38 protein-coding genes and 1 pseudogene (1 of these 39 running past the window's edge) are annotated in these 57,671 nt (G+C 56.1%); 14 read left to right on the forward strand and 25 right to left on the reverse strand.

All coding sequences use genetic code 11. The features are described from left to right. Positions 1-1,449 precede the first annotated feature (1,449 nt). The 3 genes from tssF to M0D65_RS24065 form a co-directional block, all read right to left on the reverse strand. On the reverse strand, positions 1,450-3,279 hold the full coding sequence (gene tssF / locus M0D65_RS24055) for a type VI secretion system baseplate subunit TssF (RefSeq protein WP_266254877.1): 1,830 nt from the start codon (positions 3,277-3,279) through the stop codon (positions 1,450-1,452). A 12-nt stretch (positions 3,280-3,291) separates the two neighbouring features. Further along, positions 3,292-3,783, reverse strand: coding sequence for a hypothetical protein (locus tag M0D65_RS24060; RefSeq protein WP_266254878.1), 492 nt, complete (start codon positions 3,781-3,783; stop codon positions 3,292-3,294). Between the two features lie 107 nt (positions 3,784-3,890). After that, on the reverse strand, positions 3,891-5,030 hold the full coding sequence (locus M0D65_RS24065) for a hypothetical protein (protein ID WP_266254879.1): 1,140 nt from the start codon (positions 5,028-5,030) through the stop codon (positions 3,891-3,893). Positions 5,031-5,379: 349 nt separating this feature from the next. On the opposite strand from M0D65_RS24065, the gene tssI reads away from it, so the two are divergent. From tssI to M0D65_RS24085, 4 genes are all read left to right on the forward strand, one after another. Beyond that, complete coding sequence (tssI, locus tag M0D65_RS24070; RefSeq protein ID WP_266254880.1) at positions 5,380-7,284, forward strand: type VI secretion system tip protein TssI/VgrG; 1,905 nt, start codon at positions 5,380-5,382, stop codon at positions 7,282-7,284. A 95-nt stretch (positions 7,285-7,379) separates the two neighbouring features. Further along, complete coding sequence (locus M0D65_RS24075; RefSeq protein ID WP_266254881.1) at positions 7,380-7,820, forward strand: DUF1795 domain-containing protein; 441 nt, start codon at positions 7,380-7,382, stop codon at positions 7,818-7,820. Positions 7,821-7,871: 51 nt separating this feature from the next. Then, entirely contained in the window at positions 7,872-12,545 is a 4,674-nt protein-coding gene (locus tag M0D65_RS24080; RefSeq protein WP_266254882.1) for an RHS repeat-associated core domain-containing protein, read from the forward strand. 3 nt (positions 12,546-12,548) lie between these two features. Further along, positions 12,549-12,782, forward strand: coding sequence for a hypothetical protein (locus M0D65_RS24085; RefSeq protein WP_266254883.1), 234 nt, complete (start codon positions 12,549-12,551; stop codon positions 12,780-12,782). Positions 12,783-13,162: 380 nt separating this feature from the next. On the opposite strand, the gene M0D65_RS24090 is transcribed toward M0D65_RS24085, so the two are convergent. Next, positions 13,163-14,350, reverse strand: a complete 1,188-nt coding sequence (locus M0D65_RS24090) for a hypothetical protein (RefSeq protein WP_266254884.1) — start codon at positions 14,348-14,350, stop codon at positions 13,163-13,165. 605 nt (positions 14,351-14,955) lie between these two features. Beyond that, positions 14,956-15,705: an NUDIX domain-containing protein gene (locus M0D65_RS24095; RefSeq protein WP_266255065.1), complete on the reverse strand. Its 750-nt coding sequence runs from the start codon at positions 15,703-15,705 to the stop codon at positions 14,956-14,958. 89 nt (positions 15,706-15,794) lie between these two features. Between M0D65_RS24095 and M0D65_RS24100 the strand changes: the two genes are divergently transcribed. After that, the gene (locus M0D65_RS24100) at positions 15,795-16,823 is read left to right on the forward strand and encodes an SPFH domain-containing protein (RefSeq protein ID WP_266254885.1); all 1,029 of its coding nucleotides are present in this window, start codon (positions 15,795-15,797) and stop codon (positions 16,821-16,823) included. Continuing rightward, the gene (locus tag M0D65_RS24105; protein ID WP_266254886.1) at positions 16,820-17,752 is read left to right on the forward strand and encodes a sugar kinase; all 933 of its coding nucleotides are present in this window, start codon (positions 16,820-16,822) and stop codon (positions 17,750-17,752) included. Before M0D65_RS24100 ends, M0D65_RS24105 begins: the two co-directional genes overlap by 4 nt. 196 nt (positions 17,753-17,948) lie before the next feature. Here M0D65_RS24105 and M0D65_RS24110 read toward each other — a convergent pair whose 3' ends face one another. From M0D65_RS24110 to M0D65_RS24150, 10 genes are all read right to left on the reverse strand, one after another. Then, positions 17,949-18,197, reverse strand: coding sequence for a hypothetical protein (locus M0D65_RS24110; protein ID WP_266254887.1), 249 nt, complete (start codon positions 18,195-18,197; stop codon positions 17,949-17,951). Between the two features lie 60 nt (positions 18,198-18,257). Continuing rightward, complete coding sequence (locus tag M0D65_RS24115) at positions 18,258-18,731, reverse strand: 3'-5' exoribonuclease (protein ID WP_266254888.1); 474 nt, start codon at positions 18,729-18,731, stop codon at positions 18,258-18,260. A gap of 35 nt (positions 18,732-18,766) precedes the next feature. Next, positions 18,767-19,561, reverse strand: a complete 795-nt coding sequence (locus tag M0D65_RS24120; RefSeq protein ID WP_266254889.1) for a metallophosphoesterase — start codon at positions 19,559-19,561, stop codon at positions 18,767-18,769. An 89-nt stretch (positions 19,562-19,650) separates the two neighbouring features. Further along, entirely contained in the window at positions 19,651-20,262 is a 612-nt protein-coding gene (locus M0D65_RS24125) for a hypothetical protein (protein WP_266254890.1), read from the reverse strand. Positions 20,263-20,307: 45 nt separating this feature from the next. Continuing rightward, the gene (locus M0D65_RS24130; protein ID WP_266254891.1) at positions 20,308-22,020 is read right to left on the reverse strand and encodes a hypothetical protein; all 1,713 of its coding nucleotides are present in this window, start codon (positions 22,018-22,020) and stop codon (positions 20,308-20,310) included. Beyond that, positions 22,017-23,555, reverse strand: coding sequence for a TniQ family protein (locus tag M0D65_RS33170; RefSeq protein ID WP_367619338.1), 1,539 nt, complete (start codon positions 23,553-23,555; stop codon positions 22,017-22,019). The genes M0D65_RS24130 and M0D65_RS33170 overlap by 4 nt, the downstream gene beginning before the upstream one ends. After that, positions 23,527-24,465, reverse strand: a complete 939-nt coding sequence (locus tag M0D65_RS24135) for a TniB family NTP-binding protein (protein WP_266254892.1) — start codon at positions 24,463-24,465, stop codon at positions 23,527-23,529. The genes M0D65_RS33170 and M0D65_RS24135 overlap by 29 nt, the downstream gene beginning before the upstream one ends. Next, the gene (locus M0D65_RS24140) at positions 24,455-26,416 is read right to left on the reverse strand and encodes a DDE-type integrase/transposase/recombinase (protein WP_266254893.1); all 1,962 of its coding nucleotides are present in this window, start codon (positions 26,414-26,416) and stop codon (positions 24,455-24,457) included. The genes M0D65_RS24135 and M0D65_RS24140 overlap by 11 nt, the downstream gene beginning before the upstream one ends. Positions 26,417-26,430: 14 nt before the next feature. After that, positions 26,431-27,075 (reverse strand): TnsA endonuclease N-terminal domain-containing protein, encoded by a 645-nt coding sequence (locus tag M0D65_RS24145; protein ID WP_266254894.1) that lies wholly within the window; start codon positions 27,073-27,075, stop codon positions 26,431-26,433. A 283-nt stretch (positions 27,076-27,358) separates the two neighbouring features. After that, positions 27,359-27,763 (reverse strand): helix-turn-helix domain-containing protein, encoded by a 405-nt coding sequence (locus tag M0D65_RS24150; RefSeq protein ID WP_266254895.1) that lies wholly within the window; start codon positions 27,761-27,763, stop codon positions 27,359-27,361. A 1,479-nt stretch (positions 27,764-29,242) separates the two neighbouring features. Here M0D65_RS24150 and M0D65_RS24155 point away from each other — a divergent pair. The 5 genes from M0D65_RS24155 to M0D65_RS24170 all read left to right on the forward strand — a co-directional run bounded on the left by M0D65_RS24155 (position 29,243) and on the right by M0D65_RS24170 (position 39,512). Continuing rightward, positions 29,243-29,815, forward strand: a complete 573-nt coding sequence (locus M0D65_RS24155; protein ID WP_266254896.1) for a hypothetical protein — start codon at positions 29,243-29,245, stop codon at positions 29,813-29,815. 68 nt (positions 29,816-29,883) lie between these two features. Then, positions 29,884-30,405, forward strand: a complete 522-nt coding sequence (locus M0D65_RS33175) for a class I SAM-dependent methyltransferase (RefSeq protein WP_367619339.1) — start codon at positions 29,884-29,886, stop codon at positions 30,403-30,405. 366 nt (positions 30,406-30,771) lie between these two features. Then, positions 30,772-32,622, forward strand: coding sequence for a hypothetical protein (locus tag M0D65_RS24160; RefSeq protein WP_266254897.1), 1,851 nt, complete (start codon positions 30,772-30,774; stop codon positions 32,620-32,622). Beyond that, positions 32,619-34,166, forward strand: coding sequence for a hypothetical protein (locus M0D65_RS24165; RefSeq protein WP_266254898.1), 1,548 nt, complete (start codon positions 32,619-32,621; stop codon positions 34,164-34,166). Before M0D65_RS24160 ends, M0D65_RS24165 begins: the two co-directional genes overlap by 4 nt. A gap of 3 nt (positions 34,167-34,169) precedes the next feature. Then, positions 34,170-39,512, forward strand: a complete 5,343-nt coding sequence (locus M0D65_RS24170) for an FtsK/SpoIIIE domain-containing protein (protein WP_266254899.1) — start codon at positions 34,170-34,172, stop codon at positions 39,510-39,512. Between the two features lie 406 nt (positions 39,513-39,918). Here M0D65_RS24170 and M0D65_RS24175 read toward each other — a convergent pair whose 3' ends face one another. The 10 genes and pseudogenes from M0D65_RS24175 to dnaA form a co-directional block, all read right to left on the reverse strand. Next, positions 39,919-41,832, reverse strand: coding sequence for a hypothetical protein (locus M0D65_RS24175; protein ID WP_266254900.1), 1,914 nt, complete (start codon positions 41,830-41,832; stop codon positions 39,919-39,921). A 3-nt stretch (positions 41,833-41,835) separates the two neighbouring features. Continuing rightward, positions 41,836-44,235: a sensor histidine kinase gene (locus M0D65_RS24180; RefSeq protein ID WP_266254901.1), complete on the reverse strand. Its 2,400-nt coding sequence runs from the start codon at positions 44,233-44,235 to the stop codon at positions 41,836-41,838. A gap of 42 nt (positions 44,236-44,277) precedes the next feature. After that, positions 44,278-45,105, reverse strand: a complete 828-nt coding sequence (locus tag M0D65_RS24185; RefSeq protein ID WP_266254902.1) for a phosphoadenosine phosphosulfate reductase family protein — start codon at positions 45,103-45,105, stop codon at positions 44,278-44,280. Continuing rightward, positions 45,083-48,541: a hypothetical protein gene (locus M0D65_RS24190; protein WP_266254903.1), complete on the reverse strand. Its 3,459-nt coding sequence runs from the start codon at positions 48,539-48,541 to the stop codon at positions 45,083-45,085. The genes M0D65_RS24185 and M0D65_RS24190 overlap by 23 nt, the downstream gene beginning before the upstream one ends. Further along, entirely contained in the window at positions 48,534-49,445 is a 912-nt protein-coding gene (locus M0D65_RS24195) for a DUF4007 family protein (RefSeq protein ID WP_266254904.1), read from the reverse strand. Before M0D65_RS24195 ends, M0D65_RS24190 begins: the two co-directional genes overlap by 8 nt. Then, positions 49,442-49,660, reverse strand: coding sequence for a hypothetical protein (locus tag M0D65_RS24200; protein WP_266254905.1), 219 nt, complete (start codon positions 49,658-49,660; stop codon positions 49,442-49,444). The genes M0D65_RS24195 and M0D65_RS24200 overlap by 4 nt, the downstream gene beginning before the upstream one ends. A 451-nt stretch (positions 49,661-50,111) precedes the next feature. Beyond that, positions 50,112-50,315, reverse strand: a pseudogene (locus M0D65_RS24205) (IS3 family transposase); the annotation flags it as partial. 582 nt (positions 50,316-50,897) lie between these two features. Beyond that, complete coding sequence (gyrB, locus tag M0D65_RS24210) at positions 50,898-53,369, reverse strand: DNA topoisomerase (ATP-hydrolyzing) subunit B (protein WP_266254906.1); 2,472 nt, start codon at positions 53,367-53,369, stop codon at positions 50,898-50,900. A gap of 113 nt (positions 53,370-53,482) precedes the next feature. Continuing rightward, positions 53,483-54,586, reverse strand: a complete 1,104-nt coding sequence (gene dnaN, locus M0D65_RS24215) for a DNA polymerase III subunit beta (RefSeq protein ID WP_266254907.1) — start codon at positions 54,584-54,586, stop codon at positions 53,483-53,485. A gap of 304 nt (positions 54,587-54,890) precedes the next feature. After that, the gene (gene dnaA, locus M0D65_RS24220; RefSeq protein ID WP_266254908.1) at positions 54,891-56,486 is read right to left on the reverse strand and encodes a chromosomal replication initiator protein DnaA; all 1,596 of its coding nucleotides are present in this window, start codon (positions 56,484-56,486) and stop codon (positions 54,891-54,893) included. Positions 56,487-56,872: 386 nt separating this feature from the next. Between dnaA and rpmH the strand changes: the two genes are divergently transcribed. From rpmH to yidD, 3 genes are all read left to right on the forward strand, one after another. Beyond that, entirely contained in the window at positions 56,873-57,007 is a 135-nt protein-coding gene (rpmH, locus tag M0D65_RS24225; RefSeq protein ID WP_004198824.1) for a 50S ribosomal protein L34, read from the forward strand. A gap of 26 nt (positions 57,008-57,033) precedes the next feature. Further along, positions 57,034-57,531 carry a ribonuclease P protein component gene (gene rnpA / locus M0D65_RS24230; RefSeq protein ID WP_091017555.1) on the forward strand — a complete coding sequence of 166 codons (498 nt, stop codon included), beginning with the start codon at positions 57,034-57,036 and terminating at the stop codon, positions 57,529-57,531. An 80-nt stretch (positions 57,532-57,611) separates the two neighbouring features. Continuing rightward, a protein-coding gene (yidD, locus tag M0D65_RS24235) for a membrane protein insertion efficiency factor YidD (protein WP_091017557.1) crosses the window boundary here: on the forward strand, positions 57,612-57,671 show its 5' portion. The gene runs 171 nt beyond the window's last position; 60 of the gene's 231 nt are visible here — the first part of the coding sequence; the start codon lies at positions 57,612-57,614; its stop codon lies beyond the right edge, outside the window.

Raw genomic sequence — 57,671 nt, forward strand, 5'->3', positions numbered from 1 at the left:
GGGTGGGTCAGATTTAGATGAAATCGGTGGGTTAAGACTCGGTGGAAATCAACAGTCCAAGGACTCTTCCACTATCTCCTTCAGCGCACGGATCTCTTGCCAATGCTCCCTTAAATCCTGCACATTCCGCTGCCGGAGAAATTCATAAAAGACGACTGGCCTGATAACCAGATCGACATGAAATGGAAGGCGCTTTACGAACAAGAATGCCAGCAGTGTGGCTAGAACACCTTCCGTGATTTTGCCCTGCCGTAGCGACTCGAGTCGCATAACGATATTTGAATCCAGCACGAGCCGGTAGGGCCCGCGCAACATCATTGCTGACTCTATCTGATGCGTTAGATCCACTAGCTTCGACACGAACGTCTTATATGGTTTCGACTTCAGCGACTTAACGTGATCAACGATATATTCAAGAGAAATTTTCATTATTTCAGAGCATCTATCTTCATCCAATAATGCAGCGCCTTCAATTCCACTTCGTCTTTTCCGACCCAGATCTGATGGAGATCCCCGTGTAGCTTCGCAAGGAGCGTTACCTGTACGCGAGAGCAGCACCAATGCCTGCAAGAACCACTTCCCAGTCTTGGCGGGAGTCACACTCCATGAATGACAGACAGCGTCTTTCCACGCGAACCTCGCCATGACCAGCCTACCGCAAGACACACCCACGATAGCTTATCGTCATACAGAATGAGAACTTTACCTTTGGTTATAAAAATCCTTCGGCGCCCCCACCGGAAGGGGACGTCTGTTCCAACAATGACGAATCAAGGGGCATTGCCGGAGCAAACAGAAGTCTATGAACACACGGTCGGCTACAGCTTGATAGAAGTCTTCAATGCTCCGGCCGCGTGCAATCAGGCAGCAGATCAAGCTGCCAGTAAAAGACCGGATATCCTTGAAACGCCTAAGGTAGTCGCCGCACCAGTTCTTCGAAGATGTTCCGCATGCATGACACGCACTCGGTGGAGTCTAAGGAATACGCATACGTAATGTTGTACCAGAGTTGTACCAGACGCCGGCAAATACGGCCTGCTCACGAATCAGCGGATACTGTGCTAGTTTGGGGTCGTGTTTTATTGCTCGCGATTTTGTGCAGATTTTTTGGCACGCATTTTCCTGTCCGCATTTTGCAGCGGCCTTCTTGTTGACCGGGGAACTTTGGCAACATATAGTACCTGCGTACTTCCGCAAGCCCGTCACGTTTTTTGACGGCACGGTTATTAAGGGGTCAGGGGTGTGGGTCTGGGCGGTGTCCCGCTACATTTTCTGTTCCCCAACTCATCTAGGGGTCCGCCACATGGTGGGCCCCTTGCGTTTCTGGCCTCCGTCGCGTCTCCGTCGTAATCGGTCGCTGCCGCCTGCGTTTCTCACCTGCCAACAGCCGCACGTTGTCCCCTGTTTAAAAATCGCCACACCTGATCACCTAGTGATCGCAAGTATCTTTCAGACAACCTGTGTCGTACCGAGACGGGCCGGACAGCGCCACAATTCCTTGCCTGAGTCTCTCCCGTGAATAACCAGCTGAATGTATCCACTCGCCGGAGCATAGGGAGCATAGAAACGATCGATGACACTAGCAAACGTGTGCAGGCTGCAAACGTTAAAAGCCGATTCATCGATCGTCAGCGCGATCTCGATGCCGCGTACAAACGATGGCATCGGAGGAATGGACATCCATTGCATCACGCGCTTGTGGTCAAGGTTGGTGATGGCCTCAATCTGAAGCGTTGCTCGCGATGCTTCCGGGACATGTTGACGTAGTAGTTTTTTTAGTGCGGGAAGACCGGCCGGCTGCAGCAGGATCGCATGGGGACTCAACGCTGAAATCAGATTCCAGAGATCGCCATGGTCGCGTATCCGTTGACGGCTGGGCGACGGGCTCCGCAGCATCGAAATGCGCCCGGCAAGATTTTCGTTCTCGTTCAGCAAGTCACCATCGGCACTTCCAGCGGGAAGGGTTTGCGGATAATTACCATTGGTACAAGTTACTTCGACCACGAGCTGATTGGTATCTGGTCGAATCGTGTTTCCGATCAGGTCGACCAGGGTAAGGCTCGTCTTCTGGCCCGGCGTGGAGTCGAATAGCTGTTCGCGGCGTGCAATCCAATAGAAACCAGGCTCGTCTGGCGAATGCCCATGCTTCAGCCCATGATAGGGAGGGACCGGAATCCTGCCTTCCCTGTTCGGCGTCGTTTCTCGGGTCATCTTCACCGAGTCCACTGAATGGACTTCGATGCCTGGCATCTTCAGCGCCTGAGGTGTCACTGGATAGGCACCGGGACCATCCTTGATGGTGATTGGCGTCGCGTCCAGGCCGAAAAGGTTAATCACCGGCGAACAGAAGAGCCGTAAATTACCCGTCACCAGTTCCTCGAGTGCGCGGTATGCTGGATTTTCCATCGGCAGATCGACCACGGGAAGATGAAGTGTGACCTGCCGACACGGGCCGGCTGCGCGAGCCACGCGCCCGAAGTCGATATCGAGAAAATCAAACTTGGCCGGGAAAGCGAAGTACTCCGCCATGAACCGAAAGGCAGGGGGGGCGCCCATGAGCTTGTCAAGAAGCACGTCCCGCTCATCGAATCCGACCGCTCTGATGGGAACACGCGAAAGTGCTTTCCATCGGCCGCTGCGTTCAACCTCGACAAAGGCCACGGGCGTGCGCATCAGTAGCGCATCGATGAGTGCGCCCGTCGATGAAGGGTTGCTGTCGACGTGAACACGTAGCGTCGACGGCACCAGCGACCTGAACGCGTCGCCGTCCGTGAGCGACGTAAACGTGATCGACACGATGCCCGTGACGTTCGCGGGCAGCGGGGCTATGGATGGTGCCGTTGTGGCCGGAGCAAATCGCATATCGGCGATGGAAATCGGCGCGAGAACAACGTCGTAGGCGGTGCGGAACCGGCAGGCGTCGATACGACTCTCCAGTTCCGTGCCACGCGCGATCTCGACCGCTTGGGTCAGCTGGCTGAACGCATTGCCGATGTCGAACTCTGCCACCGCACATGACGGGAAAGTGCGCAGATATTCCGGGTAGATGGTTTCGAGAAGTGCTTCGGCGAACTCAGGGTAGTCGTCGTCAAGCTTTTCGCTGATACGCGCTCCCAGGAGCGCAGATGACTGCAGCAGCCGCTCGACATTCGGATCATTCGTCTGGCCGCCTGACATTGAGAGGCGAGCAGCAATCTTCGGATGACGGGGCGCAAACCGGCCCAATGATTCACGAAGAAACGCCAGCTCGCGCTCGTAATAGGGAAGAAGATTGTCCATCTACGCCTGCGATCAGCCTGGTGTTCGCTTGATCCACGGCGGTTCCCATTCGTGCGGTAACGAAGTTGGATCGAGCCAGCGAAGCTGTTTGAGCGCGCGGTAGATGATGATGAAGGAGGGAAGCTTGACGATCGCGAAGACAAACATCATAAAGGCTTGCCCGTCGTCGATCGGCGTAGGTCCCGCATCCAGGTAAAAGGCAAGCGCGAGTAAGGGCAGATAGCACGCCATCGCCCCGTAGCACAGCCAGCGAAACCACCGGACGGCCCAGAGTTTGCCCTTACCGAGACCGATCGAAACAGTCAGAACGATGACCGACAGTGCGATCCAACCCGGCAAAATCAACGCAGGTTGACTCGTTCCCGTTAGCGAGGCCGTGGCGAAAAGGAGTTCGACGAAGGTGAAGCCCACCCCCAGAAAGAACGCCCCTCCAGCTATCGCCGCCTGCTTTGGCGCGCCTGGCGGGCGATTGCCTGGTCGTTCTGTGGTTGCTAGCTCTGCCATGGATTCAACTCTCACGTGTCGCTCAAAGCGACGCTTTTCGTTCGTACCCGGTATTGTCACGCCCGGTTCCTACCGGTTCGCGCAGATGATCGTATGTTCGAAGTCCGTCAATGCGCGGCTCTGGGATTATGGCTGACACCAACGTGAAGCTGCACGATCGGCGTCGGCGCGCCCGGAAGCGGAGTCATTGGCCGGTTCGGCGTGAGAAGGTGGGCGGGATGCTCGGGATCCTGCCGCGAGTTGCTCCCGAGGTGCTGCTGCATCCAGTCTATGCCGTGCGTAATTGCTTCTGGCGGATCGATACCATACACGCCAGTGCCGTATATCGTTGCGACGTAGCCGGGCGCTTCGATTGTTCGCAACATCAGCAGTTCGCGGCGGGCAGCCATCAGTTTCTCTTGTGCTTCGCGGACGTTCTTCGCAAATCCGCTTGCCTGTTCCTGCATCTGCTGGACTTGCCCCAGAACCTGCACCCGGTTGGGGTTGTCCTGCGACGCTTTGGCGAGTGCCTCCATGGCGGTCCGCTGTGCGCTCAATCGGTTAGCTGCCTGTGCTGCCTCTTGCGAAAGATCGCCTACTTCACGCGCGGCTTTGGGCAGCGAGGCAAACGTCCTAGGACCGCTGGCGACCAGGTCCGGCAGTACAAGAATCGGGCCGACAGTTTCGGCGAGCTTGTAGTGCCACGAACTCTCGAGTTGCTTCTTGCGGACTTCATCTCCCTTGAGCTCGTAATGAAGCATGCTGCCGTCTTCCGCAAGTAACACGAGCGACGCAGCACCGGCTATAGCCCCTAACACAGGGAGGACTGCGATGCCGCCCGCAATCAAGGCCACAACGCAAATGGCGCCTGTCACTACGCCGATCGTATCGCCAGCGACAGCCGCGGTATCAAATCCTGTTTTGTGTTTTTCAACAAAATCACGCGCTTTCGAGAGAGTTTGACGCAACCCGGAACCGCCCGGTAGCGCTCCACCTGCCCGGCTCCTCGCCAGTTGGTCAATGCTTTGTGCGTCAGTCGAACTGGGTCGATCGGCGGGCATGAAGGGGGGCCGAGATACGGTAACCACCAGGTCAACTGCCCGGCCCTTCGCATCAGGCGTTGCCGTTTTCAACCGGGAGGCGCCGATGCCGTCAAAAAATATCACTCCCGCCTGCGGGCCGAGCACCCTACCTGCGAAATTGGACAGGTGAGACTCCGCTTCTGACTGGTGGCAGTAAGGCTCCCACGATGCGGCTGACGTTGGCATGGTGTTGACGTGTACGAAAGATGAGAGAAGCGACGATTGAATCAGCGGCTACGCGATTGGTAGTTATGCAGCAACCGCCAATATAATCTGCCGCCCCGGGTAAAGCGAGTTTCACGCGTTATCTGGGTGAGACGAACATCTTTTCCGCATTAATGAGACAGGCGACGATGAGAAATAGTTACCTTTCTTTCATGACGAAAGAAATTGCGGGCAATTATTACCTTCACGGTATTGAAACACGCTCTCACGGATCGTCAAATTTCGCGAAAACTGGGCTCCGCATTCTGATAATGAGTTATATTTTCGACCTGCTATTTCCGTTAATAGCGGAGAGTATCCGGGGGCCACAATGCAATTATCCGATATTGCGGGTTTCATGAACCTGCAAAACAGCCGTCTACTAAGCGTCAAGACACCCCTGTCGGGGCAATCCGAACTAGTTCTCACGGACTTCCAGTGCAGCGAAGGGCTATGCTCCCTTTTCGATATCCGGCTGGGGCTGGCTTCGCGCGACGCGACGATTGAGCTGAAGCAGTTGATTGGACAGCCAGTGACGATTTCGTTGCAGTTGACAGCGGCGCTGGGCAGCGATTCCGCGCGTTACTTCAATGGCTATGTAACCCAGTTCGGCCATTCCGGCACGGACGGCGGTCTTGCGACGTACACCGCGACGGTCCAACCGTGGCTCTGGATGCTCTCGCGTCGTTTCGACTCCCGTATTTTTCAGGACAAGAGCGCGCAGGATATTCTCAGCGAGGTTTTCTCGCAGTACTCAAAACTGGCGTCTTTCGAGTTTCGCGTATCGCGCGCCCTGAAGCCATACAGCTACTGCACACAGTATCGCGAGACCGATCTGAATTTCGTGTCCCGCCTGATGGAACAGGAAGGCCTGATTTTCTATTTTGAGCATACGAAGGACACTCACAAGCTGATTGTCACGGATGATTCGACCCACGCGAAGCCAATCGACGGGCAGGCGTCGTTACGTTACTCGGCCAACGGTGAAAACCTGGATGACGACGGCGTCGTCTCGCAGTTCGCTTCTTATCGGGTGCTCACTTCCAGCACTGTGAGCATGAAGACCTTCGATTACAAGGTGCCTGGGGCGCGGCGCTACGTAACGGGTGACACCAAGACGAACCAGGGCGATGTTGCGCCCTATGAGGTCTACGACTACCTCGGGCTTCATGGCTTCGATTCGACCGACCGCGGTGAGGAACTGGCACGCTTCAGGCTCGAAGCGCTGGCCGCGGGTAGCAAGGCGTTTTCGGGATCGTCTAACAGTCGCGAACTGGCTCCCGGGCGCTACTTCGAACTGACTGATCATTACGATCCCGGTAGCGGTAGCCAGGAAGACAATCAGTATCTACTGACTGCGGTACGCCACCACGGCATGAACAACTACCAGTCGACCAAAGGCTCGGCGTCCTATTCGGCGAGCTTCCAGTGTATTCGCAAGAAAATCCCGTTTCGCCCGCCGCTCACCTGTCCGCGTCCTGTCATTCCGGGCACGCAAACGGCCATCGTGGTCGGCCCGAAGGGCGAGGAGATCTACACTGACTCACTCGGGCGGGTGAAGGTGCAGTTTCACTGGGACAGGCTCGGTCAACGCAATCAGACCAGTTCGTGCTGGGTGCGTGTGGGGCAGGCATGGGCGGGTGGTGGATTCGGCGGGGTCCAGATTCCAAGGATCGGGGATGAGGTGGTCATATCGTTTCTTGATGGCGACCCTGATCGCCCCTTGATTATTGGTCGAGTCTACAACGCCCAGAATATGCCTCCGTGGAAGCTGCCGGATAACGCGACGCAAAGCGGAATCCTTTCACGCTCGACCAAGGGGAGCGCCGGCAATGCGAATGCCATCCGGTTCGAAGACAAGCAGGGGCAAGAAGAGTTGTGGTTGCAGGCCGAACGGGATATGCGCACGGAAGTCGAGCACGACGAGTTCCACACGGTATTGAACGATCGAACCAAGACTATCAAGCAAAACGAAACGGTCACGATCGGTGGTGCGCAAACCCAGACGATCAAGGGTGCACAAACGCAGACTATCGGCGGCAACACCACCCTGACGACGACTGGATTGGGCGGTACCCCCGGCGATATCCAGATCGAATCCAGCAAGGGAAAGATACACATCAAGGCGCTGACGGAAATCATCATTGAGGTCGGGTCGAGCGTGATTCACCTGAAGGCGGACGGCACGATCAAGGTCACTGGGCCAACCCATATCAACCTCAATCCAGATAGTTAACCGTCGCCTGACTGACATTCGCTGCGATGAAGGCAAGCCGCCTTTTCGTCGCTCATTTTCACTGCGACGCACAAGACACCAAAGCAGGATAAAACATGCGTTACTCGTTGAATGAAGGGTACCTGGAGTTGCCGGGGCAATGGCTGGATCGGAGCGTCAACGCGTTGCTTCCCGCGCTGGCTGAAGTGACTGGCAGCAACCTCGTGTTGACGAGGGATGAGCTGCCCTACGGGACGGAATTTTCTGATTACCTCAAGGTGCAGCGGGCGAAGTACAAGAGGGAATTGAGCGATCTGCAGATGCAGCGGGAAGAGATGGGTACGCTTGATGGAAGAGCGTGTCTGTTTCTCGAGTTCACCTGGAACAATGATGGGCTGACGATTCATCAACTCGCGGCGATTGTTCTGGAATCGCCACTGGTTCTCACGTTCACCTTTACCAGTCCAGGGCAACTTCCCTCGCAGGTCCGTCAGGACGTAGGCGCTGCACTCGCTGGATTCAGGTTCCATCCGAAAGTGCCGGACCCGGCGCAATAACATCGCGTATCAAGGGTTTCTTTTCAGATTTCTGGTAACGGATCCAACTCCATGGGCGATGTGCAAGACAGTCCAACGTTAACTAGCCAGCAGAAGCTCGCTGCATTGGACCAGCGCGACAGCAACGCTGGTGCCGTCCACGCCGTAGCCAACACTGGCCTCGCCATCAATGCGGCCCAGGTCGCTGTTGCAGGACGAGCGGCATGGATGGCGGGTGGCGATGCGTTCTCCTGTTTTGCTGGACGCGTGATTGCGCCGCTTGGCGGTGCGATGCTGGGTGGGATGCTGGCCAACGTTGTTGGAGCCGATCGCCCGGTGACCTGGTTGCTCGGGAAGGCGGGTCTCCCGGCTGTGGCGAAACCGGGAAAGGCGCCGGCCCATGTCGAGCATAAGATCGTTCACGAGAATGCATTTGCGGGTGCTCTCGCGGGCCTTGTCGCCGGCATTGCAGTCGGGGTTGCGATCGCCGTTGCCGCCGCAGCAATCGTGGCAACTGGCGGAGCGGCAGCAGTGGCAATTGCAGCTGCAGGGCCATTTGTGGTCGGGTTTGTAGCCGGCGCGGTGGGTGGCTTTGTCGGCGCTGCGGTCGCAAACGGAGTCAGCAAAACCGGCTCGGTAACCGGTGCAATCGCGAAGGGTTCTCCGAATGTGTTTTTCGAGGGTAAGGCGGTAGCCCGGGTTACCGATCCCGTGACATGCAGCAAGGACCCGGGAACACCGCCGCCGCAGATCGTGCAGGGCAGCCAGACGATCTCGGTGAACGGTTTGCCGCTGGCCCGCATCGGCCACAAGATAACCTGCTCGGCCACGATCCAGGAAGGATGTCACTCGATCAGCGCCGATCAGACTACCGGGACCTATGGCAAGATCAACGCCAATCTGACACTGCTTCAGCAACTGATTCTGACGGCGGCGGACGTAATCCTGATGCGTTCGGCCACGAAGCAAGGTGGCCTGCTCGATAGTATGTTGCGCACGTTGCTGGGTGAGCCGGTCGACATGGCAACCGGCGACTACGCGGACTACCGTACGGACTTCACGTGGCCACACGTGTTACCACTGACGTTAAGCCGTGTCTATGCGGGGCGCGAACCGGTTTCCGGCATGCTCGGCGACCGATGGATCTGCAACTGGTCGCAGCGCTTGCAGTACAACGCAGCGCCTGCCGACGGTCCCGCAACCGTCACGTTTTTTGATGCTAGCGGACAGCGGCTTGTTTATCCCATTCCGCAGGAACCGTTCAACGCGGTCAATGTGTGGGCGCCGTACTACGCGCTGCATGGAACGCGGGAGCGGGCAGTTATTTTCGACGAGCGGACACAGCAGTCGCTCGTTTTTCAACGTACCGATCCTCAGGCTGATGTCGCTCGTCTGGCCCGCATAGAAGACCGCAACGGCAACGCGATCGATTTCGAGTACAACACGCTGGGACGCCTTTGTCGGGTGTTGCATAGCGCAGGGTTGACGCTCTGGGTTAACTGTAATGCTCAGGGTCTGTTGCAAAGCATATCGGAGCAGCCTGGCGGTAAAGATGAGATGGTGGCTTACCGTTTCAATGGCGAGCGGTTGAGTGACGCGCATAGTCGCTTCCATGGGGAATTCCATTTTGGCTATACCAGTGAAGGCTGGTTGAATCACTGGCGCGACAGCGGTGCGACCCAGGTGTCGCTGGAATACGACGCCCGTGGCCGGGTCATTGCCACGCGCACCAATACCGCGCTGTACGACGACCGTTTCGAGTACGACGATGGCGAACGGCGAACGACCTATATCGATGCGTTGGGACAGCGGCATCTGCGCTGGTTCGATGCCGAGAACCGGCTCATCCGCTCGCAGGACCCATTAGGGCGGGTCACGGAGTCGACTTACGACGAGTATGGCTGGATACAGACGCGCACAGATCCATTGGGTCGTGTTGGCAGCTTCAGGCACGACGCACGCGGCCGGTTACTGCAACTGACGGACGTCTACGGCCGGGTAACGCGTTACCAGTGGGATGCGTCGGGTCAACTGATCGAACGACAGGACGAACGTGTCGCGACGCAGTGGCATTACAACGCGGAAGGCAACCTTGTAGCGTTCCGCTCCCCTGTTGGAGAAACGCGGTTTCGCTACGATCCGCGCGGATTGCTCGTCAGCCGAACCGATCCCGATGGGGCAACGAATGAATGGGAATACGACGAAACAGGCCGGCCGCATAGCTGGGCAGACGCCCTCGGACGGCAAACGCATTTCAGCCATGACCGTTATGGGCGACTAACCGGCCGCACCGACGCGGCCGGCCACAGTACGTCTTATAGCTATGAACCCGGGCCGGGCAATCCTCGTGAGGCACTCAGCCGCGTCACCTATCCGGACCAGGCCATCGCGCAGTTTCGCTACGACCGAGAGGGATTGCTGGAAGAGACCGTCAATCCGTTGGGTCATCGTACCCACTATACGTGGGGCGCATTCGACCTTCTCGCCAGCGTGACGGATCCCGCTCAGGCCGTGACGCAATACCACCGTGACGGTGCTGCGCGCCTGATCGGCGTAACGAACGCGGCAGGCCAACGCTGGACGCTGGAGCGCGATATCGCCGGTCGGGTGGTGGCGGAAATCGACTGGAGCGGCCGGCGCACCCGGTATGAACGCGACTTGCTCGGGCAGGTGACAGAGAAACACCTGCCCGACGGAGTTGTCCTGCGCTTTGAGCGCGACGAGTTCGATCGGATCGTCGCAGCGACTGGTCCCCAGCAACGCCACACATTTGTATGGGGCGACCAAGGGCAGTTGCTTCAGGCACGTGTCTGGGAGCTTGACGGGTCCGGTGAATGGCAAGCCGATAACGAGGTGCGTCTCGTGTACGACGAGATGTTCCGGCTGATCGGTGAAACCCAGCACGGCCAGTCCCTGCGTTACGAATATGATGTGATGGGACGCCCGTTGTCCCTGAGCACACCCAGTGGTCGAACGCTCTGGCAATACGACGTCGCCGGGCAGCTCGAAGCGGCAGACAGCAACGGCCATCAATTCGGCTTCGACTACGACCCGCTCGGGCAGGAGACGTTCCGCCGCTACCACCCATCCGCGCAACGACAGACATGGCAACCGGAATGGGCCGCGACGTATCCGCATGGCTACGCCCAGCGGCAGGACTACGATCCGCGGCGCTATCCTGTTACGCAGGCCGTTGGGACACAGGCATGGCAGGCGGACGCCTCACCTGCGCCTTTCGATGTGCAACGTACGCGTCACTATGAGTGGGATACAGCAGGCCGTTGCGTTGGAATGCAGGAGGGGCGCCGTGGACTGCCGCAAGCGGCCGATCGCTGGCGCTACGATGCGCGCGACCAGATTCTTGAGGTCCGTCACGAGCGCACCGAAAGCCGGAGCGGTTACGAGCGCTACGCTTACGACGCACTGGGTCATATCACGGAGCAACAGCTCGACGGCGAAGCACCACAGGTCCACGCGTACCAGGGCGACCAGCTGATCAGCGCGGGACCGAACCACTATCAATACGATGCACGCGGCCGACTGATTGCTCGTACCGAGCAGCTCGATGGTTTTCGGCCTCGGGCATGGCGGTATAGCTGGGATGACTTTGATCGATTGCGCGAGGTGTTGACACCCGAGGGTAGTCGCTGGACGTACCGATACGATGCGTTCGGACGGCGCATTAGCAAGGAATGTGCGCGAGTTTCGGACACGCATCGTCCGCACCGTTTTGATTACCTGTGGTGCGGCAGCCGGATGATCGAGGCATGGCGAACCTATGGCCAGAGGGATGGCACGCGCCACGACATTCAGCGTTGGCATTATCGCCCGGGTAGTCACACGGTGCTGGCGCAGGAGCGGCTGCGCTACGACGACAAGCCCGATCTGCACACCAGCGAATTTTTCCCGCTGGCGTGCGATCCCAACGGGGCACCACACACTTTGTACAGCAGCGACGGGCGGGTGCTATGGAGCGCACAGCGAACGCTGTGGGGAAACACAGCCCAAGATGGTGCCCGGGACTCTATTCGGCGCGCGGTGCGAGACCAGTTGCGGACGAGCAAACTGGACAGCGAAGATTACGATCCGCCTGACTGCGAGTTGCGGTTTCCGGGACAGTGGGCCGATGAGGAGAGTGGGCTTCATTACAACTTCCGACGGTACTACGATCCGCAGACAGGGCAGTACTTGAGTGTTGACCCGATCGGACTCGACGGCGGACTGAGGACGCATGCGTATGTACACGAACCGATGCAATGGTGCGATCCGCTGGGATTGGCAGGGTGTGGGCTCACGCCGGAAGAGATGGCACGCGTCACGGACATTCCGAAGCCTGGAAGACCCGATCCAAGTACCTATCTATCGAAGGATTTCATTGATTCGCATCTGGCACGATTCCAGAATGGCGCCGCACGCATTCAACCCTCCGCCCCAACCGGTACGATCGGTCGGACAGAAACGTGGGTTATGCCCAAAGACTATGTGATGGACGTGATAGCAAAAGCAAATGGTGATCCAGCCGCACTCGAGAAATCGCTCAGTCTGGACCCCGGATATCTTGGAAAGGATCCTGTCCTGGTGGATATACCGTCGCCAAGCAATCTTCGCATGCCAACGGGTAATGAGTTTGGTGCAAACACTCAATGGATCCCCGGCGGATCTACAGCCGGAGGAGTACCAGAGGCGATCGCAGATCCAGTACCGGTTGGTAGCTTCACCAGCTCTCCAGTTTTTAACGGGAAGTAGGCTATGGACACGAAAATTTATGAACTTGCTGACATGGAAATCTGGAAGCGGGGTGACAGGTATTACGTTCGATACGATGCGGGTGCGCATCAAATTGTAATGAGAGAAGACGAGATCAGTGAGGAGGAGGCATTAAATGCTGCTAAAGGGAAGGATGAAGCAGTGGCAATGCTTTTTGCTCTTCAAAAAAGATTGATTGCTTCGGGTATCGACCCATACGTCTCAAACGTGAAATAGGATTGCACACAATGTGTCATGTGATACCTCAGCTTCATCGAATATCTGAGTCTTTTTTCCCGCTCGCTCCAGATGATTGCCGAAGAGTTTAACGAGCCTTGGTTCTATAGAGTATTTTTTCGGGAAGACCTGCCTGTTATGGCCGTGCTGATGGGAGGGGTAGCTCAGTACGAAAAGGAAATAGTTCTGACTGAGGCTCAGTACGAGACGTTCCGCAAGGACCGTGACGCCGCGCGGATCTATGCTAAGTCCATAGTGAAAGAGGCGACGACGAATCGGGGCTGAACCTCGCCCCTGATCCGATCGGGCTGGACGGAGGAATCCGGCACATGTGTATGTGCACGGACCGATGTACGCATAAACGGGCGGCATGGTTTTGGTCATGCCACGACCGGTTCGTGTCGCCGCTTGCGTTGTGTCTCTGGGCGGGTCGTGATGCGGATGAAATAACATCGCGCGCACCAGTGGCCGTTACGGATTGTGTTCGGCGTCGCCAACCAACGGTGACCGCGAGCGCACTCCCATTCGAGGCGGGTCGAGCTGTTTATGTAAGTCTCGGACACACACTTTCCGCCGTGCTCCACGGCGATCTCGCGCATCAGATCGATGCCAAGCGTGAGCGACTCACGATGACATGCGGCGCACCAGTGTCCCGCAACAATACTGGCAGCGGTGGCCTGCCAGTGATGTCCGAGTCCACACTCCCACTCAAGCCTCGTCGCCGCGTTTCGGTACTCCTGAGACAAACAAACGCCACCTTTCTCAGCCGCGAGCTTGCGCATGGCATCGATCCCGAACCTGAGCGCGGCGTGCTGACATTGCGGACACCATGTGCCGCGGAAAATCCGCGCACCCAGTGTTTCCCATTCATGTCCTTCCCGACAACGAAACGCGTAATACGCTTTGCTACCCTCGTACTGTGACGCGAGACAGGTGCCACCGTGGCTACGCGCACATTCGCGCAACCGCTCAAGGCCGTCTTTGCTTCGATAGGCGAGCACTTTTTTTTGATCGGCGCATATGCGGCACCACGCACCACGCTTCACCTCGTGGCCGGACGTGGTCCATTCGTGCCCCTGTGCGCATTGGAAACGGTAGCGGTCAACCAGTCTCGTGAACTGAGTCGACAGGCATCGGCCGCCACGTTCCTTTGCAATGGTACGCAACCCCTTCAGGCCTGCCGGGTCGGTCATCCGTTTTGAGTGCTGGGCGCGCGCGCATGTCACACACCACGTTCCTTTCTGCAGGTTGATCGGCGTCTTTTCGAAGACGTGACCCTCGCGGCACTCGAATTGATGGCGGATGGTTCGCCCCAGGTACGTTTCATTTAAGCAGCGCCCACCCGCCTGCAGGGCTCGAGTCTGCAGCCGTCCGAGCGACTCAGCATCGCGGCAGGCCGGACATGCAACCAGGTAGTACAGAAGGTGCGAACCAGAACGGCTCGACTCGTGTCCTCTTCTGCAACGAAATCGATACTGGGCGTTCCACCCGAGCCACTGCGGTTCGAGCAGCTTCAGTCCATAAGGAACGAGCGCCTGACGTAGATATTTGAGCTTGTCGACTGACAACTTTCACTGCTCCGTTTCCTGGCCACTGGTCCGCTGTGCTCACGCGGGCCGCATATATCAGTCCCAACATATACGTTGCGATTGTTCCTACTACGATATCTCAACCGTCGTGAGGACGAAATGTCGGGACTTGGGGTGGGCCTGGAAATTGCGCCGAAATCGCCGCCGCTCATTCATAAGGTAGCTCGGCCGGCGCCCTCATCAGCGTCATCGCGGATAAAACACTCAGCGCCAGCATCTCATAACTCGATGTCCTCACCGCGGGCGTGGTATCCCCGCAATTGACAGATAGCGGTGAGATTCACATCGTTAGTCACATCAAAAATACAGTAGCCGGAAAAGCAGTCGGGTGTGTGCTGATGCAAATACGGGAACACCGGATAACACCCTGCAAGCCGCACGAGGACTGATTTGCTTGCGCTGGGTGCGTCAATTGACCCGTGTGTTGTTCGGGACGACAGCCTTACGAACGTGAACGGCCTGGTCTTCATCCGGTGCCGCTCGACGCCTGATGTCACGCGGATTTCTCAACGACAGCTGCGCTCGAAGTGTGTACTGGCGTTGAGCATTGGACATCCTTTACGGCTCGCGTCCTGCTTTGTAACTCAGTCAGCGCCGCGCGGACTGAAGGTCCGCGGAAACACCACCGGCGAAAGCCGGTCAATCAATCGATACCCTTTCGCGGGACGATTGGATTCCCCGCCGGCATAGCCCACTTCCTCGAGAAAACGAGCTGCCAGCATTCGCGTACGAAAACCGCTTTTGTCCACCGGGCGCCCCAACACCACCTCGTACATCCGCTGCAACTGTGGCAGCGTAAACGGCTCCGGCAATAGAAACGCGGGTAATGACGTGTACTCGACCTTGCCTCTCAACCGTTCAACCGCGGATTGCAGAATGTCGTCATGGTCGAACGCGAGGCCTCGTGCGTGCAGCACTTCGCCAACCTTGAACCAGGCCACATCCGCAGCGTTGGCACCCTTGACGAGCGATACATCCTGTCCGGGTATCAATGTGAAGTAGACATGAGTGGTCGACCATCCGCGCGGGTCACGCGTGGCACTTCCCCAACTACCCAGTTGCTCGAGGTACGGGCTGGCAACGCCGGTCTTGTCTTCGAGCTTTCGCCGCGCGCAATCCTCGAGACTTGAGTCAACCTCGACATCGACAAAACCACCGGGTAGAGCCCAACGGCCAGGAAAGGGCTCATCGCCGTCGCCTGGTCGTTGCACGAGCAACACCTGCAATGCGTCCTCGAGCACCGTGAAAATCACCACATCGACCGTCGTGTAGGGCAACGCCGGTTTCCGGCGGGTGCCTGCACTGCGTTTGGGAGAAGCTAGGCGGGTTGTCATGGAGGACCAATAAATCTTGACGTTCCCCATTGTAAGTTGTATTGTGCAACTCATACAAGTTGTACTGTACAACCGAAAAGGAGATCACCATGCTCGGTATGCGTTTCATCAAGTCCCAGCCCACGGTCCACCTGATGCAGTTCCGCGCCGGCAAGGTCATGCGCGAAGGTTCGGGACTCTCCTTCTTCTACTACGCTCCCACCACAACGCTGGTGGCAGTACCGGTTGCCAGCCAGGATCGTCCTTTCATCCTCGAGCTTGTTACAGCCGATTTTCAGAGCGTGACCGTGCAGGGGCAGGTGACCTACCGCATCAGCGACCCGCGCCGTACGGCCGCGATGATGGATTTCTCGCTGGCAAAGGACGGGCACTCCTACATCTCGGAGGACCCGAAGCGCCTGGGCGACCGCGTCGCGATGCAGGTCGAGGTGATCGTGCAGCAGGCGGTGCAGGCGCTTGAGCTGAAGCAGGCGTTGCGCTCGTCAGCGATGATTGCCCGCACCGTGCAGTCGGATCTGTCTGCCCAACCCGAAATCGAGGCACTTGGGCTGGAAGTTCTGGGCGTGTCGGTCATGGCAGTCAAGCCCACACCCGACATTGCCCGCGCGCTGGAAGCCGAAGCCCGCGAGTCCAACCTCAAGGCAGCCGACGACGCGGTGTATCTGCGGCGTATGTCAGCCGTCGAGAACGAGCGCGCCATCCGCCAGAACGAACTGGACACCGATATCGCCGTCGAGCAGAAGAAGCGGCAGATCCGTGAAACGCAGATGGAAGCCAAGGCGACGCTGATGCGCAAGGAAAACGAACTGCGCAACGAGCAGATGGCCTCCGATATCGCGCTCGAGGAGAAGCGCAAGGCGTTCGTCGCCGGACAGGCTCACAACAGCGGTACGCTGGCCGATGCTGAGGCACACAGGGTAGCGGTGTTGATGCAGGCGCTCGAGAAGGCCGATCCGCGCATCGTCAACGCGCTGGCTGCGGCCGGCATGCAACCGGGACAGCTGATTGCGCAGGCGTTCGGTGGGATCGCAGAGCGGGCCGAGCGCATTGGTCAACTGAACGTATCGCCGGAGTTGCTGCAAGGGCTCATGAGCGCCGGCGTCGGGGCAGCATCATGAATGCCGGTGACCGGAAGGTTGTGCTGGTCATACGCCGCACGCGTCTTGAGGAGCTGATCGCGCGGCACCATACGCTGGCGCAGGCAAAGTTCTACATCGAGCACCTCGGGGCGGATTTCTCGGACTACCTCGCCGAGAATGCCGCATACGCGCAGAGTCTTGAGATTACCGTGCGCGCACTGGAGGCGTGGGGGCGCTATCAGGTGGTTGATCGTGCGTATCTGCCGAACTTCATATTCGCGGCTGACGATATCGTCGTCGCGCTTGGACAGGACGGGCTGGTCGCGAACTCGATGAAATACCTCAATGGCCAGCCGCTGATCGGTCTCAACCCGGAGCCCCGTCGTTGGGACGGTGTCCTGCTACCCTTTGAGCCGAAAGATCTGGGCGCTGTGCTGGCAGATGTCGTGGCCAATCGTCGGACGACCAGATCGGTGACGATGGCGGAGGCCCGTCTGTCAGATGGACAGGTACTGCGTGCCGTGAATGATCTGTTCATCGGACCGCGCACCCATTCCTCTGCGCTGTATGAGATCGAACTGGGCGAGCGGCGTGAATCGCAGTCGTCGTCTGGCATCATTGTCTCTACCGGACTCGGATCGACGGCGTGGCTGAAGAGCATCGTCACAGGTTCACTGGGTGTCGCCGAGGCGCTGCACATGCCAGGCGAGCGGGTGAAGTACCAGCCACAACCGTGGGACAGTCCGGAACTGACGTTCGCAGTGCGCGAACCCTTCCCAAGCCGGGCCTCGAAGACGGAACTGGTGTTTGGCACCGTGAGCGCCGGGCAGCCGCTGCGGCTACGCTCGCGGATGCCCGAGAACGGTGTGATCTTCTCCGATGGAATGGAGGCCGACTATCTGCGGTTCACGGCGGGGATGGAAGCAACGATCACCATTGCCGAAGTTCGCGGGTGCCTCGCCGTGTAGCCGGCCCGGTCGGCACCTCGCGGTCCGGATCGATGTCCGACGAAGACCTCGACGGATCCACGTGACCGCCAGGGCAAACACCGGATTCTAGAAGCAGCAAGCTTCTGTGTACGGCTGATCCAGATAGCAGGGTGATTGCTACGCGCGAATACGAAGCCGACCGAAGACCCATCTCCGGATCGTAGCCATAACGCTTTCAGCTTCTCTCGCCGGGATAGGTGTCAGGTACCCCTGCTCTGGCTCGCAGCATACGAAGTTCCTGCTCGGCCGCCCTCTGGATCTCGTCGCGATTGAAATTCTTGAGATCTGGATCGGCACTGAACAGGAACTCGTGCCACACGCTTCGCGTATCCATATTGAAGACGGCGTAATCCAGCCATGTGCTGAATCCCTCAGGCGGCGGTGACAAGCCGTCATCATCACTATCATTTTCTTCGCGACTCATTTGCATCTCCTGACACTTCGATATCCTTACCCGTAAAAACCTGGGACGCCCCGGCGCCAGTCAAGGGACGACGCTTCCGGCCGTGGGTGGTGGAACATTACCGTGTACTGCGTAGCGCAGGGCACGAGCGTCATGCAGGGAGTGGTGTCGCCCTCCGAATTTCCGGAAATAAGACTCCAGCCGGATCTTGTCTGCCTGATCCCAGACAACCTGCGCTTCCCAGCCGTCCGGCACGCCGTCGAGAGCGTCAACGAGCAGATCCCAGTCTCCGTTGTAATCCATGCAGAATGTCCCGCCACCGAATTGCCGGAGCCAGTCGTGAAGCGCCGCATTGAGGTCAGAGCGCGAAAACAGTCGCTCCGGATACTGACCAAGCTGTGGGAGTACCGCCTCCCGGACAAATGCACTGCATGCGCTCTGATCGAAATCGGTCCGCTCCGCATAGAACTCGCGACCATCGTCGGCCACCAGCGCGATGCTGATCAGGTCGCAGTCTATGAAGTCCGTAAATTCGGTATCGACAAAAATTCGCATCGCCGTGACGTTCCTGTCAAATGGTGAACCTCAATTCATACCTCGATCAGCAGGCCGGGATTGAAGTCCGGGTTCAGGTGCCGGGGCGAATATCCTCGTGGATTGCAGAGCACACGTGTGCCTTGCCCACCGGAAGGGTCACCGACCGGAACGATGTAGTCAAAACTGGTGTGCATATGGCCGTGAATCCATAACGGAACGGCAGGTCCCATGAGACGTTCAAGATCCGACGCGTATGCCGGCGTCAACGAATCGCCCTCGTACTGTGCTTCAACAGAACCTGGAGACGGAGCGTGATGCGTGACGACCACGGTCTTACCATCGAATGGCTCACTCAACGCGTTGGCAAGCCACGCGCGCGAGCTCTCGTGTCGCCGGACAGTATCTGCCGGATACAGTTTTCTATACGTCGGCGTCGCTCGAATCAGGCGGAAATCGCTCATCGCGCTCTGTGCATCTCGCATGCAAACCACGGGCGAGACGTCGTCGCCGTAGAGCCTGAAATCCGTCCAGAGCGTACAGCCCAGAAAACGGACATCACCCAGCACCAGAGCGTCGTCCTCCAGAACGTGGATGTTGGTGCCGCGTGCGGACTCGCGAAGCTTGTCCAGCGTGAAATCGAAGTGCCCCCCGTAGAACTCGTGATTTCCGGCCACCAGGATGACAGGCTTTGCCGGATCGGCAACGAACGCCCGAGCCCACTCAACGCTTCGATTCTTTGTGTGGATATCACCCGCCAGTACGACGACATCGGCACGGGTGACGGCCTCCGCGTCAGCTACGGTCGGTTCAAATTCATTGTGCAGATCGGACAGTACGAGCAGTTTCATGATTTCACGCTAAAGGTGTTGATTGCTAACCGCGGTGGCCGACGCCAGATCACAGTGTTTTATAGCGGCAGATAACCCGTGCATCACGTTCACTCTTTGCCTTCCGGTCCATCGGGATCTCGCGGCAAACCTCGTTCCAGTTGATTCAGCCGACGCTCCACTGCCCGTGCAAGGTCAACGAACCAGGGTTGACTCCAGATTTCGTCGAGCTCCGGAAAACGCAGGTAACTGTGTCTCACGCCTTTGGCAAACAGCAGCTCCGCCAAATCCTCCGGATACTGTGCATCGAAGGATTGACCGGTCACCTGCACCTTACCGATCAGGCGTCGGGGATTGCCGTCATAGAGCAGATCGGCAATGAGGGGAGCCGCAGGTCGTTGCAGATCGATTATCGGTTGAGCATACTCAGACGAGACGTCCGTGGAACTCATATCAGATTCAATACATCTGATGATCCATGCAGTGCTGGCGTTAAAATCGACACCGCTCTCCGCTACGAGCTCGTAGATTCTCCCGGATTGCGTTACGCCGCGGCGCGTCTCCCGATCAAATTTCACGATACAGGTGCTTACTCGCCCGCACCCGGTTTTCAGGTTGTGCCCAATGAAATGGCGAAAGCCCGTCTCTGTCTCCATCACTTGCCAGCGAGCCAGGAAAGCAACGGGTTCCGACTCAACCGGAGCAGCATGCCAGATTCCCATACGAACTCCTGATAGCAGGAACGGGTTAAGCCGCCCCCTCAAAAATTAATCTTTCACACGTGCAGGTATTACTCCGCGAGAGATGTCTACACCGGCTGGCCTGCGGATCCAGTACTGCCTTCCACCATCGACTGACGGCCCGGTTATGAGCTCGACACCGTTCTGTCTCGCCCACTCGGGGGCCTGGCGAGGAGAAACTCCCACTGCTTTTGCCATCGTGAGCAGTGGCGCAAATTGCTCGGTGAACTTCAGCAGGTCATCAGCTTCGATGACCCGCGCTGCCCGGCGGCGCAGTTTGCCTGTTCGGGTCCTGACCAGACCTATGTTGACGAGGTGGTACATCATTTCCTGCTTGACGCTGAGCCGACGCGCTGCCTCAACGATAGATAGCGCTGAGCCCGATTCGACGGCAACCCGTATGGAAGCAGCCACATCGCACCGGTCAACGAAGATCTGCCGGAGCATCGGCATCTTGATCCGGGTCGGAACAAGGCGTACGTTGCCGCTAACGAGCCGGTCGAAGAACACCGCGGAAGCTTCAACGGGAACGTACAGACGCAGGGCATCGGCCACGCTAACGGGATCGTCGAGCGCTGGAGCATCCCGGGCACAGGCACCAACGATGCTGTCGAGCAGATGATCAATAGACCTCTTGTCGATCCGCGTCGCGGTTGAAGTAATCAGACCCGCCTTCGCCAGTGCCTCAATACGTCTGCTGGACATCCCGGCGTATCGCGCTGCGGTTTTCAGCGTGACAAGCGAACGCTGGGTTTTCTGAAGACCTTGTAGATCCGTGCGGCTGATGACGAACTTCTGCCGTCCTGCCCGGGTTCGTCTGACCGGTACGATGACGCCCGTCTGCGCGAGCACGGTGGCAATGGCAGGGTTTCGTGTCTTCTGCCGGCCACCTGGCTCCCAGCCTGCCCGCCCGGCAACACCTTTGCGCTCCCAAAGCACCGGCGACACGTTGCGCGATGAATCCGTGACGTATGCATCCAGCAGGTTCAGCATCCAGCAACGCTCGGCCTCATTTAGCCGTTTCCTCAGCATGGTGAGCAAATGCGGGAAAACTTCCGACAGTAGTGGGACGTTGCTCACACCAACCGGAGGAGCACGAAGGCGGTCAAGCAAATCGAAACATGCCGCCTGATCAACGATCAGTGACGCGCCGGCAGTCACCATCAGTTGCTCGATGTTTTCTGCCTGACGTGAGGCCTTCTTCAATGGTTTTCCACAAAGCCCAAACTGGGACAGGGCGCCCAGGAATCGGGCCAGACGCCAACACTCTCCAACGGATAACCCTCCAGTATCTGAATCCTGTCTGTCGCCAACCAGTTGCTGGAGCTCGGCGGAAAACGGGCATGCATCGACATCTTGCAGCCGCGCGCCACACACGCAGTTTGCAAAGCGCACGTGCTTCCAGCGGAGCATACGTTGACAGTCACCGCATGCCGCGGTAAGCCAGCAGCAGTGTTTTAGACACGCAGCAGGTCCGGCATACCAGCTTTCACGCCAGTAGCAATCGGATTCGGCCAGACAGTGGGGACACCAGCGGGCAATACCATGCGTTTTCGGCAGACTGCTCTCAACACAGCCGAGCCAGTTGGGATTTGCCAGTCCATTCGCAGCAGCAACCCGCAGGCGATAGCCAGGAAAACTTTCGTCCCGGATTGCTGAGGGGCGCATCAGGAACCGCCCGCTGAACAACGCGATTCCTTTAATGCGCCAGTCTGAACAGGAGATCTGTTCGGCATTCATGGCGTTAGCAATGAAAGCTGGCCAGACGGGCACTGCTGATGCCTATGTCTTATCGCTTCTCCCATCCTGAGTCGGCGCACACGTTCGAGCGCAGTATGATCAATGAAATAGGCCGACAACCCTGGGCTTCCGGTCCGCCGGAAGATGGGGATTTTTCCGCTAAAGACTTCGTTCATCACGTCCGTCGATACCTGTCTGTAGCACCCACTGAGAGAAATCCATTCCCCCAGCAGTGGATGCAGGTGAGCGGTATTTGACGGAAACGGATGGGACACGCGCTCAAGTCGTCGACATAGATCAGCCAGATCAGATCGGCGAAAGAACTTGAACGAATCAACCGAAACTGGACGAAGCAGTCCTGTTCTCGATAGAACAAGAAATCCTCTTCCATCGATGTGCAGTTCATTCATCACCTGCTTCCGCGTCGCGACCGAAGCCCGCCATCTGTCGCATGCGTCGACCGCTTGAGACGGTAGAAAGGTATGTTGTCTCTGGCTAACTCGCACAACACGAACGCCCTGGCAGATCCCTTTATCGATGAGCCACTTCACGAGCCGTGACGGACCACCGATGAGGGACGCGGCTTTTCCTAGACTTACATATCCAGTGGACTGGTCATGGTCAGGATGGGGAATTTCATGAGCCGCAGAGGTGCCTTTGCGGGACCCCATCAGAAGTCGCTGCCGTAAATCTACGATCGGCAGTGTTGAGAAGCACGTGGGTCTGTGTGCTTCGTCAATCAACATCCGGCGCAATCGCAGGAGCACCACACTCCGATGCGAGACCACAGTAATATGATCAAGGAAGGCGCGAATTCCATCGAGACTTGCCGTCAAGGGAAACTGATATCTCTCGACGAGTGCGGCGAGTTCGGTCGACCGTGTAGTACATAGCCGTCGGGTTTCCGGATCACGTACCGTAGTCAGCACAGCGTCAAGCAACGCCTCCAGGGCCAGGATACATGTTAGTTGTTCAAAGGCGCCCGGAAAGTTATTGTCAACAATGGACCGCTCGAACCCCGACCACATTTGCTCAACGTATCGCCGCTCGCCGGGCATTGGGCACACCGCGCCAGCCCAGAGCTGTTCATCCGTAACGTCCGAAACGAAGTATCTGCCCTCCCGCCCGTAGCCTCTTGTCATCACAGGTTCTGCCAGATCGTCCTTTAGACGGATGTAATGGACAGTGCAAACGTCAAGTACGGTAAGGCGCCAGCGCGAACGAATATGTCTCGACTGCATCATGCACTCAGGGCAATACCGGATTTTGTTGACGCGGGTGACTACACTCCATCTAGGCAACGTGGTGTCACCCCAGATTGGGTAGCCGTCGGGTTTGCTCAACGCAGTCGCTGATAATGTCGGCCGAAAATGATCGATGTCGCTTAGCCGGGGACGGCGAATGCCATTTTCCCGTGCGACACGGAACAGATAGGTTTCAACCCACTCGTCCGGGAGCATCCTCGGGCGACAGGGTGGTAATCCAGAAACGTGACGAGTATCCATATCAGCGCCGCACAGGTTCAAATGGCTCATGAGCTTTCACCAGAGGTGTTTCGTTGAATGCGTTGTGAAAAGGATTCCGCTTGTCTGGGGATCCCGGGTAGATAACTCTCCGGAAGGACTCAGCCAGAATTGCGTCAGTCAATCCGGGACTGGGCCGTTCGTACGCGAGTTCGACAGCACGTACCAGAAGCCTCTGGATGTCACGCAAACGCCCATCCGTCGCGAAGGCGAACAGTCGGGCAATAGCCGCTCCCGAGATATCTATGGTTGGAAGATCGCGGAGGTATCCTTTAAAAACCTTGAGTACGCTGCGGAACTCGTGTTCGGTCGACCTGTTTGCAACCGAAAACCGGTCTATTTCGATGACCTCACGGAATCGGTCACGCAACTGATCATTTGTCTCCAGTAAGCGTCTGGTTCGAGGTATACCGGCAAGCACAAATGACACACGTGTTGCTTCAACGAGGCGTTTGAGCCAGTCGGCTGAGTTATGAAGTGTTTTTTCTCCACCCCGATCAACCAGGTGATTGGCCTCATCCACGATCACAAGTCTGACTCGGCATTGTTTGATCAGGAAAACTAACCTGTCGGTCAGTTCGACCTCTTTTCCTACATACCATCTGGGATCTCCCAGCACCTTCAGACTCGTACCTGCCATGCTTCTGGGTGTCGGCGATTGACCAAGCGCCACGTAAAGCACCGGAACCTCTGTAAACTCTTCATGCACGACGGCTGGGTGCATCCTGGAGTACTTTTCGAGCAAAGTCGATTTGCCGACCCCGGATTCACCGAGCAACACGATATGCTCAGCCTCCTCGTTGCCGCACTGGTACTCATACATACGGTCCAGCGCAGCCAGTATCCGCTTGACGTGAGGGAAGTGAATGAAGCTGGACCTGATATCCTTAACGATGATCGCGCGGGGATTTTCATTTTTCATCGCGGACCCCATCGCTGGTGGATTCGACTTCAAACTCGGAAAGCTCCTCCGGGTTCGAAGTGAAAGTGGCAGACGACGCAGCGGTCCGCGGTTCGGATGGAACAGGTTGAGGGCGATTGGCAGATTTCGACGTGGTGTGGGCCAGGCGGGCGCCCTGCTTGCGCACCCTGGACTTCTTCGATTGCATCGCCTCGTTGGCTTTCTCGCGGATCGTCTCCTGAGCGTTTGCGCGGGTTCTCCGGTGGGGGTCGGAGTTTGCGTACTCGCGATCAACCGCCTTCGCCTGCTCCACCGTCAGGTTGTTGTACTGTTCATCGATGTTGTCGGCGCGGATATATCTGCTTTCGATCGGGTCCCATACCCAGATCAAGCCAGCATTTTCGTAAGGAGCCTTGATCTGCACTTTTTGTCTGGCCGGCAGCATCCTGCGTAGCGCAAGCAATTCCGTGGATACGTACCTGAATGTGTTGAAGTCGATGCCGTAGTGCTGTAGTGCAGACTCAGCGAACTCGCCAAATTCAATACTGAGATCCTCCGCGTTGCACTTCAATTCGGGCGGAAATGCAACTGCACTTTCCTTCCACACATCGATCGGTGCCCGTCCCGATAGACCTCTATGCGGTCGAAGGTGATATACGGAGGTAATCCAGACATGAACCATCTCGTTGAGTTGCTCGAACGTAATGCAGGCTTCATCTTCAGATTTGAAACCGACCCGTTGATGGATTTTTGCAAGCGTCGTTCCAGGGAGTTTGTGGATGAAGGAGTAGTTGAACGTTTTGAGAAATCGCTCAACGAACGGCTTGTCGTTCGGATCACGCGAGCCCGCGTATTCGCATATCACGCCCAGGTTCGTCAGGGCATCGACTACCGCATGGGCATGGAACTCCCGCCCGTTGTCCATCAGCAACCGCTCAAACCAACCGTGACATGGCCATTCCGAGAGTAGCTCCGGAAATTGGTCCCTGAGATAGCCCTTGGGCATCAGGGCATGGCGTAGCGCCTCGAATACAGCGTGAACGCCATGCCCGGCTGAGCTGATGCAGAATCCGAGTACGCACCGGGAAAATCGGTCCAGCACAACGGTGAAAACCGGGCGATCGATCACTCTGCCGCTGGCATCTGTATACATGATGTCCATCGGTGTGTGGTCGATCTCAACGATCTCAAGAATTCTGGATACCTTGCGGGCGCAAGACTGGTCGGCGAACCGGCGCTGTGCTTCGCATTCACCGTAGCGGGCAATTGCGCGCTCAAATGCGCTGAGGCCCTCGATTCGTCTTTGAATGGTCCGCAATCCTGGAACCTTGAGCCACTCAGACTCGATACGTGTTGTGTTCAGGCGCTGGATTTCGAGGAATACTGCGTTGTGGACATCTTCCGCCGTTCCACTTTTGCTGTTGAGAAACGCCGTTTCGATTTTGTCGTGCACGACGCCTTCAACAACAGGGTCGAGTCGCGACTGCCCTGCGCCCCCCCGATGCCCGGTTTGATCAAAAATTGCACGAATATCACGCTGCGCGATAAGGTATCGTCGGCGCCAGCGGTATACAGTCGTTTCATGGGGTGGTTTCGCGTCATCCAGATCTACAGCTATCTTGTGAATCGCTTTACGCAGCGCGGACCGACGGCCGTCGAACGCGCAGATGCGATCAAGCGCTGTGAGATAGTTCATTCGCCGGCGTGTCTCGGAATCACCTGACGCGGAGGGCGGGTAGGCAGCCTCCAGTGCCTCCTTGGCAGCATTGCGTTTTGGTGGGCGTTGATATTGCCCGCGGGTAGCTGTCCTGAGATATCCCCGCACGTATTCATTCAGAAGGTCCGCCTCGTTGTGACTTGAGAACTCCCCTGTCGTGATGTTTTCCAGTTGAGCGATGCCGCCCTGCACGCGAGCGAGACGGAACTTGCCTTCGCCGCGGAAGATGATCTGATCCTTGATGAAATTGGCCATGGCTAACGCTCCTCTTAGCGAGTTGAGACTGACAGGAGATCATCCGGATCACGATTCATGATCCGGCGGAGCAAATCGTCACATTGGCGCTTTGCGTCCTCCCATTGCTGTTGAATGTCTGCGGGAGGAACGGTGCCGTTTTCTGGATCCCACATGGATGCGTCGACGTGGGAGCGATACCTGCCGCGAAGTGGGCGCTTTCTGAAGAGAAGTTCCAGCTGTTCTGGCAGGTCGTTCGCGACAAGGTCGGACCGAAGGACGATATGCAGACGGAGTCCGTGTTGACGAAGATGCGGTAGTGCCGTCCTCAGCCGGGTGGCGGCTTCTGAGTTTGCGGTGAACGTTCTGTCGTCCTTCACCTCAAGGAACACCGTTTCGATCGCGGGCTCGATCTCGATCTGTACGTCAGGTGTATAACGCCGCGGGCTTGTGCCGTCTGTGTATTTGAATACTAGCGGTTGGGTCGCGATGGACTTGACTGACGATGCCGCCTCCAGAAATCGCAGCACCATCACTTCAACGAGGCTTTCATACTGGGTGGGCCTGTCCGACTTTCGACTCGGGAAAGTCCCCCGCACGCCGCGGCCTGAAACCGTGACGATGCGGCGCGTTCGACCCGAAGAGGGTTGACTGGCTAGGATTTGAGGGTTTTTAGGCACGAGTTTTCTCCATCGCGTCTGCAGACAGACGCTCACTTTTCAGGGGACGCGTCCCTCCCTGACGACAAATTGCCGTCAAATATCGACTCGAAAATGGGCGAGCGACATCGGGGATTCGATGAAAAAAGATCGAATCCCGAGGGAGCGCAAATTGCAGGCGAAAGGAAGGGCTTGACGCAGTGGTCAGGTAGATGGAGACTCGGCCCTGTCAAGGAAGCGAATCTTTACGTTCTGATCCCGAAAGCGCTACTGGCCTTCTATTCTGGTTGGTGGCGCTTTCGTTCTATATAGACCCTCCATTGTCGATGCCGACGGCTCCCGCCGTAGCGTTTCGAATCTGAATGATCGCCGCATGTACTTTCGCGATCGTCTCCATATCCGTTTTGGTCAAAGCGTGATCTCCGACCAAAGCCGAGATGACCTGAAATTTGTAAAGCGGCAGAGGTTCCGACAGGCGCAGCATGCGCCTGGAGCTTTCCGCAACAGCCTTTAGTTCATGCTGGCCATCCGAATCAAGTGCCAGCGCTCTTCCCAACTGATCAATAAAAGCAACGTCGCTTGGTGTGCGAACTCCACGTTCGATTCCACTGATGATCGTGGCATCGACGCCGAGCTGGCGAGCCAGTTGCGTCTGCGTAAGCTTGAGCACTTTCCGGCGCGTTTGAACGAATTTTCCGAAATCTGTCACTTAAAAAGTTGAAGACAATTTGTGTGCGGATTTCGTGAGAGTAGGAGCGACGTGACAGGCCGTCAACGAGTTATTCGTGAGAAAGGAGATGGATAAAAATCACATATTTTTCGCGTATCGAATCGAGTCATTTTTCAAATATTTTTTTGACCCATTTACAGAACGAATTCTTTAAATAGCGTATTGAACGCACAATAGAGTTAGAAAAAATTCTCAATATATTCCCTCGATGCATGTCTGACGGAAATTGATGAAATTTTTCGCCCAAACATCGGTGAGATGCATAAAAATAGCGCCAGATAGTGTGCAAGAAAGCGGCGGATTACTGCGGCCGTTCTCAAATACAACGGGCTTCGGAACGACACGTCGGCTAGGGGAGATTTGAGCCATGGGAGTTACCTTCCTCAGGGCCAAGGAGTGGCCGTAACGATCGCAGGACCAGTTCTCGCATCTGATATACCGCCTGAAGCTGACGTACTAAAACGTCGCGGCTGTGCGTGTCTGCTTCCCGGAGAGTTTTAACTCGCGCCTTGAACCTGGCAGCGAACACATCAGGAGCGAGGCCTAGCAGTCAAGCGTAACTTGGCCAATGGGCGTGTCCCAACGCTCGCTCGGAGCCCCGGTGGCAGCCGTGGAAGGCACGGGTATTACTAGCATCGATAAGGGCTGACCAACAAAACACCCCTGCTGGAGCTGGCCCGCATTGAGCGCGCCTCGACTGCGGCGAGGAGGAGAATTAAATAATCGCGCAAATGGCGTGCAGGCGCTGTACCGCGCACATCACCATTTCGGAAATGCCCCCAGAAAAGGTACCTGAGGCCTGAAGCGCCGCGAGCCCCCAACTTCCGTTGCCGGCCTGGGACGCAGACCGACTGTAGCTGATGAACTTGCGACAACGAACATCTCCGTGTTCCGGAACTAGCCTATGTATGCTGCATGTCAGCGTCCGCAAACACCAATGTTGCCTCTGGACGTTTTGTCAGCCTTTGGTGGGCAGAGTCTTTGGCATTTCGGAATACAAGGGACGCGTTTTGTACGCGCGACCCCGAGTTTGCGCATACGGTACAACGATATGTTGATACACCGCACAAACGAGCATATCGCAGAATGACGACATCTCGGCCATCAATTGATTGCACGGCCACATGGCCCGCACATCAGCTTGATGGGCAAGAGAAAAATGACCATGTCAGCGGCCCGGCGGCGAAGATCGGTCCACGCACGCAATCGCATGCTGCGTGGCCCGGCGAACCCTATCGCCGTACTTGCTGACTGTCACGCGACAACATGCGTGCAGTAAAACGATCCCTCGAAAAAATGGGTGGCCGCACTTCATCGACCTTGTGCGGTTGTAGGTAATATAGTGAAGCGCGGCGCCGGCATGAACTCGTTCGGGCGGAGACTTCGGTGAACTGTCGGCCCGACTTCTGATAAACCGAAGCTAACGTTGCGCTTGGGCTGACCACTTCACCAATCACTATGCCTCAACCACAGACCGACGAAGAAATCAGGCATCTTCATGCTCTTGAACTGGAAGAGCGAAAATGGGCCTACAGAAAAGAAGAGCTCCAATACCTCGAGGCAGGACAGCATCTGCGGTCGTTGAACCAACTAATGTGGCAGGTACCCGGCCTGGCGATTGGGATAACTGGCGGCCTGTGGTATGGCGCGACCTTAGTCAATGACGAGACGACACGAAGATTCCTGCTGACTTTCTCCGCAATCGTCGACGTCCTCACAATTATCACCCTCTGGAGGTTGAGATCCATCATCGGCATGCACATCGCTCATCAGAGGAGCTTCGCTAACCTAACAAATCAGGACAGGTTCCGACGTACCGTTATTATCTGCTGGAGCACTGCCTTGGCCGCCGCAGCAATTGGTGGCGCGATGGGAACGTGGTTTCCCTCGCTCTTTGACAAGAAAGCGTCTGTTACGTCACCAATGGCACCGATCGCGCCCGTTTGTCTTCAGTCGAGCGTTACAACTGCTCCCCTTTTCAGCATCTATACGGCCTCCCCTCTAAGCGAGCAGAAAAAATGCGAGCGTTAGCATGGACGCAGTACAACAAACACAGTAGACGTTTTTTCGAGACATACGAGAGTCTCGAGTTCCGATCCATGCACAAGGTATTTTTTCGCTTCCTGCCAAAAGACGGAGGGAGATGCCTTGATGTTGGAGCGGGATCAGGACGAGACGCGGCAGCGATGGCCCTGCGGGGTTACAAGGTGACAGCAGTGGAGCCCAGCATCGGCTTACGGACGTTGGCGGAACAACACCACGGTGGGCTTTCGATCGAATGGCTTGATGACTCACTGCCAGAACTCAGGACGGTGAAAGCGCTGCGCACGCGATACGCATTTATCCTACTGAGTGCGATATGGATGCACATATCCCCAGACGACCGCCCTGAGTCCTTGAAGACGCTTGCTGAACTTTTGGAGCCCGAGGGGTATCTCGCAATGACACTTCGCCTTGGCACACCGGATCCCGAGCGAACCATGTTTCCAGTCTCCAGTAGCGAGCTCGTGCGGCAGGCAGCCGCTTCAGGACTTAAGCCGTGCTACGTTGGTCGCCCATCGCGGGATTCATTGCGCCGTGGGGACGTTCGATGGGTGAAGGTCGTGCTCTCTCGAGCCTGATCCAATTGCTCTCCAATGGCCTGCTAATTGCAAAGACAAGGGCTACGCTGCGCGGGTCGGCGGAGAATCCTTGGGAAGCGGCGGGCGGGGGCCGGCAATTAAAGAGTTCTCGAACTTGCGCCGATATATATGACGCACGACCAGCACTAGCTTGTTCGACGTATTTCGTTCTAGTATCAGGCGTCACCCCATCGCGCGTTCGACCTCTGGTGTTTGCCTCTTGCCCAACAGCCGAGAGCGGCGGGGGATGGGTGGCACATGTACTGACGCCCGAACTTATACCGGGTTGAGTTTGTTGACCGGATTGGATTCCTCGGGCAGGAATCGACAGCTTCTACAAAGTCTTGATTTCGAGGGAGACCGAGAGTGAATGGGGAACAATGGATTAACTTTCTTCGGCAATACGGGCCAATTCCCACGAAAGATAACCTTTACGATGAAAATTTGCGACGTCGATCGAGAAAGACCGGCATCCCTCAAATTCTATTTGCTCATCCTTACGAAGAGGAGCTGAGGCAGTGTTTCCAGCGAAACCCTCTGCGCGGCGCAGTCGTCCTGACCGGGACCGCCGGCGATGGCAAAACCTTTCTTTGCGGTCGAATCTGGGAACATCTCAATGGAGATCCGACCCAGTGGGCTGGGCAGGATACTCACCTTACGCTCCCGATACATGTTGCTCCGGATCGAGTCGTACGATTACATGTACTCCGAGATCTCAGTGCGTGGGTTCCGCTACAAGGCAGTGATTGGCCGGAAGAAAAGCTGGCACTCATGACGCAGTTTTGCCGCTCCTTTTTTGAGCCGCAGCCTGACGACATTTTTCTGGTCGCAGCCAACGACGGACAGCTCGCTGAAACCCTCAGACGACTTCCCACCTCGCCTGATTCGCAGAGGGCGAAAGAGATTGTGGAGGAACTGCTTGTCTCGGGACGAGAGCATATTGACGACGTTTCTCTGTCTCTTTTTAACCTGTCCCGTGGGAGCTCGGCCGGGCTTTTTGACCTTGCGCTGGATGCGTTTCTTTCGCACGCCGGCTGGCAACAATGCCGGGAAGAAGCGGGTGCACCTGATCAGCTATTCGGAGACGACTGTCCGATCCGGCGCAATGTGGAACTGCTGGCTGAACCACTTGTACGCAAGAGACTTCGCGCATTGCTCGAACTGTGTGATCAGAATGGACTTCATGTACCGGTCCGACAGATTCTCATCCTGCTAACGAATGCGGTGCTCGGTCACCGCAACGTCAAAGATCATCTGATGAGCGCTGCAGACGTGCCAAAGGTGATCGCGGCAGGAGAGCGACGTCATGCAAGTGTTTACAGCAACATATTTGGAACCAACATCCCGCCCAGCCGACGGGCCAATACCGCGATATTCGAGTATTTGGCGCGTTTCCAGATTGGATACGAAACGACTAACCGGATTGACAACATTCTCATTTTCGGCGAATCGCACGAGCGACTGCAGCAGCAGTTCGATTCGCTGATCAAGTCGGACCAATTCTATGGCGCAGACGCCAGTTATGTAGCGGCCAAGCGAGCTTACATCGAAGGCACCGACGAAGGCGATGAAGCGGCGGATGATTTTCTGCAACTGTTGATAGCGCAACGACAGGCACTCTTCTTCAAAGTGCCGGAGAGTGAGGTCGACGAAGTCGATCTTTGGAACCTCACCGTCTTCCGCTACGGCGGTGAGTATCTCGATCAGGTCCTAGCACCCCTTGGAGAAAACCGAATCGTACGGCGAGGTTTGGTCGGGCGGCTCGTCAAAGGTATCAATCGAATTTTTACGGGAATGCTTGTGAGTGTCGAGAATGAACTGTATGTAGCCTCCAGCGCATCTCTTTCCCAAGCTCGCGTGTCAAGATTTCTAGAAGAACGCATATCGGTTCAACCAAAACATACGGGGGAACACGTTGAGTTGCTTTTTGACGGCGGGCACCCCGTGTTGCGCGTATCACTGGGCAACCAACGATCGACAGATTTTGTGATGACATTAACCCGATACGAATACTTAAGTCGAGTTGCCGAAGGGGCAATGCCGAGTAGCTTCTCGAAGGAATGTTTCGAAGACGTAATGGCCTTCAAGAGCCAACTGATGCGAGAGCTGCAAGGTAGGAACGGGCAGTTTGCGCGCGACGGAGAGATTACATTCACGACGCTTGAGCTGGACGCCACTGGCGCGGCGAGGGACCGTCAGATCGCGGTGCTGCTATGAACTACACGCCAACACGCAATTTACCAACGCCGGCCGTCGCGGATCGTGAACGTGAAAACATGTGGCTTGAGGAACAGTTTTGGGGACATCGTCTTTGGGACCAACAGTCACCGTGGCTGACTTTTCTTGAGTTCCTCTGCGTAGCGGCATCCGCATACCGGGGTGGCTACCTCTTTGATTTTGATAGGTCACAGTATCCTTCCGAATACACAGCGTTTGGTCGCGTACATCTCCGGAACATTCTGTTCAATAACGAACAACAGATCGCCCGCATCGCTGATTCCTGTGGCGACAGCGCAACAGCCTGGGACAAGTGGCTCACGTGGATTGACGCAAATGCGCGTGGACTTGACGCCGCACAACGGTCCTTCCGCTATCTGCGTGACCGCTTCGAGTCATTTCATGATTTCGCCACCTTAATCAAGGCACTTCGGTCTTGCGTCGTGGAGGGCAGCAGCAACAAACGCTGGAGCTCCAGATTTATCTTCCCCTTTGGACCGGCGGCCATCTTTGAGGACTTGTCCATCAAAGATGAAACTATTTCGCGTGACTATGTCAATTTTGGTCGCAGCGGCGAATTGCTCTATCACATGCTCGCTCGTTCTAACTTGCGGGCAGAGCTTTCGGAACTATTTCCTTCACGCGTTCTCGATCACGGCAACAAGTGGAATCAGCTCATCGAGCGCCTCCAGCCTGCGGCGCCGGAAAACGGCACACGACGCGGAGTTGCTGCCTTTTTGCCATACGATAGCCATCCAGTATTCGATCTGATCGCAGAAGACTGGCTTCAGCTACTTCGGCTCCAATTGCCGGGCTTCGACGTTATGCCCTATCTCGTCAACGCGGGGGCGTTTGGCCTCCTGCTGTACCAGCTTCATACAAGCGCCAACATCGTCGGCACCGAAGCCAAGCCCGCCATCATCTGCGAAGTCGTGGCGCCACGAAAAGGATTAGTTCGTGAGCTGTCAACCGAAAGCTTCGAAGACAACAGCTTGCTGTCAGTAGAGGCCTTGGACAAATTAATATCGCGCGCGGAAACACACGCGGGATGGAACGTTCAGGGGTCAGCGACAGACAGGTTGAACAGCCGGCGCAACGTGCTCCAAGTGCTATTTCGCTGGAGTGACGAAAATCAGGTCAACGACCCCGACGACCTTTTGAAGCAGTTTCGTCAGGAAGCAAAAGAAAGGCATCGACAGCACTTCGGTCAAGTGCATCGTAGCTTAGGGCGCGGGATAGGACTGGTGTCGAAGAGGGGGACGAACCGCCTCCGCTACGCGCCCTCTGATCACTTCCTGAAGTGCCTGATATTCACTAACGTCAAAAGGCGCATCGAGTTCAGTGAGCTTCTATCACATCTATACGATCGTTACGGACTCGTCTTCGGTGAGCGCGAAGCTGAACGCGCGAAGTCCATGCATGCGATCGACAAAAAGCCCTTCCAGCAAAATGCCCTTCGACTTGAGCACCGTCTCGGCAGTCTAGGTCTGCTGAAGCGTTTGTCCGACGCATGTGCGTACGTAGAGAACCCTTATGCGGGCTGATATATGAACACCAATGATCTGATCGGTCGCGTGGCCGCCACCTGCCTTGCCGCGCAACTGGACAATTCTGATCCGACAACAACGGCTCGCTATCTCATTGATTCCCTGTCTGCGGAACAGACCGCCGCTGTGGCGACAGCTATCTTGGGAAATCCCGGTCTCGCGTCCCGAATCGACATCAAACTTCCGGATCACTGGCTTGCGGGTTTTGGCCTTCCAGCAGACTGTTTGACGTCGGAACGTGCTACGTTTTTCCGCAATGCCGAATGCAGCAAACCGGCAATGCTTCTGGCGACGCCAGGTGACGATGAACGGCAGTCGCTTGCGGATTTGACTGTTATAGACACGACGCTCCTTCGCTCGCAAGTTGAGCTCTGGGTAAAGGAGGCGTCAGCAGGTTTGCCCATCACGGACCAGCAGCGAAGAACTTGGATTGCAGCGCTACAAGGCCTGCACGATGTTGCCCAAGTGACGCTCGACGCGTTCGCGACATATGTTCTCCGAGTGCGAATCGAGGTCGCTGATCATGGAGAAGTCTTCCCGGATGTAATGGGTATTGCATTGCCAGTCCTACAATGGCCAAAAAATCCGGCGCTCTTCCGCTCACTGAACGACAGGACCGTCGGCCATGCCAGCAAATGGAAGCAGTTGTTTGCTTCAGTACAGAAAAGGCAGGCTTGTTATCTTAAAAAGTACACCCCGAGTAATCAAGTACTGTCCGCGGATGACCTCACCACGGCTTTCCAAAAGGTGAAGGACATAATTCCCGAGCCGTACCATGTTGCAATTCTTGCTTTTATCGCTGCGCCCAGTAAATGGAACTTGCAAGCGGAAGCACTCGCCAACATCGACTGGGAAGTAGTTAAGCCGCTTTTTGACGGGTTAAAGCCTGAAAAATTCAATTTAGGCAAGGCTACACTCGACTTCTTTGACGAACAGGAAGCTGACTCGCTTACGAAAGATGATTTAGTCTATCTCCAGGCGCTGTCAAGGCGTAACTCGTCGCAGGCGATCGCCGATGATGTCGCCTTCTACCGGACACATCGACTTGACCTGAAGGACGACCCTCGCCTCAAGTCCAAGTGGGACAGGTTTGTATTCGGAACTCCCGTTGAGGCCACTGACTTCCTTAGTGGACTTGCTCTATGCCTAGAGTCCCTGTTCGATCAGAATCTTCCGGAAAACTGCAAGCGGGTGCTGATGATCTCATCCGATCGACGAAGCAAAGCAGATCTGCGAAAACTCAACGTAGATGCGGGAAAGTACTTCGTTTTTCGCTATCGAGGAATTCGTGATCTCATCGGTCGCAGTCGTTTCGACGTCGGCGAGCTCTTCGATTTTGACCGTATTCACGCCGACTGGCTCAGTGATGCAGGAAACGGCAGGAAAAAATACAAACCAAATGACTCTGCCGCGCGGGCCGCGCTCGAAATCAAGTTCTATGTGCAACTTATCGTTGACGATGGCGATTTTGAGAATCATCGCCAACTGATCTGGCGATTCGACCCATCGGCAGTAAGTAGCGAACTGGTTTCCGACTGGGAACGCCTGATCGACCATCCCTTGCCGCTCTGCGAAGTTGCTCGTGAGCCGGTTGGTTCGAAAGGACAAGCACAAGCGTTGGATCTTCAGGAAATCCGAAGCCTGGCTGCGGCCTTTGGACAAGATCGCGGCTCCCTGATTCGCGTCTACCGCAAGGAGTACGACCTCTCACTTTTATGGGAGAAAAACGTCTCCTCACTTGTTGCGCAAGGATTACTCACCGAAGAACTGGCGATCGAATTGCGAGAGCTGTTTCGACAATTCGTCGACAGTTACACCACCGCAATTGAAACCTTCCCTAAAGTCAGTGTGGCCGCTACTGAGATCAGGGACCAATATGAAAAATACGGCAAGTTGATCGATGCAGTTACCACAAGAGCACGGGGTGACCGTCTTCGCGACCTGCTGGTCAAACCCCTGCTCGCTATCGGCGTAGTACCGGTAGTTGGCGCGGCGCCTGCCGCTATTATCGCACCATGGAATCCGCTCAGAATGATGGGCATGGCCGCGAAAGCAACCCGACTCGCGGATCTTCTTGGTCATTTGCTTAAGGCCCCAGCAATATTATTTGGCGACCCTGCGCTTTATTTCAAAGAAATGAAGGACGAGCTTCAGCATGCCTACTATCCAGAGCTGGCACTCGGTTGGCGCGAACGTAAGCCCGAGCTATTGAGTCTGACAGACAGCGTAGCCGATTACACACTCCACGAGCTTCCTCTGCGCGGTACTTCCCAAGAGTCGGAAACCAACGAGAGCCCGATCCAGACGGCGAGTCAGATCGTTGATATGGTGCAACGGTACATTGCCCTGTTTCCTCACGAAAGAGCGAACCTCTCAGCGGTCCTTTATAACTGCGACTCCGCCAGCTTGCCTCAGGCAGTCGTGAATCGCGTGAACGAGTTGCATGAAGACGATGAAGACATGCGCTGCGAGGTTGTCCTCCGCCATCGCGACAAGGAGAAGCTCCACCGTTTGTATGAGCAAATATTAGAGTCCTCTGACGTCGACGCTGACGGATTCATTGGCAGCGAAGCCAGTCGGGATTTCATGGCCCGACTGCGAATCGGAATCATGGCAGATGAAGCGCCTGTCCCCGACCAAAAGGACGGACCTAGCAAGGATATTGTATTTCTACATGACGTGATCTCACGTCACGCAGTTCTTGAATGGTATCGGGAAGACGCAACGCCTGCCAACGTCGACGAGCTGGTACCTGCACGTTGGTCTCGTCGCAGACCGTCCGCTCGCGATGAGGAGAAATCGATCGTATATCTGACGTGCCCGGTGCAGACGAGGGAGGGGTGGAGCTATGTCACCGCTCTGACGAGCTTCTTTCGGCCCGACTGGCACGAAGACATGACGCGCAGGTACCTGCCAGCGCGACAGCTTGACTTCCATGATCCAACAACCGCCAAGATTTTCGAGGAGACACACAATCTGGGCAACTGGGTTGTCAACTTCGACGAATTACTTGATCGGAGGCAACTCGTCAACCAAGGGGTTCGCGTTATTCGCTATAAGCAGTCAGCTTCGCAAGGCCGAAACCTGCTTGTGTCGTCGAATGCCTCTCTTGGTCTGTTGCAAACAATGATCATTGGTCGAATCAAGGACCTTGCTCCGGAATTATCCGACCCGCGTGTACGTGCGCTCGCGAAGCGATTCATCGACGACGCGAATCTCATATCTGGCGATCTCGTGCTGCGCGCTGCGAAGAGGGGGCGAAACGCTAGCGAATTGATGGGGGTAGTGCTGAGCTATTTCCTAGTCCGTCAGGAACTGGGCTCGGATAATCGCATTGGCTGCTATTTTCTTGATGACTATGCAGAATGGCTTGGCGAAGAAGGTCAGCAAATTGCAGATCTGCTGGTGATCAGCCCAGAGATTCTTCCTGACGGCTCGCGACAACTTGCGGTAGTCGTCACTGAATCAAAATATATTGGAGATGCATCTCTCGCGGAAAAGCGAAAGGAATCCCAGAAACAGCTGCGGGACAGCATGCGTCGAATCGAACAAGCCCTGTTCGGCGATCCACCACGACTGGATCGCGACTTATGGCTTTCGCGCTTTTCGGATCTTCTGTTGTCCGGCATTCCTTACTCCGCTGGCGACCCGATCGATCTCGTCACATTCCGTCGCCAGGTTCGCGAGGGCCATTGCAAAATATTCTTACGTGGTTACTCGCATATCTTCGTTTCCAGTCCGAACGAAGAGGAGAATTCCGATTTCGCAGTGCTTGCCGATTGCCACGGCTCGTATCAAGAGTCCTATTCACGTGCGAAAACGCGTCTCCTGCTTCTTGCTTATGAAGAGAATGCAAGTGCAGACACAATCCGCTTTTCCGTTGCGGAACAGCCCATCGTACAAAAGCGCGAATATAAAGCGGTCGGCTCTGGGGCATCAACACCAGCTCTCAGGCGCGCTGTGTCCGGAAGAAAGGACAGACCGCATGTACCAACTTTCGAAAGTGGTCTGGCAATAGACAGTTTGTCTGCAACGGAGACCCCATCAGTCGGTATGGGATCGTTACCTCTCGACGTCGATAGCTTGCCTGAAGTGAACTATACGAACACCGACAGGGTGTCCACCACCGCACGAGGGGACATCCCCCAAAATGGTTGGTGTACCGCTGCCGTCGCAACAATTGTTGCTTCACGCCAAACAACGTCGGTTGTATCAGAAGCTGAAGCCGCGTGGTTACGTGATGTGGTGATGGCGACCCGCACCGCGTTACAACAATTTCAGCTGAACGCCAAAGTCGTAGGCGAACCCCGACTCACCCCGAACGCGGCGATCATCCGTTTTCAGGGTGCGATCAACATGACGGTAGAGCAGGTCCTGAAGCGACGCTCCGAGATGCTGACGACGCACTCGCTCAACGTTATCTCGGTACGCCCGGAGCCCGGCGTTGTCTCGATATCAATCGAGCGCCCTCAACGTCAAACCCTCCATACGCTTGATGTATGGCAGCGGTGGTCACCACCGACAGCAGATGGGAATCACCGCCTGCTGGTCGCTGTCAAGGAAGACGATAGTAGTCTCGTATTTGTTTCCCCAACGGAGAATGCTCCTCATACTCTAATCGCTGGCTCAACCGGTAGCGGCAAATCGGTGCTCATGCAGAACATCATTCTTTCCATTGCATGTACCAACACGCCAGAGCAGGCTCGCATCATCCTGATCGATCCAAAGATGGGAGTGGATTATTTTGCATTCGAGGGTCTCCCTCACTTGGGTGACGGAATTATTGAGGAGCAGGAACAGGCCATTGAAACACTAAATGGCCTCATTGAAGAAATGAACCGTCGTTACACAATCATCAAAGCAAACAGATGCTCCAACATTTTTGAGCTCAACCACAAAACTGGCGCAACAGAGCGACTTCCGTGTCTCTGGGTAATCCACGATGAATTCGCTGAATGGATGATGACCGATACCTACAGCCACACCGTGGCAAATGTCGTCAGCAGGCTGACAGTTAAGGCCCGCGCAGCAGGTATCTTTCTTATTTTTGCAGCCCAGCGACCGGACAATCAGGTTATGCCCATGCAGTTACGGGCAAATTTGGGAAACCGGCTCATCTTACGAGTCGATTCTGAAGGGACATCTGAGATCGCTTTGGGCGGTGAGAAAGGTGCTGAGCGTCTCCTAGGACGTGGTCATATGGCCGCGAAGTTGGAGGGTCATGTTGGCCTGATCTACTGCCAGGTTCCTATGTTAACCTCTTATGAGATAGCCGAAATGGTTGAGTCTGCAAAGCAGGCGGATCAAGTCGCTGCGAACTCCCGGCCGACGCTCGAGGGTTAGCGAGGTAAGCCACGCGCAATTCAGCTCCGACTCTTCACGTTTCCTACAGGCTGGCCGGCGAGTGTTAAACATATGCGCTCGCCGGATCAAGGCTTTTCCAACAGGGACGTTGAATCTGGCATGCCGTTTGACCAGCCGATGCCGGCCTTCGATGCCAGCTTCGGTCTAGTACCTCAGCGCGCCTGCGATCTATCGTCCTTAGATTGCAGCAAACCCTCGTGGACTCTCGGGATAGAGTCGGCGCAAAGGTATTTCACGTATGGGGTTCAATCAGCTGTGAAGTTGATCAACGCGCACGGCCTCGGCGCGGAACGCGCTGAGGCGCTGCCGCTACGGTAGTCAAACAAGCTAACTGTCTTGCCCCCCAGCTCATCCCTCTGCCGCCATCCACGGGCCCAATCGAAATTCACGCTTCCGCCTGCCGACGCTGATACGGGAACAGCGCAACCTCCAACCCATTTTTTACGTTATCAACGGACGTAGGATGTTCAAAATATTTAAACTTGATAACACCATTTTCCGCACTTCCCTCCCCAGCCTCAGAAAGAGTAACCATGAGGTTTTCGTTTCGTCCGAAATATGTGCACAATTTTGACAGATTCGGGGGCGGCGGGGCGTGTTCCGACATCAATTTTCCCAGCTCATCGAGAATCCAATCCTGGAATTGATACGAGAAAATTACCGTCTTTTCTAGCGGATCAGCTTCGCGTTCCCCATCAGTGCTTGGAATACGCCCCATCGCCAAAACCGCGGGGACATAATCCTGACCAACAAGATCCGCCTGAAATGAAATTTCAATACCTTTTGCAACATTTATTTTTATTCGAACAAATGCCTGCAAAGCAATAGAAAAGGACGGATCAACTGGCGTGCCAACCCGCGAAACCTGAGAAAGTGCCAAATCCTTTATTTCCTGTGCGAACACCTCGGATAGCCTGGCAATGCGCTTGAAATTACTATCGTCCTTCAACGCAGAATTTTTAATAGTGCAAAGACGTTTAATCTCCCACGTAATTCGACTATAAACAACCATGCCTGCCTGAACGTGCTTCAAAACCAGCTTCCCTTTGCCAAACGCGTAAGCTTTTCCTAAAAGCTCGTGCAGACTACGACTTGTATCGTGAATCAATCCCCGAACGCACAGTACTTCGTGCGAAGCCAGACAACGGATTAAATCGCAAGCGGGAGAGATAACTAGCAGCAACGAGCGTTCTCCTTCCGAACTACCAGAGATATCTTCGATAACATCGCCGAATGAGAATGCAGTGTCACCACCTGCGGGTGAGAGCGGCGCAACAGCAATATCCGAAAAAAGTTCGAACAATACGCTGCCAGGCAACAATTTTCCATCAAGCTGGGGGTATTGATTTTCGGACGGCAACAACTGCCGCTGCAGATTTGAATTACTTCTTAGCTTCGAAGCAAGAGCTTCCGATAAAAACCATGTTAGATATCCCTGAACAGACTCACTTTCCGCATCGAGTCTGAGAGATTTTAGCGTTGTCAGATCATGTAACTCTAGCCTGGAAACTTCTTCGTCCAACGAATTTGCAGACTCTCGGATAGCTGCGCGAATAGACTGTAAATAGCCATTTAATTGTGTGGCCGGATCATACTGAGCCAAACAACGGTCTAAAGTTTTTCTTAAGAAGAGGTCGGCGATGTCTTTTTTATCTAACGTAGAGAAAAATGCACTCTTAATTCCCGTCCCATTCCGAAATAGCGTCAGCTCTTCCTGTCTAGGCAGACGGGAAGACATCAGCATAATGACTTTCGGCCAAGATTTTTGTTCCAACTCAAATTCAGAAGAAAGTTCATTCTTCGCTGCCGCATGAAGTTGCATAGCCTGTTCGGCTGTTGTAACGCCTCCCAGATAGAAATCGACAAATGCAAGCGCACATGCCCTTAGCGCGGGACCAGCATCCGCTATAGACGAGAAGGTCAACGGTTCGACTTCGAAGTAGCCTCGAAGGAATTCGACCAAGGTGTCAACTCGATGGCGTGACGTGTCGTATGCGGCGGCGAAATCGCCTAAAAGAGGTTTCAACAGATATTCATGCTCGCCCCGTCGAAAGATAGACCATAGTTCATCGACCCGTGTCTCGACTGCAGTCATCAGCTCAACAACATCCCCATCGTCGTCACCGCTGATTCGCAAAAGGTCGCGTGTTAGAGCGCGAGCCTTCGAATCACCGTCTATCAACTGGTAGAACCGCGTGTAGGCTTCCGCATCCAGACGTGAGAAGTTCGGAGGAACCAAGTCGTCATCAACCACGACAACGGATCCACTCTTAATTTTTATAGCTTCCACCAAATTCATTTCTTATTTTTCCGCGAAACGAAGTTCAAACCCATGATGTACGCCTTCGTGGGCTGGCAGCAGTTCCAGCGTAGCGTCGTTCTCTGATGCGAGACGCTTGGCTATATACAGTCCAAGCCCCCTGCCTTCTTTGGGTTTGGTTGAATAAAATGGATCAAAAACTCTTCCGCCGATCGTATCTGGAATTCCCGGCCCAGTATCGGTAAACTGAATGGTGCCAAGTTGAGGATTTATCAATGCTCGAATTTCTGGCGGTTTTTTTCTATCCAATCTACGGACGAGCCAATAGGTCGAGTTATTCAGCAAATTATCAAATATCTGGATAATCTGCCCCTTTTCGACTTTTCTGGAAAATATTTTTTTTGGGTTTACTTCGATATTAAACTGAATGCCATGGCGATGTAATTTTGTCTCGTAGAATTCCTTTACCAGTGAGACAAGACTGGTGATATCGAGAATAGCTTTGCGTTGCCGCCCAGGTATGCTCAATTCATCAATGACGCGAACCCGTTTATTTAATGTCTTAAGTTGGGCCTCCAGCATCTCCAATTTAGCTGGATCGCGTACTGTTCGCTTGTCTTTTAATAACTCGAGGGCGGCGTCGGTCGATCGGGCGAGTTCGTGTGCCAATAATTCGACCATTAATCCAACACCTGCCAAATGACTGTACTTTTCCACCTCGGAGTCTTTCGCCTCCAAGGCCGCCTTTGCACGATCCCACGCGTCCTGTACTTCCGCTAGTTCGACAAGGATTGTTTGGACCACGGCCGACTCGCCCGGCACACGATCCCGCAGTCGCTTCAGGTTAAACGCTGCGGCGTCACTCGCGTCAACAATCCTCGTATCGATGTCTCGGATGGTCTCTTCGTCTGCCGCTTTGTTTTCCTTGTCGACACGCTCAAGGAATGTTTTACAGTCGGATATGATGGCCTGTCTAAGAAGACGACGGAGAGCTTCCTTTTGAGGACAATCGCGGAAGCCTTCGCGATTCGTCTGATCTTGCAGGTTGGGATTGCCATGCGAAGAAATTCGTAAATAGCCGATAATTTGCGCTCGATTCAACTTATACGCGGAGCTCGCGAGCGCCTTTCTATCGAGGTCAAGCCAATCATCCGCGGCTGAACCATACGGATACACTCGAAACCCATCCCTGTATACGAGGAGCCCACCGCTCCAGTCGCGGACGAACTTACGGAGGCCTGACGCCCACAGCTCTTTATCTTCCTTCTGTAACCGACCTCGATTGAACCACCAGAATTTTGCCTCAAAATCCCCTAGAGTCGATAGGGCTGCAATGACTTCATCGGAACGAGGCAGGCGGTCTGAGGCTTTTGCCCGTACGGTGCGTCGTCCCGGTGGGTGGCTCACACTATCCCGAAGGTGAGAGCCATGATGTACTAGCTTCTCGGCCTTGTCGTCGAACCGCCGATAGACAGTCGTCACTTCCATCCCTGCGATTTGCCCGGTTGCACTATCTCCTGGACTGCCTGCCTTAAATGAAATGGTGCACTCCGCGTCCGCAAATTTCAGATTGCTAGACCGGAACGCAGTGACCAACGTCTGATCCTCTCCTTGGAATTTAATTCGCAAGAACTGATTTGCGTAATTCACTTTGAATGGATCAGCCAGCTTTGAGAGATCAGCATCAGCCAGTTCGGTAAGTTTATCTATCGTCCAGTCGGATTGAATATCTCGAATCGTGATAACCGTGCCCGTGGAGGTCGACAAACTTGGCTGCCTTGGTTTGGGTTCAAATTGCAACGCTCCAGCATCGAGATCGGGGTCTCGAAAAACAGGCCGCCAATCCAGCTCCAGTTCAAATTCGGCTGGCTTGGTACTTGCCCTCGACGCCACGTTAACATGATGTCCAATACGCATCGCGGCGAGACGGCCAATGCCCTTTTCCCCCAAAGGAACGATGACAGAGGCCTTGTCAGATGCCAGTGCCAGCTTCTTCTGCTTGAGCCTGCTCGGCGTACCAACCGTCAGATAGCACGTGCGCAATGCATCATCGTCCATCCCGTGTCCGCTATCGATCACCTGGATTCGATTCCCATCGAAACATGCCGCCTTCAAAGCAAGAAGTGCTTGACTCGGTCCAGAAACGTCACGCATTCGTGTCAGAAAATCGTTCCGTGCCGCCTCTGATGCTGTGGACTCGATATGCTCGGCTAAATCAAACGAGAATTCTTCTTTGTTCCAGTCCTTGGTATCGACCGTGCTCCACTTTGATTCGAGCTCTCTCTGTGACGACGGTTGCATGATGATGTTGACATCGATCTCAACGCGCTTGGACCCTGCATCGATGCCGTTTTTTATCAGCTCATACAGAGCCACGGCATCCGAGCTTATCAGCTCGGCCCCCAGTTCCAGTAAAACCCGAGCCTTGAAATAAATTGACATTTTTATAGGTTGTACAGCGCGAATTGGATTGTCGGCGACGAGTCACAGTTGACAGACTAGACACCCTTGATCATCGTCTTCATCAAGATCCTCTGCTGCGTCCGCTTGGGTAAACACCTCCAATAGAGTGGCGTTTTCCCTTCTAGCCTTCTGACGTTCGAAGCGAATAATATGCTCGCGCTTTATCGCTTCAACTCGTTGTGGCTGCTCTAGTTCTGCCAAGCTCTCACCTTGGCTCCACGTAAAGAAATTGCCGGTCTTGTCGTACGGTTTTTCGTACGCCTTCGCCTTTTCATATAGGTCCGGATGAGTTTCCTTCAGGCGGACCCACTCGATCTTCTGTTGATAGAAGCAGAAATAGCATCCAGATCTGGTTCTACCCCACTTTGTGTAGGGGGGCATCCCAACCCCCGACGTACGGAGAATTTCCTCGATATCCCGGAGTATGAGTCCATCTTCCTTGAAGGGATACACTGCCTTGATATTCGGCTTGTGACTGATGTAACCACCGCGATCTTCATCGGCACGAAGTCCAACATAGTTGACGACTTCGTCATTTCCGCAGTGTTGTTCGAATGGTTTGAGCTTCAACGCACGCGTGCACCAACGGCGATGGTTTGAGGGAATCATCCCCCCGTACATTTCATACCAGTGATCAAACCCAACATCTGCATTCAGCCGCGTGACCTCTTTGCCAAGGTAACTGCTGATACGCTCAAGATATTCATAGGTCTCCGGCAACTCCTTCCGCGTATCGCTGAAAATGTATTCCATTTCCGGCACCCTGTCGCGAAGGTAAATTGCCAGAGCCGCACTGTCCTTCCCTCCGGAGAGACTAAGGATATGCCTAGTGCGCTTTTCGTTTGCCATCAGACGATTCCTCCTTCAACGATGCATTGATCTGCAGGCCATGAAGCTCCTGCAATGCCTGAGCTAGGGCCGCTGCAGCTAACTGATGATCGCCGCTTGCAGCGTCGGATATCATTTTCACGACGTCCCGGGCCAAATCTTTCGACTGGTCAGTAGTATTGACGAACAGGCTGGACTCCTGCCCTCCGGGCATTGTCAACGTTAGTCCCACGAACCGTTCCGTGGTGCGGGGCAGCCGGCTGCGTTGCGTCACCAATCGCATCCAGCGCTTGTACTGGCCACACAATTCAGTCAGAGACTGTGAAAAGCGACCCAGTGTCTCGTCCGTCCACGCATCAAGAGAGCGCTGCACAACCAGATTCGCGATTGAATCCAGCCACTTCTCATCAGTAAGAGAAATGTCCGTGCAACGTAGAATGAAACTTTTTAAGCGAACGTCAGCGAGATCCGCAGCGAGTCCGGCGCACTCGGTCTGAAGCTGATTTCTCACGCGACTCAAGGGCCCACTGATCTCGAACGATTGACCGACGTCAACTGATACTGTGTCCTGCAGTCGCCGATGTGCAATTCCAAGTTCCGACAGCGTTACCGACAACCAGTTGACAAAGGTTGCCTTCGATTTTGTCTGTGAATGCTGTTCTGGCAGACTAATCGTCAGTAACTTGATCGGATCCTGTGCCTTTTTAAGCACAGATCGAACTAGGACGGCGTCCTTGTTCAATCGCCCGGTTTGCATCGAGAACTCAGGCAAACGCCCAAACCATCGGTATAGACTTCTCGCCAGTTCCAACCAGGTCAATTCACCTTCAACCACGCAGCCGATCGCTGCCATTGCCACCCGATAGTCGTGCAGCAACTTTCTGCTGCGATCGCCCTGTGGAAGTTCCCGCAGCTCGACGGACTGCGGATTCTTGAATATTCGCTGCAGATGTTCCGCAGTCAACTCAAGGACGAGCGTTCCCCGTTCGAAAATGGCGCAACGGCTCCGGTGAATGATCAGATAGAGGATGATCCATATACCCGCGGGCCCGGCCCGGATGCCCAGCGGTGCACTCGCTAGCCGCTCTGTCACGCTCGCAAATGTGGCGGGCGTCTCTGCACACAGTTCTTCAGCGATAGCCGCCCAGACCGCTGTGATGTCGAGTTTAGCGGCTCGCGTTGGAGCGACCAGTTCCCAGTGTCCTTCCTTTTCCGTCCATATGCCGGTATCGCGAAGCAGCGTTGAGTGAATCAGACGCTCAGGGGGATACTCGTTTGCCCCACAGATCTGGCGTGACGAATCGCCACCTATCAACACATCAAACAGACGTTGACGCGCTAGCACGATCGCCGGGGCGGGCTTGTCTTTATTAATCAGTTCGTTGACGATCCGCGGTGTTTCGCTATAGACAGTATCGAACAGCCATGAAGCCAACTGGCTCACATTCATGTTCCGGCTACCCGGGATCGGCTTTCCCTTGTGCCAGTATTCGCATCCAGGACGCCCTGGGAACGGATTAAGTTCGGACAGCACCAATCGCCCAACTGATTCACGGGCCTCGTGCAGACGGCCGCCCACATACTGACTGGTCCAAGGATCAAGCCTCTTGCTTGTCACCTCTCGTTGGACCGCAAGCCAGATGGAATATTCTGCCAAGGCCGCTCTGGCTTCTGCAGACAAAGGCATGCAGGCACCAATAGTCAGTTCGCCAGCCTCGCTTTTTAGCTGGTGCCGGACCGCAACTTCGGCATCGGGTCCACCTGTCACTAGCACCAATTTCAACCAGCCATCAGGCTGCGCTTCATCAATTTTGGCACCGGGGATCTGCGGCCACGCCGCAGGCGAACCGGCGACAATCTTCATTGTCCGGATAGTGCCGCTGGTGTCGTAGTGCTTATTCGCAATAGTGAGGCGATGCGCCAAAACCGCCGAAATGCCCCGGACGATCAGCTCGTCTTCGCTTGCGCGCGCGGCTTGCTCATATAGCGCTTCGATGTTGACTGCGTCGGAGACGGCAAACGAATATTCCGACCCATTTCTACGATGTATCAACACCCCATGCTCGACTAACCGATCAAGCGCTGCGCTCATGGCTTTCGTTGTCACATCTCCCAAAGAGAAAGCAAGAAAGCCTGCCGTAATGGGTGTGCCGACGACCGCTTCAATCAGCTCCATCACGGCAATGGATTTCAGTGCGCGCACAGCCAGAGGGTCCAGCGTCTGGCGTTCGACCGTCGCACGCGCGAATGTCCAGCGTCGTTCTGCAGCTAGGTCTCTAAAGCGCAGCCCATAGCCGCCGGCAAGATAATCGAAAAGGTCCGGAAGGCGATACCACGGCGTCTCGGCAAGCGAGTTGCGCTCAGCAAAATCACGAAGAGCGAATGGCTCGTTGCCACGCAGGAATGCGTGAAACGACCGCTCGCTTTGCCCGTACCGCTTTGATATGACGGCAAGCGCCGCAACGCTGAGCGGATGAAGAGGATACAGTTGCTCAGCCCGCTCGAAGAGTCTCTGATCAACAGACATCGGCGCGCGCAGAACTCCATATTCCAACGCTTTCGCATAGGTCGAGCGAGCGTCATCCGCAAGTCCCGACTCCCGGGCAAGACGTGCCTTCCCTGTGATCGCGTGAGCCGCGAAATGTGCGTATCGTTCAATAGGTTCGTCGAAAGGTATCTCCTCGAACCTTGAGGCCACCTTGTGCCATTCATCGCTGAGCGAACGACCAACGCCAGCGGCGTAGCTCGCAAAGTGCTGGTGCAGCATTGCAACCACTGCGAGGCTAGGTCCATCAGCCCGACACGCTTGTTCAGCAATCTGCTGCAATGCAATCAGATCACCGTGTTCGGGATAGAGCGCGGCATGCTCAACAAACTTCCCTACCTCATCAACCAGCAGAACGACTCCATCGTAGCCTGCGACTACGGCTGCGCTGGCAAAGTCCGAGATCAACTCGCCAGCAACTGCGTTGAGCGGCCTGCTTTTGTAGGTACCAGCCTGTTCGTCAAGCTGCTTCCTCAGCGCGGTGGCAGCCTTGTTTTGGAGCCATCCCGATAGCGCATTCCGGACCGCGACCGCCAATGCCAACCCGATCGACACTCGCGCGCCAACCACAGCAAGGGGAAAGCGATGCGCGTCCTGATACAGGGCAGCGACGCGAGGAGCTGATCGGTGCAGCAGTTGCGATGCCGCCGGATGTTCAGCTTGTCCAGAAAAAAGCTGCGCAACCATCACCCCTAGCGCCGACTTGCCGCTGCCATAAGGGCCCACGATTTTCCAGGCCCTTTGCGCGTTGCCTGCGGCGACTGCTTCGCCGATCTGCTTTAATGAAGCGATCGCGTTTGGTGTCGGAAGGTAGTTTTCGACAGCAGACTCGTCACGGAGGTCGCGGTCCAATGCAATTGAACGCGTATGGCGCCCACCTAATTCAATAGCATCGATGATTCGTTCAGACATGCGGGTAAGCCTCCTCTACCACTTGTAGCAGGAACTGTGGATCCAGGTGTTCCGGATTCAATACGACACTTTGCGTGTCGGCCGTATCAACAAACCGAAGCGCCCCCGCCAGCTCCGTATTGCACAGATTTTCAACAAAAACCCGCAGCTGATGCTCATCCAGTCGAAAAACCAGTCCCGGACTTCCGACGCCCCTCAACAGTTGATTGAAATCGACTGACTGCACACCGTCACCCCGTCGAAGCATGAATTGCACGAGGGCTATGCCGAAAACGCGCAGCGTCAATCCCACCGGAGCACGAGGATCAGCGCTGAACATCACCCGGCCGTCCTCTTCCTTTGTTGCCTGCAGTAGACCCAGATCTTGAAGCGGGCACCATGACGTGTCGTCAGAGCCGCGCTCTTCCTGATAATAGGTTTGTACGAAGATGCCGGTGTGCTGTTCGAGGGTGCTCGACGCCAGAGGCCGTGCGGCTCCTTCGCCGCGGCGAGCAAGTGCCTCAACCAGCCTCTGCCGTTCGAACCGGATCAGGCGTCCCTCCGCAAATACTTCGCGCCATGCCGCCAAACCAGCCGTCGTGCAGAGCTGCCAGTGAATAAGCCACAAAGACTCGAGCGACTCTAGGTACGGGTCCAATGCCCCCTGTCCCCTGAAAAGCAGCGAACCCACAGGACCAGGTGTGTGCCCGCGTGGTCCCATAGACTGCAACACGCCCGATGCCTCTGCCCAAAACTGGATCGATTTCACCATATTGCGTCCGATACCAAGCGCAACCATAGCGCGGTCCTCGTTTCGCAACAGTTCGGGGTCTGCGCTTACAGCCTTGAACACCTTCGGAAGCCACCCATAGCGACACACGAACGATTCATGACCGGAAAACCGCTCGTTGGCAGAGTTACTCATTGTTTTCTCCGACTTCTTGTTTTGCTTTCAGGTGCAGACCGAGCTTTCGCGTCGGTCAGCTCGGGAGAGCGTTCAAGAATGATTGTCTTTGTCGACGAATCAAAATAGATATCGACCGAATCTCCTTCCTGTAACCCAGCATTGTGAAGCAGCTGTTCAGTCAACGCGACCCGGCCTGTTTTTTGAACCTTTTTGGTCCCAAAAAGTACTTTCATTAGTACCTCCGCATCCTTCGCGATGGAGATTTTGATACCAGAATGCTACCAGAACCAAGGCGAATCGCTATCTATTGCTGACCTGCAACGAAAGTTCTCCGTCGCTTGAACTGCGGTTGCCTGCGCATTGACTCATCGGACTTGAGACTCACGTTGAGCCGTTGTCTTACCTAGTTTGCTATCTGTCAGATCGTCGGGCGGAACGCGTTACGAGATAACGCTGAAGTAGGGCAGTGGCCGCGGGATAGCGGACGGTGGCGCCTGGCGCATGTCCCGTCGCAGGTGTGACTTGCCAGGCAGCGGGTCGGCTCTCAGTCTCGCACGGGGAGCGCACGACCACCCACCTATTGTCATCCGATTCGGCGCCGCCTCGGAACTACTTTCTCGCTCTGAACTTTGATCAAGTCGACGACTTGTCGCGTGCATTGTGGGCGTAGCTCACGTGGATAGGGCGAATGAGCCAAGCATCGCGCATCCGGGATAGCCATCCCGGCCAACGATAGCACGCCCCGCAGTCGGAGTGGACCACAGGCCGCTCACAACAATCAGCCACCGACTCCATGGCCGAATCCAGCATGGTATTTACGAGTTCAGCATCTGGTCGTGTGCCGATTGACAAGCTCACGACGAGACCGTCGAAGCAGTCGATCACTGGCCGGCTGGGATCTGGAGTGGAGCAAGAGGTAGGGCGTAGTCGAACTATCTCCCTAACCCAACTGTCTGATGGCCGCCCTGATGCGCTTTCCCAACTTCAGATAAAGCTGAACAGCTTGAATGCGGTCTTCGTACGAGTGCATGGACTACCTCTAGGTAGTCCATGATTTTGTCCCCCCCCGGGTCAGGATTCAGTACAAATCAACACTCAAGGCTCCAAAGCTGTGCCGAAAAGCCCACTGCTGTTAACGGAAACCATGATCCCAAAGTGGAAACAAAAACCCCGCGAGCCTTACGGTACGCGGGGTTTCGGGAATACTGTGGAACTGCCTGGAATATCTAATGGTGGAGAGGGGGGCGAACTCCAGATCTTCGTACCGCGAACCCTACCAAGTCGTTCGAAATTTTTAACCCTCGCGAGTCTGAAAACCGAGCTTCGCCCAAGATCGCTCGTATAGCCTATGCGTGCAGGAATGGCGATCACTTTCCGTCTAAGTAGGTCAGTCGCATTAACTCCGTCGCGCAGTCGCACAACTGTGGCGCCAGTCGCACATACTCTGGCGCCCTACGGAAATGCTAAACATCAAACATCAATATTCCCCGCCCTCAACGCATTAGACTCAATAAACGCCCTACGCGGCTCCACATCATCCCCCATAAGCGTAGTAAAAATCCCATCAGCAGCGATAGCATCCTCGATCTGCACCCGCAGCAACCGCCTGACTGTCGGATCCATCGTAGTTTCCCAGAGCTGCCCAGGATTCATCTCCCCGAGCCCCTTATACCGCTGCAAGGAGACATTCCGCTCAGCATCGGCAATCAACCACTTCATAGCGCTCTTGAAGTTATTAACCGCCATACTCCGCTCACCGCGCCGGATAACAGCCCCAACCCCGATCAACCCTTTGAACGTATCGGCAGTAGTAACCAGCTGCTGATAATCCGCAGTCAACTGAAAATCCTGATCGATAACCGAGATCTTCAGATTGCCGTGATGCTTCCGCTCCACCCGCAACGACCGCTGTTCCCGCACAGCGTCATACATCGCATGCACGAACACCTCGGGCTTCAAAGGATCATCCCGCAGATGAGCCTCAAGCACCTTAGCCGAAGCCTCAGTTGAAGCCTCATCGGTGAAATCGATCACAACACCATCCATGACCGCTTCCATGGCCTGCGCATCGTAAAGCCGGCTCAACCGGTTCACGACAGCCTGAGCAAGCAGATAAGACCGCGCCAGCTCACCAAGCGCATCGCCGGCAATAGGCGTCGCATTCTCAGTAGGCACAAGATCGGAGCCCTGCAGCGCAAGCTTCAACATATGCGCATTCCGCTCCGACTCATCCTTTAGATACCGCTCATCCTTACCCGCCTTGATCTTGTACAGCGGCGGTTGCGCGATATAAACAAACCCACGCTCGATCATGTCCGGCATCTGCCGATAGAAGAACGTCAGCAGCAGCGTACGGATGTGCGCACCGTCCACGTCCGCGTCGGTCATGATGATAATGCGGTGATAGCGCAGCTTGTCGAGGTTGTAATCGTCCTTGCCGATCCCGCAACCCAGCGCGGTAATCAGCGTAACGATCTGCTCCGACGAAAGCAGCTTGTCGTAGCGCGCCTTCTCGACGTTCAGCACCTTGCCGCGCAACGGCAGGATGGCCTGAAACTTCCGGTCACGCCCCTGCTTGGCGGAGCCGCCAGCCGAGTCACCCTCGACGATATAAATCTCCGACTTCGCCGGATCTTTCTCCTGGCAATCGGCAAGCTTGCCCGGCAAACCAACGCCGTCCAGCACGCCCTTGCGTCGCGTCATCTCGCGCGCCTTGCGCGCAGCGTCACGCGCACGCGCAGCATCGACGATCTTGCCGCAGATAATCTTCGCGTCAAGCGGCGTCTCAAGCAGGAATTCTTCAAGCGCCTTGGCAACCACATCCTCAACCGGCGCACGCACTTCCGACGAAACGAGCTTGTCCTTCGTCTGCGCGCTGAACTTCGGCTCCGGCACCTTGACGGACAACACGCAAGACAACCCTTCGCGCATGTCGTCGCCGGACGTCTCGACCTTCGCCTTCTTGGCGACTTCGTGATCGGCAATGTACTTGTTCAGCACACGCGTCATCGCCGCGCGCAAACCGGTCAAGTGCGTCCCACCATCGCGCTGCGGAATATTGTTCGTGAAGCACAGCACATTTTCGTTGTAGCTGTCGTTCCACTGCATCGCGACTTCGACGCCAACACCATCTTTCTCGCCACTCACGTGGAAGATAGTCGGGTGCAATACAGCCTTGGTCTTGTTGATGTACTCGACAAAGCCCTTCACGCCGCCGACAAACGCGAAATCGTCTTCCTTGCCCGAACGCTGATCGGTCAAACGAATCCGCACGCCGTTATTCAGGAACGACAGTTCGCGAATGCGCTTCGCCAGAATGTCGTAGTGATATTCGACATTGCCGAAGATCGTATCGTCGGCGAGGAAGTGCACTTCGGTGCCGCGGTTTTCGGTGTCACCCACCACCAGCATCGGCGATACGCGTTCACCGTCCACTTCTTCGACGATGCGGTTCTGCGGCACACCACGATGGAATTCCATGAAGTGCTTCTTGCCATCACGACGCACCGTGAGGCGCAGCCATGCCGACAGTCCGTTCACGCACGACACGCCCACGCCGTGCAGCCCGCCGGACACCTTGTAGCTGTTCTGGTCGAACTTGCCGCCGGCGTGCAGCTCGGTCATCACGATTTCAGCGGCGCTGCGCTTCGGATCGTGCTTGTCGTCCATCTTCAGGCCGGTCGGCACGCCACGGCCGTTGTCGGTGACGGAGACCGAGTTGTCGGCGTGAATGATGACCTGGATGTCGTTGCAGTATCCGGCCAGCGCTTCGTCGATTGCGTTGTCCAGCACTTCGAATACGAGGTGATGCAGACCGGTGCCATCCGATGTATCGCCGATGTACATCCCGGGTCGCTTCCGGACGGCCTCCAGACCTTCGAGGATCTGAATGGAAGAGGCGCCGTAGCTGTTATCGGGTTGCGAATTGTTCGTTTCAGTCATGGATTTTTTCCGGTTCTGCGTTACTGCCTGGTTGCTGCTTCAGGACTTTCAAAACACCATAAAAACGCCAAAGGGGCACTGCGCCCCTTGGTGTGTTCTTATTGTCGGTTGCGTCAGATGCGCATCGGCATCACTACGTACTTGAATTCCTCGTTCTCAGGAATCGTGATCAGCGCGCTGGAACTCGCGTCGCCGAGGCTGACCTGCAGCATGTCGACCTTCAGGTTCGCGAGCACGTCGAGCAGATACGTGACGTTGAAGCCGATATCGATGGTGTCGCCCTGGTAGGCGATTTCCAGTTCTTCCTGCGCCTCTTCCTGATCGGCGTTGGTGGACATGATCTTCAGCTGGCCCGGCTCGATGATGCAGCGCACGCCCTTGAACTTGTCCGACGTCAGAATCGCCGCGCGTTGCAGCGAGCGTTGCAGTTCTTCGCGACCGATCAGGAACGTGTTCTTGTGCGACTTCGGAATCACGCGCTGGAAGTCGGGGAACTTGCCTTCCACCAGTTTCGATACCAGTTCGACCTGGCCGAACGTGAACTTCGCCTGGGTCGACGCGATTTCGATTTTCAGCGTGTCGTCGATATCTTCGAGCAGACGTTGCAGCTCAAGAATCGTCTTGCGCGGAACGATCACTTCCTGGCGAGCAAACGAACCTTCGATTTTCATCGACGAGTACGCAAGCCGGTGTCCGTCGGTTGCGACGGCCATCAGCTGGTCGCCATCGACCACGAGCAGCATGCCGTTCAGGTAGTAACGGATGTCCTGCTGCGCCATCGCGAAATGGACCATGCCGAGCAACTGGCGGAACGTCTTTTGCGGAACCGACAGGTTGGCGCCGAAATCTTTGGCTTGTGCGACGGTCGGGAATTCGTCCGCGGCGAGCGTCTGCAGCGCGAAACGACTCTTGCCCGACTGCACGGTGAGGCGCTTGTCGGTCAGCGTCAGGCTGACCTGGCCTTCAGGCATCGCACGCAGGATGTCGAGCAGCTTGCGTGCGGCCACCGTAGTCGCCACCGACTCTCCACCTACGCCGAAATCGGCGCGCGTGGTGATCTGCAGTTCGAGGTCCGTCGACAGGAACGACACATTGGAATCGCTCTTGGTGATCAGCAGGTTGGCGAGGATCGGCAACGTGTGGCGGCGTTCGACGATGCCGCTCACGGTTTGCAGCGGCCTGAGGAGGTTATCGCGTTCGGTCTTGACCAGTTGCATAGAGTTCCTTCGTTGATATAACGGCCTGCGCGCCCCGCCCGGCTCACCACCGCGCGCCGGCGGCCCCCTGCCGGTGCCGCCGCGCCCAGCCGGACATGGCCTGAAAACCCGCCTGCGCCCGCCGGGCGGTTAAACCTGTATTGTGCCTGAAAACGAAACCGCTTCCCTAAAATGGGGACGTTCCGCGAAATAAACAGGGCCGTTTTGCCGCGCCAGTCTCAGTCCTCTTTCGGACCGCCTGAACTGGCCTCGCGCCCTTCGTTTTTTCGCCTCACGATTCCCCGCTCAAACCGCACACGCCCGCTCAGCCCTTCAACGTCTGCTCAAGCACGTGCAGCTCATGATTCAACTGTGCATCCTTGCTGCGTTCATCGGCAATCTTGCGCACCGCATGCAGCACGGTGGTGTGATCGCGCCCGCCAAACAGCTCGCCGATTTCCGGCAGGCTCTTCTGCGTCAATTCTTTGGCCAGATACATCGCGATCTGCCGCGGCCGCGCGATATTCGCCGGTCGCTTCTTCGAGTACATGTCCGCGACCTTGATGTTGTAGAAGTCGGCAGCGGTCTTCTGGATGTTCTCCACCGAGATCTGCCGGTTCTGCACGGTCAACAGGTCTTTCAGTGCTTCCTTGGTCAGTTCGATCGAGATTTCGCGGCCATGGAATTTCGAATACGCGAGGATCTTGCGCAGCGCGCCTTCGAGTTCGCGGACGTTCGAGCGCAGGTGCTTCGCGACAAAGAACGCGACGTCCTCGTTGAGGCTCACATCTTCCGATTGCGCCTTGCGCATCAGGATCGCGACGCGCATTTCCAGCTCGGGTGGCTCGATCGCCACCGTCAGGCCGGAATCGAAGCGCGAGATCAGCCGGTCGTCGATCCCGGAAATTTCCTTCGGGTACGTATCGCTCGTGATGATGACCTGCGCCTTGTTCGCGACCAGTGCCTCGAACGCGTAGAAGAACTCTTCCTGCGTCCGCGATTTACCGGAGAAGAACTGGATATCGTCGATGAGCAGCAGGTCGAGCGAGTGGTAATAGCGCTTGAAGTCGTCGAACGCCTTGCGCTGGTAGGCCTTCACCACGTCCGACACATATTGTTCCGCGTGGATGTAGCGGATCCGGGCGCCGGCCTTGTCCATCAGCAGCTGGTTGCCGATCGCGTGGATCAGGTGGGTCTTGCCGAGGCCGACGCCGCCGTACAGAAACAACGGGTTGTACGACACGCCGGGGTTGTCGGCGACCTGGATCGCCGCGGCGCGCGCGAGCTGGTTCGCCTTGCCGGTGACGAAGTTATCGAATGTGAGCACCGGGTTCAGCTTGGAGCGCTCGTACATCGGGTCGCTGTCGCCGTTGCCGGCCGGTCCTGACCCGGGACGCCACGTGCGGCGCGCCGCCGCGGCTTCATTCGCGTCGAGGCTGGGCAGATCGAGGTCGGTGGCATCGTCGCTGTGCTGGCCGGCCGTATGACCGCCATTCGAACCATGCGCCGAGCCATTGCCAAAGCGTGCCGCATGCGCGGCCTGCACCGCACCGACCGCGGCGCCGACGGCCGCGACGCCGCCTGCGTTGCTCTGGTTGCCAGCAGAAGAAGAGGATGTTTGCTGCCGTGCCGCCATCGGCACGGGCGCAGGCGCCACGGACAGACGCGACCCGGCCTTCGGATCGAGAACGAACTGGACATCGACCGGGGCCTGCCAGAAATCGCGGGCAAGATCGGTGATCCGGCCGGAAAACTGGCTCTTGACCCAGTCGAGCTTGAAGCGGTTCGGCGCGGCGATGCTCAGGGTATGCGCATCGGCGTCGAAGGCGACCGGGGCCAACGGTTTGATCCACGTCACGTACTGCTGGGGCGTCAATTCGCGCTCCAGCAATGCGGAACAGTGCTGCCAGAATTCGTTCATCGAGTTGCTGTCGTTATGTGCACGGCGGTCCGCTGGCGCTTCCTGGTCGCAAAACCCGCGACGAGGCCCGGAGCAGCACAGACGGAACTGCCCCAGGCGCTTGCACCACAAGGGTTTGCGGCAAGCAGGCGCAGCGGGGCGTCGTGCAGGATTCTTGGGATTAAGGCGAGATTCTAACGCCAAAACGACGCCGTAAGGGGAGTTATCCACAGGGCCGGACCAGTCGATCGGGACGTACGGGGGTGTCGGAACAAGCCTCTAAGCTATTGACGACCAAGAGAAAACCGGCTTAAATAGCGGGTTCGGCGTAAACCAATTTCCAGCACCACCGTTCATTGCGTTCCCTGCGATGCTCGCGCGGTCATTTCTCAACAAGTGAGAGCAACATGAAACGTACTTACCAACCTTCCGTGACGCGCCGCAAGCGCACCCATGGCTTCCGCGTTCGCATGAAGACTGCGGGTGGCCGCAAGGTCATCAACGCACGCCGCGCGAAGGGCCGCAAGCGCCTCGCGATCTAAGGGCTGCTTCAAGCGGATTGCGCGCCGTGTCCGGCACCCGCGCTTCAGCGGGAACGGCTCACACGCCGCAGCAGGGATCGATTCCGTTGCGCGCGCAGGCCGCCTTCCCCAAAGCCGCAAGGCTGCTGAAAACGGATGAATTCTCATCCGTTTTTCGTTTGCGCCCGTGGCGCCGCTCTGCGCATTTCGTCGTGTACGCCAGTCCGACAGGCAACGAAGCGCGCTTAGGGCTCGTGGTCGGCAAGAAGCACGCACCGCGGGCTGCCACCCGCAACCTCGTGAAGCGCCTCGCACGCGAGGCGTTCCGGTTGCGGCGCGCCGACTTCGCCGGCTGGGACGTGCTGCTGCGCCTGCATACGAAGATCGACAGGAAGGCGTTGCCCAGCGCCTCGTCGCCGCCGCTGAACGCGCTGTGTACTGAAGAGATCAAGATGCTGCTCGACAAGGCCGCGCGTGAAATCGCCAGGCGTGAGGCGCAGCCCGCTGCACCTGCACCGCTTACACCGCCGGCTGCGACGCCATGACGCGCAACCGGCGTCGGCCCGCTCCGGTGAGCGCGGTGCCCGATCTTCCCCCTGTGCGGCGCAATCCGGTCGCTCAAGCCATGCAAACGGTACTCATCGCGTTGCTGCGTTTTTACAAGGTTGCCGTCAGTCCGCTGCTC

The organism is Paraburkholderia sp. CHISQ3 (genome assembly GCF_030464945.1).
GTDB classification, from domain to species: Bacteria; Pseudomonadota; Gammaproteobacteria; order Burkholderiales; family Burkholderiaceae; genus Paraburkholderia; species Paraburkholderia megapolitana.

What these genes read in the sequence shown, in the direction of transcription:
- tssF (WP_266254877.1), bottom strand. Translation starts at nt 3,279, where the DNA reads ATGGACAATCTTCTTCCCTATTACGAGCGCGAGCTGGCGTTTCTTCGT.
- M0D65_RS24060 (WP_266254878.1), bottom strand. Translation starts at nt 3,783, where the DNA reads ATGGCAGAGCTAGCAACCACAGAACGACCAGGCAATCGCCCGCCAGGC.
- M0D65_RS24065 (WP_266254879.1), bottom strand. Translation starts at nt 5,030, where the DNA reads ATGCCAACGTCAGCCGCATCGTGGGAGCCTTACTGCCACCAGTCAGAA.
- tssI (WP_266254880.1), top strand. Translation starts at nt 5,380, where the DNA reads ATGCAATTATCCGATATTGCGGGTTTCATGAACCTGCAAAACAGCCGT.
- M0D65_RS24075 (WP_266254881.1), top strand. Translation starts at nt 7,380, where the DNA reads ATGCGTTACTCGTTGAATGAAGGGTACCTGGAGTTGCCGGGGCAATGG.
- M0D65_RS24080 (WP_266254882.1), top strand. Translation starts at nt 7,872, where the DNA reads ATGGGCGATGTGCAAGACAGTCCAACGTTAACTAGCCAGCAGAAGCTC.
- M0D65_RS24085 (WP_266254883.1), top strand. Translation starts at nt 12,549, where the DNA reads ATGGACACGAAAATTTATGAACTTGCTGACATGGAAATCTGGAAGCGG.
- M0D65_RS24095 (WP_266255065.1), bottom strand. Translation starts at nt 15,705, where the DNA reads ATGACAACCCGCCTAGCTTCTCCCAAACGCAGTGCAGGCACCCGCCGG.
- M0D65_RS24100 (WP_266254885.1), top strand. Translation starts at nt 15,795, where the DNA reads ATGCTCGGTATGCGTTTCATCAAGTCCCAGCCCACGGTCCACCTGATG.
- M0D65_RS24105 (WP_266254886.1), top strand. Translation starts at nt 16,820, where the DNA reads ATGAATGCCGGTGACCGGAAGGTTGTGCTGGTCATACGCCGCACGCGT.
- M0D65_RS24110 (WP_266254887.1), bottom strand. Translation starts at nt 18,197, where the DNA reads ATGAGTCGCGAAGAAAATGATAGTGATGATGACGGCTTGTCACCGCCG.
- M0D65_RS24115 (WP_266254888.1), bottom strand. Translation starts at nt 18,731, where the DNA reads ATGCGAATTTTTGTCGATACCGAATTTACGGACTTCATAGACTGCGAC.
- M0D65_RS24120 (WP_266254889.1), bottom strand. Translation starts at nt 19,561, where the DNA reads ATGAAACTGCTCGTACTGTCCGATCTGCACAATGAATTTGAACCGACC.
- M0D65_RS24125 (WP_266254890.1), bottom strand. Translation starts at nt 20,262, where the DNA reads ATGGGAATCTGGCATGCTGCTCCGGTTGAGTCGGAACCCGTTGCTTTC.
- M0D65_RS24130 (WP_266254891.1), bottom strand. Translation starts at nt 22,020, where the DNA reads ATGAATGCCGAACAGATCTCCTGTTCAGACTGGCGCATTAAAGGAATC.
- M0D65_RS33170 (WP_367619338.1), bottom strand. Translation starts at nt 23,555, where the DNA reads ATGAGCCATTTGAACCTGTGCGGCGCTGATATGGATACTCGTCACGTT.
- M0D65_RS24135 (WP_266254892.1), bottom strand. Translation starts at nt 24,465, where the DNA reads ATGAAAAATGAAAATCCCCGCGCGATCATCGTTAAGGATATCAGGTCC.
- M0D65_RS24140 (WP_266254893.1), bottom strand. Translation starts at nt 26,416, where the DNA reads ATGGCCAATTTCATCAAGGATCAGATCATCTTCCGCGGCGAAGGCAAG.
- M0D65_RS24155 (WP_266254896.1), top strand. Translation starts at nt 29,243, where the DNA reads ATGCCTCAACCACAGACCGACGAAGAAATCAGGCATCTTCATGCTCTT.
- M0D65_RS33175 (WP_367619339.1), top strand. Translation starts at nt 29,884, where the DNA reads ATGCACAAGGTATTTTTTCGCTTCCTGCCAAAAGACGGAGGGAGATGC.
- M0D65_RS24165 (WP_266254898.1), top strand. Translation starts at nt 32,619, where the DNA reads ATGAACTACACGCCAACACGCAATTTACCAACGCCGGCCGTCGCGGAT.
- M0D65_RS24170 (WP_266254899.1), top strand. Translation starts at nt 34,170, where the DNA reads ATGAACACCAATGATCTGATCGGTCGCGTGGCCGCCACCTGCCTTGCC.
- M0D65_RS24175 (WP_266254900.1), bottom strand. Translation starts at nt 41,832, where the DNA reads ATGAATTTGGTGGAAGCTATAAAAATTAAGAGTGGATCCGTTGTCGTG.
- M0D65_RS24180 (WP_266254901.1), bottom strand. Translation starts at nt 44,235, where the DNA reads ATGTCAATTTATTTCAAGGCTCGGGTTTTACTGGAACTGGGGGCCGAG.
- M0D65_RS24185 (WP_266254902.1), bottom strand. Translation starts at nt 45,105, where the DNA reads ATGGCAAACGAAAAGCGCACTAGGCATATCCTTAGTCTCTCCGGAGGG.
- M0D65_RS24190 (WP_266254903.1), bottom strand. Translation starts at nt 48,541, where the DNA reads ATGTCTGAACGAATCATCGATGCTATTGAATTAGGTGGGCGCCATACG.
- M0D65_RS24195 (WP_266254904.1), bottom strand. Translation starts at nt 49,445, where the DNA reads ATGAGTAACTCTGCCAACGAGCGGTTTTCCGGTCATGAATCGTTCGTG.
- M0D65_RS24200 (WP_266254905.1), bottom strand. Translation starts at nt 49,660, where the DNA reads ATGAAAGTACTTTTTGGGACCAAAAAGGTTCAAAAAACAGGCCGGGTC.
- gyrB (WP_266254906.1), bottom strand. Translation starts at nt 53,369, where the DNA reads ATGACTGAAACGAACAATTCGCAACCCGATAACAGCTACGGCGCCTCT.
- dnaN (WP_266254907.1), bottom strand. Translation starts at nt 54,586, where the DNA reads ATGCAACTGGTCAAGACCGAACGCGATAACCTCCTCAGGCCGCTGCAA.
- dnaA (WP_266254908.1), bottom strand. Translation starts at nt 56,486, where the DNA reads ATGAACGAATTCTGGCAGCACTGTTCCGCATTGCTGGAGCGCGAATTG.
- rpmH (WP_004198824.1), top strand. Translation starts at nt 56,873, where the DNA reads ATGAAACGTACTTACCAACCTTCCGTGACGCGCCGCAAGCGCACCCAT.